Below are 55497 nucleotides of genomic sequence, written 5' to 3'. Positions count from 1 at the left end.
CGCCAGTTCGCCGGCGAAGAGCCGAACGTCATCGTGCCGATCTCCACGCCGTCCGCCCAGGCCGTCGTTTCCGCGACGAAGGACATCCCGGTCGTCTTCACGGCCGTCTCCGATCCGCTCGGCGCGCAGCTCGTTTCGGACATGGACAAGCCGGCTGGCAACGTCACGGGCCTTTCCGACATGTCGCCGGTTGCCGAGCACCTGGCGCTGATCAAGGAAATCCTGCCCGAAGCCAAGACTGTCGGCTTCCTCTACAATTCCGGTGAGGCGAACTCCGTCTCGCTGCTCGCCGTGCTGAAGGAAGAGGCTGAAAAGGCCGGCCTGACGGTCGTCGAATCCGCCGCCACGAAGTCCGCCGAAGTACAGGGCGCCGCCCGTGCGCTCGTCGGCCGCGCCGATGCGATCTACATCCCGACGGACAACACGATCATCTCCGCTCTCGAAGGCGCGGTCGCCGTTGCCGAGGAAGCCAAGCTTCCGCTCTTCACCGCCGACACGGATTCCGTATCGCGCGGCGCCATTGCGGCCCTCGGCTTCAACTACAAGGACGTCGGCCGCCAGACGGGCGAGATCGTCGTGCGCATCCTCAAGGGTGAAAAGCCGGGCGACATCGCCGTGAAGGTTGCCGCCGGCACCGACCTCGTCGTCAACAAGGGCGCGGCCGCCAAGATGGGCGTCACCCTGCCGGAAGCCGTCGTCGGCCGCGCGACCAACGTGATCGAATAAACCCGGCTTGCCGGACATGTAGGATCGGAATCAACCGCTGCCGGATCGACCGGCGGCGGTTGATCTGTAAAAAGCCCCTGCCGCACGACCCGCGGAACGGGTGGCAAAAAGAAAGCCGAAAGCCGTGAGCCTGATTGCCTTCTGGGGTGCCGTCGAACTGGGGCTGGTCTTTGCCTTCGTCGCGATCGGCGTTTATCTTTCCTTCCGCGTCCTGGATTTTCCGGACCTGACCGTGGATGGGTCCTTTCCGCTTGGCGCGGCCGTTGCGGCCGTGCTGATCATCGCGGGTGTGAACCCCTGGATTGCCGCGGCGGTGGCCATGGTGGCCGGCGCCATTGCGGGCCTCGTCACGGCGACGCTGAACGTGCGCTTCCGCATCCTCAACCTGCTTGCCTCGATCCTGACGATGATCGCGCTCTTCTCGGTCAACCTGCGCGTCATGGGCAAGCCGAACGTCGCGCTGATCAATGCCGAGACGATGATCAGCCCCTTCTTCGGCCTCGGCCTGCGCGACTTTTACGTTCGCCCGCTGTTCGTCGGCATCCTCGTCGTCATTGCCGTCATCCTCGTCTGGCGCTTCCTCGAGAGCGACGCCGGCCTTTCGATGCGCGCGACCGGCGCCAATGCCCGCATGGCGCGCGCGCAGGGCGTCGACACCAATCGCCAGATCTATTTCGGCATCGCGCTCTCCAACGCGCTGGTTGCGCTCGGCGGGGCGTTGTTTGCCCAGACCAACGGCTTTGCCGATGTCACCTCCGGCGTCGGCACCATCGTCGTCGGCCTTGCCGCCGTCATCATCGGCGAGACGCTGTTTGGCGCACGCGGCATTCTCATGGCGCTGATCGGCTGCGTGCTCGGCTCGATCCTCTACCGCATCGCCATCCAGCTTGCCCTGTCTTCCGATGTGCTCGGCCTCAAGGCTTCCGACCTCAACTTCGTGACGGCGCTGCTCGTCACCGTGGCGCTCGTGCTGCCGCGCCTTCGCCGCGGGGGAGCCGCCTGATGATCTCCGTTACCGACATCAAGGTCACCTTCGGCAAGGGAACGCCGCTGCAGAAGCAGGCGCTGAACGGCATCAGCCTCACCATCGAACAGGGGCAGTTCGTCACCGTCATCGGCTCGAACGGCGCCGGCAAGTCGACGCTGCTCGGTGTCCTGGCGGGCGACGTGATCGCCACCGAAGGACAGGTGAAGATCGGCCCGACGGACGTGACCCGCCTTGGCACCGCCGCTCGCGCCGGCCGTGTCGCCCGCGTCTTCCAGGATCCACTGACGGGGAGTTGCGGCGCCCTTTCGATCGAGGAGAACCTTGCGCTCGCCGCCCGCCGCGGCGAACGGCGCGGTTTCGCTTCGGCCCTCGGGCCGCAGCGCCGTGCGCATTTTCGCGAGCGTATCGCCGAGCTCAATCTCGGTCTTGAAAACCGCATGCGCGACCGCATGGATCTGTTGTCCGGTGGTCAGCGGCAGGCCGTCTCCCTCGTCATGGCGACGCTTGCCGGTTCCGACGTGCTGTTGCTCGACGAGCATACGGCGGCGCTCGATCCGGGCATGGCGGAGTTCATCATGAACCTCACCCAGAAGATCGTTTCCGAGCGCAAGCTGACGACGCTGATGGTGACCCACTCGATGCGCCAGGCGCTCGACTACGGCCATCGCACGGTGATGCTGCATGGCGGCGAGACCGTGCTGGATGTCTCCGGCGACAGCCGCAAGACCCTCCAGGTGGAGGACCTGATCGCCATGTTCCGCAAGATGCGCGGCCAGACGCTGGACGACGACGCCCTTCTGATCGGCTGAGCGACAGACCTGTCGCTCCGGCTTCGCCTATCGCGTCTGCGTGAAAAGTATACTGATGGCGAAGAGCGAGAACACGCCGGCGAAGGTATAGTCGATGGCGCGCAGGACCTTCGGGTTCTGCTGGAGCCAGCCGGAAAGCCTGTCGGCTGCAAGGATCGCGGCAACGGTCACCGGTATGCCGATGATGATGAAGAGCGCACCGAAGACGATCAGCTTGCCTGTGACGTCGGGATCGCCCGCGCTGATGAACTGCGGCAGGAAGGTCATGAAGAAGATGATGACCTTTGGGTTGAGCAGATTGACCCAGAAGCCGGTGGAGATATTCGCCAGCATCGTGTCCTGCGTCCCGTTCCCAGCCTTGACGGAAAAATTCGAGCCGTAACGGATCGCCTGTATGGCCAGCCAGAGCAGGTAGGCCGCGCCGCCAGCCTTCAGGATCGTGAAGGCCATGGGCGAGGCGGTGATCAGCGCCGAAATGCCGAAGGCGACGAGCAGCGTGTGCACCACGATGCCGAGGCTGGTGCCGATGACGAGATAGAGCGCTGCCGCACGTCCCTTCGAAAGGGCGCAGTTGATCGCCAGCGTCATGTCCGGGCCGGGGGTCATGGCAAGCAGCAGGTTCGCGGCGGTGAAGGCAAGAAGCGTCGGCAGCGTGGGCAGGAAATCCATCGGACGGGTCTCGAAAGCCGGAGAAGAGAGCCAACTCTTACCCGGCTTTCGCCAAACTGCCAATCAGCGGCGATGGCCGCCCGTCAAGCGCGCTCGATGAACGCCTTGAACCTGTCGGCATAGTCCTTGTGCCAGCGCGAGAGCGGCGGGCGGTTCTCTATGACGTCGCCCATCGCCCAGGCCATCCGGCGCTCGTCGAGCGTGCGCGAGACGTCGTTGTCCGGGCACAGGATGTAGAAGTCGCCGCGCTCCAGGCTTTCCAGCATGAAATCGACGGTCTGCGCCGGCGTCCAGGCCGCATCGGGCTTTTCGGTGCGCTCGCCCTTCGTGAGGGCGGTGAAGACGAAGCCGGGGATCAGGAGGTGGGCGGAGAGCCTTGCGCCTACGGTATTGCGCAGCTCGTGCTGGAGCGCCTCGGTGAAGACCTTCACGCCCGCCTTGGAGACATTGTAGGCCGGGTTGCCGGGCGGCGTGGTGATACCCTGCTTGGAGCCGGTATTGATGATGAGGCCGGGCTCGCCATGCGCCAGCATGTTGGGCCCGAAGACCTGCGTGCCGTGGATGACGCCCGTCAGATTGACGGCAAGGATATGGTCCCAGTTGGCCTCGGCGCTGAAGACGGATGTGTCCGGCTGGATGCCGGCATTGTTCATCAGCACATGTACGCGGCCGAACCGCTGGAGCACCGCGCGCTCCAGCGCCTCCAGCTCATGCCGGTGGGCGACGTCGGTTTCCACGGCCATGACGTTCGCCTCGCCGCCGATCGCCTCGAGTTCCGCACGCGCTTCGGCCAGCTGGTCGGTGTTGCGGTCGGCAATGGCCACGCACATGCCCGCTTCGGCGAAACGCCGGGCGGCGGCAAGGCCGATACCGGAGGCGCCGCCGGTAACGACGGCGACATTGGCCGGCTTGAGGATGTCCTTGATGGTGGTCATGGGATCGCTCCTTCAATGCTCACTCAGCCAAATATGGGAAGCCATCCGGCAGGATCAAACCCGACTTGTGGTATGCTGCGATGACCCTCGCCCTTGCGTCACGCGCCAATCTCGCTAAAAGTGCCGCGACACTGGGCCTTGCGGGTTTGCCGCGGACTTTTCATGTAACGGACCTCAATATCATGGCATCACATAAAGACGTGAAGAAAGTCGTGCTCGCCTATTCCGGCGGCCTCGATACCTCGATCATTCTGAAGTGGCTTCAGACCGAACTCAATGCGGAAGTCGTGACCTTCACGGCTGACCTGGGCCAGGGCGAGGAACTGGAGCCGGCGCGCAAGAAGGCCGAGATGCTCGGCATCAAGGAGATCTTCGTCGAGGACGTGCGCGAGGAATTCGTGCGCGATTTCGTCTTCCCGATGTTTCGCGCCAATGCGGTCTATGAAGGCGTCTACCTGCTCGGCACGTCGATCGCCCGCCCGCTCATCTCCAAGCACCTGATCGAGATCGCCGCCAAGACCGGCGCCGACGCCATCGCGCATGGCGCGACGGGCAAGGGCAACGACCAGGTCCGCTTCGAGCTTTCCGCCTATGCGTTGAACCCGGACATCAAGATCATCGCGCCGTGGCGCGACTGGTCGTTCAAGAGCCGCACGCATCTGCTCGAATTCGCCGAGCAGCACCAGATCCCGGTCGCAAAAGACAAGAAGGGCGAAGCGCCGTTCTCGGTCGACGCGAACCTTCTGCATTCCTCCTCCGAGGGCAAGGTGCTGGAAGACCCGGCCGTCGAGGCTCCGGAATATGTGCATATGCGCACCATTTCGCCGGAATCTGCGCCCGACAAGGCGACCGTCATCAAGGTCGGCTTCGAGCGCGGCGATGCCGTCTCGATCAACGGCGTGCGGATGTCTCCCGCAACGCTGCTGGCGACGCTCAACAACTACGGCCGTGACAACGGCATCGGCCGCCTCGACCTCGTCGAAAACCGCTTCGTCGGCATGAAGTCGCGCGGCGTCTACGAGACGCCCGGCGGCACGATCCTGCTTGCCGCGCACCGCGCCATCGAGAGCATCACGCTCGACCGCGGCGCCGCGCATCTCAAGGACGATCTGATGCCGCGCTACGCGGAGCTGATCTATTACGGCTTCTGGTTCTCGCCGGAGCGCGAGATGCTGCAGGCGCTGATCGACAGGAGCCAGGAGCATGTCGAGGGCGAGGTGACCCTGAAGCTCTACAAGGGCAATGTCATGGTCATCGGCCGTGAATCGGACAAGTCGCTCTATTCCGACAAGCTCGTCACCTTCGAGGACGACCAGGGCGCCTATGACCAGAAGGACGCTGCCGGCTTCATCAAGCTGAACGCGCTGCGCCTGCGCACGCTCGCCGCCCGCAACAAGCGCGGCTGACCGGCCTCAGCCGAAAATGCAAAGCCCGCTGCCGGAGACGGCGGCGGGTTTTTTATTCCGCCGGCTTCGTCGTGAGCCGAACGTCGCGCGCAAGGACCGCCCGATACCAGGCGTAGGAGACGATCGCCATCAGGCCCATCGCCGGGATGATGGTGCCGAAGGCGAGGAGGGGCAGGCCGACCGCGGCCGCGATCAGGCCGGCGATGAAGCCGGAACCCATCTGGATGAAGCCCATGGCGGCGGAGGTCGAACCGGCAATATGCGGGAAGGGCTCCATGGCCGCGGTCATCATGTAGGGCATGACGAAAGCGATGCCGAAGGCATAGATGCCGACGGGGCCCATCACGCTGAGAAAGGTCGGTTCCATCAGGTGCGAGGTGAGCGCGATCAGGATGCTGCCGATGCCGATGAAGCAGAGGCCGGGAAAGACGATGCGGGCCGGCGGGGTCTGTCGCATCAACTGCCGCACGACGACGGTTCCGGCGAAGAAGAAGCCCGATTGCATGAGCATGCCCACGCCGAACTCGGTCGGCGTCAGGCCGACCCTGTCGATTAGCACGAAGGGCAACATGGTCGCCTGCGCGTAGAGCGCGCCGACGGCCCCCGCCATGACGAGCGTGGCGGAGACGAAGCGGCTGCTCGTGGCAAGTTCCCCATAGGCGCGCAGGATCGGGCCGACACGGCCCTTGGCCGGATCCGGTATCGTCGTCTCGGCCATCCAGAAATAGACGGCGCCGCAGGCGGCGAGCGCAAAGCCGACCATCAAAAAGAAGATCGACTGCCAGCCGAAGAGGCCGAGCGCGAAGCCGCCGAGCGTCGGCGAGACGGCCGGGCCGATGGCAAGCATCATGCCCACCATGTTCATGATGCGGGCGGCCTCGGTGCCGGTGAACTGGTCGCGCACGATGGCGCGCGAGACTGTCATGCCGACGGAAGCGCCGATGCCCTGCACCAGGCGACCGGCAAGCAGCACGCCGACCGTGGGCGCGAGGGCCGCCATCAGGCTGCCGGCCAGATAGATCATCATGAAGACCAGCGTCGTCTTGCGCCGGCCGAGCACGTCCGACATCGTGCCGGAGACCAGCTGCGCAAGGGCGAAGCCGGCGAAATAGAGCGAGAGCGAAAGCTTGATCGCCGATTCCGTCGATCCGAAGGCATGCACCAGCTCGGGCATGGCCGGAGTGTAGAGTGCCATGGAGACAGGACCGAGCGCCACGAGAAAGGCGCTGATGATGCTCGTGCGGCGCTCGCTCATCCTTGCTTTCGTCAACGGTCCACCTCCCTGTCGAGGGCGGAATCGCCTTCCTCGAGGGCAAGAAGATTGGCGCGCAGCCGCTTCAACTGGCCGCGCATCAGGTCCAGCTCCGCCACGTCCATGCCGCTCGTCACATGCTGCATCAGTTCGATCTGCTCGGCCCGGATATTGGCGATGAGCTCGACGGAAGCCGTCGTGGTGAAGATCAGCTTGGCGCGGCGATCGGCCGGATCCGGGCGGCGCTCGATGAAGCCGAGGCTCTGGAGGCGGTCGAGATAGGTGGAGAGCGTCATCGGCTCGATGCCCATGCGCTGGGCGATCTCGAGCTGGCGGCTGCCCTCCAGCGAGGCGATGCGCACGAGGGTGCGCGCTTCGCCCGGCGTGAGGCCCAGACCGGCGGTATTGATGCGGCGCTCGAAAGCGCTGCGCAGCATGCGGGCAACGTCCGTAAGGACGAAACCGAGAGTATCGGGATCGGGGCGGGAGGGCATGATCACTTTCTAGCTTATTATAAGTTTAGCTTACTATACGCCGCCGCAATCGACAACCGTCAACTTGACGGGCGCGGTAGCCGGCGAAATCGCAAAATCGCTCCGGAGCCATCTTGACGAATCCAGCGGCTCGGGCTGGAATGCCTTGAGATTCAAGGGGATTTCCTATGACCAGTTCGATGCTGCTCGGCGCCTTCGGGGCTGCCCTGATCTATGTGCTTATCCCCGGCCCGGCGTTCCTCGCTTTGCTCGGCATCGGGGCCGGACAAGGTCGCAAGGCGGGTGCGCTTTTTCTCGGCGGGCATCTTGCCGGCGACCTCGTCTGGTCGACGCTGGCGCTTGTCGCCATCGTCGGCGCCAAGACGATCGGCACCATGGTCTTCGACGTGCTCGGGCTGTTCTGCGGTTTCTACCTTGCCTGGCTCGGCTGGTCGGCGCTCCGGGCGCAGAAGCGCACGGACGGCGGCGCGATGATGACGGTGGAGCGGCCGCTGCGCCGCGGCCTGATCTTCGGCCTGACCAACCCGAAGGGCTATCCAGTGGCGCTCGCCACCTTCACGGCGCTGCTGGCCAGCTCGTCGAACGCGCTGGATTTCCAGGCGCTGCCCACGCTGCTCGGCGCATCGCTGGTCGGCTTCCTGCTGGCGGACATGGTGCTGGTCGGGATCATCGGAGCAAGCCTGGTGCGCCGTTTCTACCGCCGCCACGAGTTGGCCATCGTGCGCCTGTCCGGCCTGCTCTTCATGGGCTTTGCCGTGCAGGCGATCTGGCATGCCGCACCCGGTCTTCTCGGCTGGCGCAAGTCCTGAAGCAATTCCGGTGAAAGCCGGAAATGCTTTAGGCCGCCGCAATGGCGGGAAAGCGGATCGTCACGGTGAGGCCGCGCCCGTCCGCACCGCTCTCCAGCGCCATCGTCGCGTCGAACAAGGCGGCGATCTCCTCCACGATCGGCAGGCCGAGCCCCATGCCCGGTGCGTCGCGGTGCTCGCCGCGCGAAAAGCGCTGGCAAACGAGGTTGCGTCGCTCGGGGGCAATGCCGGGGCCATTGTCCTCGACGGTCAGCAGGACCGCCTCGCCGTTCGCGCGCACGCTGACCGTCACTTCCGCGCCCTTTCCGGCATAAGCGAGGGCGTTTTCCACGAGATTGCGCAGGAGCTCGCCGAACAGCAGCGGTTCGGCGCGGGCCATCGCCGGGCCGTCGCCCGCATAGCCGAGGTCGATGCCGGCTTCGGCGGCGGCGGGCACGCGGTCGGCGGTCAGTTGCTGGGCAAGCGCGGCGATGTCGATCGGTGCGGGTTTCTGCGGCTCTTTCGAGCCGGCCGCGTCGACCTTCGCCATGAGGAGGAGCTGGGCGAGGATGCGCTCGGCATGGGCGACGGCCGCATCGCCCTTGCGTGCGGCCTCGTGGGCCTCCTCCAGCGTGCCGGCGCGGCTGGCAAGGGCGAGCTGGGTGCGGATGATGGCGAGCGGCGTGCGCAGCTGGTGGCTGGCATTGCCGGAAAAGTGGCGCAGTGCATCGAGCGCCGATTGCAGGCGCACCATGAAGGAATTGACCGTATCGACCAGCCCCTGCACCTCGCTCGGCACGTGCTGTTCGATCGGATGTAGGTCGTTCGGATTGCGCTCGGCGATCGCGTCGCTGAGCCGGTAGAGCGGGCGGAGCGAGACGGTGACGGCAAACCAGACGATGATGGCGGCGCCGGCGATCATCATCGCCAGACGCAGCGCCGAGCGCAGCAGGATGGTGTGAGTCAGCTGGCGGCGGGCAATGGTGGTTTCGGCGACCGTCACGGCGAAGGGCACCGAATTGATGCCGGTGGAGGCTGAGCGCTGCAGCACGGCGATGCGGATCGGTTCGCCGCGGAAGGTCGCGTCCGAAAAGCCGATCGACGGGCCGCCCATATTCGCGCTGGTGGGCAGGGTCTGGTAGCCGGTGATGAACTGGCCGGGCGGCCCGTCGACCCGGTAGAAGACCCGATCCTGCGCGGCCGAGGTCAGCATTTCCAGCGCGACATAGGGGATGTCGACTTCCAGCATGCCGTTTTCCGTTACCACGACACGTTCGGCAATGGCGAGCGCGGAGCCGGCGAGCACCCGGTCCGAGACCGTGTTTGCCGTCTTTACCGCCTCGTAATAGGTATCGACGAGCGCGATGATGCCGATCACCGCCGTCGACACGAGCAGCCACAGGAGAAGGCGCCGGCGGAGCGATGAAGCCGGAAAGAGGGTCAAGCGGCCGCCGCCTTGTCGAGATAGTAGCCGATGCCGCGGGCGGTGCGGACCGTAAGGCCGTGCGGTGCCAGCCGCTTCCTTAGCCGGCTCACATATTGCTCGATAGCGTTGGCGGATAGGTCGTCGTCAAAGGCGGCGAGGGATTGCATGATCGCCTCCTTGGCGACCACCTTGCCGGCGCGCATGAAGAGGATTTCGAGGAGGCCGAGTTCGCGGGCGGGAATGTCGAGCGGCGCTCCCTCGGCGGAGAAGGTGCGCGAATTGAGGTCGAGCGCGACGCCGCCGAAGGTGATGGCGGCTGAGCGCAGGCCCGCCTGCCGGCGCAGCAGCATCCGCACGCGCGCCTCGAACTCGGATATGTCGAAGGGCTTGATCATGTAGTCGTCGGCCCCGAGATCGAGGCCGCGCACCCGCTCCTCAGGCGCGCCGCGGGCCGTCAGGATCAGGACGGCCGCCTTGCTCTTGCGCGCCCGCATGGCGCGCAGAACGTCGAGGCCATCCATTTCGGGCAGCGTCAGGTCGAGAATGACGAGGTCGAAGCTTTCGGAGGCGATCGCGGCATCGGCCGATGTGCCGTCCCGCACCACGTCCACCGCATGGCCGGTGCCCTTGAGGATGGCGAAAAGGCCGTCCGCCAGGGCTTCGTTGTCCTCGACAAGTAGTATGCGCACGTTGTTTGTCCTCCCGCAGGAAGCTTAACGGCGGGCGGCGCACTTGTGAACGGCCTCGCGCTTTGGCAAGGTCACTCCATGCGTCTTGTCCTCATCCTTCTCGCGCTCTTTTGCGCGCCCCTCTCCGCCCAAGCCGAGCCGACTTTCTATCCGGCGCATGGCGGCAATGCCGATGCACCGGTGCTGGTGGTCTATTCCTCGCTCGACGAGCCGCTCGCCCGGCCGATGATAAAGGGGTTTCAGGAGGCTAATCCGGACATAGCGGTGCGCTATGACGAAATGCTGACGGGTGAGGTCTACGACCGCATCGTACGTGAGACGGATGCCGGCGGAAAGACCGCCGACTTCGCCTTCTCCTCGGCGATGGATCTTCAGGTCAAGCTCAGCAATGACGGCTATGCCCAGCGTAGCGACATGCCGATGAGCACACGCTGGCCGGCCTGGGCCAACTGGCGCAATACGGCCTATGCGCTGACCTTCGAGCCTGCCGTCTTCGTCTATCACAAGCCGAGCTTCAAGGGCCGCAAGCCCCCGGCCTCCCGCGCCGAGTTCATCGACTACCTCGAGGAGCAGGGCGAAAAGGCCTATGGCCGCATCGGCACCTACGACATCGAGCGCTCTGGCGTCGGCTTCCTCTTCATGGCGCGCGACCAGGAGCAGTTCGGCGATATCTGGAGCGTGATCCAGGCGATGGGCGCGGCCGGGGTGAAGCTCTATTCTACGAGTTCGGCCATTCTCGAGCGCGTTGCCGACGGACGCTTCGTGCTGGGCTACAACATCCTCGGTTCCTATGCGGCGGACTGGGCCTCGCGCCACCCCGATGTCGGCATCGTCCTGCCGAAGGATTACACGGTCGTCATGTCGCGCATCGGCCTCGTGCCGCAGGCGGCAGCCTCGGCCGAACTCGGCCGGCGCTATCTTGAATTCTTCATGTCGAAGGAGGGCCAGACGATCATGGCGCGCGAGTTGCAGATCGCCGCGGTCAGTCCCGACGTTTCGGGCTCGAACACGGCGCGCACCATGAGCGCGCTGCTCGGCGCGCAGTTGAAGCCCGTGCCCGTGAGCCCCGGCCTGATGGTCTATCTCGACCAGGTCAAGCGTGCCCGGCTGATCGCCCGCTGGAACGAGGTTTTGCGCACGCAATAGGGCTCAAACGCTCGACAATGCGGGCTTGTGCGCTACCATGTCAGGTAGATGTCAGCTTCCTGTGCTGGCTTAGGGGTCTTCATCGTCCGTGGAGGCGGACAGAAGACCGGGAGGAGAATTCTGCCGAAACCGCGCCCGCGAACCATCGTTCGCGCCGCTACGGCCGCCTATCCTCTCGCCACAAGCAACAATGCGCGAAAACCGCGCCTGACGGAGGATACACTCTTGAAACATCTCTTCCTGGCATCCCTCATTGCCGGCGCCATGGCGCTTCCGGCCTTTGCCGCAGACTATTCGATCATGGCGCCTGCCGGCCCGGGCGGCGGCTGGGACCAGACCGCCCGCTCGATCCAGACCGTCCTTCAGGACGAGAAGATTTCCGGCAGCGTGCAGGTCGTGAACGTTCCGGGCGCCGGCGGCACGATCGGCCTTGCCCAGTTCGCCAGTCAGAACAACGGCAATCCGAACGCGCTCATCGTCGGCGGCTACGTCATGGTCGGTGCGATCCTGACCAACCAGTCGCCGGTAACGCTCAAGGACGTGACGCCGATTGCCCGCCTGACCGGCGAGTATGAAGCGATCGTCGTTCCGGCCGCTTCGCCGATCCAGAACATGCAGGACCTCGTGACGGCGCTGAAGGCCGATCCGGGCGCGGTTTCCTGGGCCGGCGGTTCGGCAGGCGGCACCGATCACATCACCGCGGGCCTGATCGCCAAGGCGGCCGGCGTCGATCCGACCAAGATCAACTACGTCGCCTATGCCGGCGGTGGCGAGGCGCTTGCCGCCATCCTCGGCAACCAGGTGACGGCCGGCATTTCCGGCTATGGTGAATTCGAGGCTCAGGTGAAGGCCGGCGCGCTGCGTCTGATCGCCATTTCCAGCGCCGAGCGCATCGAAGGCATCGATGCCCCGACCATCAAGGAAGGCGGCCTCGACGTCGTCGTCGAAAACTGGCGCATGATTGCTGCCGCGCCCGGCATTTCGGATGAGCAGGTAGCGGCCATCAATGGCGACATCGAGAAGCTGGTGAATTCCAACGGCTGGAAGGACGTCCTGAAGACCAAGGGCTGGCAGAACACCTATCTGGCCGGTGAGGCCTTCGCCGAGCAGCTCGACAAGGATGTCGCCGCAACGGAAAGCATCCTCAAGGATATCGGGCTCGTCAAATGAGCGAGGTTCCGTCCTCTAACGAAAAGCGCCGCCCTGATCGGGCGGCGCTGGTCATCGCCCCGGTTCTTTTCATTCTCGCAGGCGTTATCTGGTGGGATGCCGGCCGGCTGGCTGAAATGAGCAACTATTCGCGCATTGGTCCTGCCACGGTGCCGCATGTCGTCGCCATCGGCCTGGCCTTGCTCGCCGTCTGGACGGCCTTCGAGGCCTGGCGCGGCGATTTCCCGGAGCGCGAACCCATCGAGGTGCAGCCGGTTATCTTCATCGTCGCGGGTCTTGCCGGGCAGATGCTGCTGCTCAAGACCGCCGGCTTCTCGATAGCGACCGGCGTGCTCTTCGCGCTGACGGCTTTCGGCTTCGGACGGCGCCAGCTGTGGATCTCGCTGCCGATCGGCATAGCGCTCAGCTTCGTGGTCTATATCATTTTCGGCCGCTTCCTTCAGCTTTCGCTGCCCGCCGGGCCGCTTGAGCATCTGTTCTTCTGAGGATCGACGATGGGTACCTTTGAATTCCTGCTTCAGGGCATCGCCATTGCCGCCCAGCCGATGAACCTGCTCTATGCGCTGATCGGCGTGACGCTCGGCACGGCTGTCGGCGTCCTGCCCGGCATCGGTCCGGCGCTCACCGTGGCGCTGCTGCTGCCCGTCACATACAAGCTCGATCCGGCCGGCTCGCTGATCATGTTCGCCGGCATCTATTACGGCGGCATGTATGGCGGCTCGACGACCTCGATCCTGCTCAACACGCCGGGCGAAAGCGCCTCGGTCGTGACGGCGCTCGAAGGCAACAAGATGGCCCGCGCCGGCCGCGGCGGACCGGCGCTTGCGACAGCGGCGATCGGTTCCTTCGTCGCTGGCCTCATCGCGACGCTCGGGCTTGCCTTCATCGCCCCCTTTGTCGTGAAGTTCGCGCTCTCTTTCGGCCCTCGCGAATATTTCGCGCTGATGGTGCTGGCTTTCGTCACCGTCTCGGCGGCCTTCGGCGATTCGACCCTGCGCGGCCTTACCGCGCTCTTCGTCGGCCTCGGTCTCGCCGTCATCGGCATCGACCAGCAGACCGGCCAGGCAAGGCTTTCCTTCGGTGTTCCGGACCTGCTCGACGGTATCGAGGTGACGACGCTCGCCGTCGCCATGTTCGCCATCGGCGAGACGCTCTATGTCGCCTGTCAGGGCGACCGCATCCCCGAGAAGGTGGAGGCGGTCAAGGGCTCGGTCTGGATGAGCAAGCAGGACTGGGCGCGCTCGTGGAGGCCCTGGTTGCGCGGCACCTTCATCGGCTTTCCGATCGGCGCAATGCCGGCAGGCGGCGCGGATATCGCCAGCTTCCTGTCCTATTCGACGGAAAAGCAGTTCTCCAAGCACAAGGATGAATTCGGCAAGGGCGCCATCGAAGGCGTGGCGGGACCGGAGGCGGCGAACAATGCGTCTGCCGCCGGCACGCTCGTGCCGCTGCTCTCGCTCGGCCTGCCGACGACGGCGACCGCCGCGATCATGCTTGCCGGCTTCCAGCAATACGGCCTCCAGCCGGGTCCGCTGCTGTTTGCCACCAATCCGCAGCTCGTCTGGGGCCTCATCGCCAGCCTGCTCATCGCCAACTTCATGCTGCTGGTGCTGAACCTGCCGCTGATCGGCCTGTGGGTGAAGCTGCTGACGATCCCGAAACCGTGGCTCTATGCCGGCATCCTGCTGTTTGCGACGCTCGGCACCATCGGCGCCAATCCGTCGGTCTTCGAGCTCGGCATGCTGCTCACCTTCGGCCTGCTCGGCTTTGCCATGCGCCTGTTCGGCTATCCGATCGCCCCTGTTGTCGTCGGGCTCATCCTGGGGCCGATGGCGGAGCAGCAGCTGCGCCGGGCGCTGGCGATCAGCCAGGGCGATGTGACGGCGCTCTTCATGTCGCCGATCGCCGCCGTGCTCTTCGTGCTGGCGGCGCTGGCCGTCATCGTGCCGCTCATCCTGCGGGCTCGCGGCAAGGGCGAAGTCCTTTCGCAGTTTGCCGCGAACGAAGACTGACGCTTTCTTTGACGATTGAAACCAATGCAGGCCGGGAACTCGTTTCCGGCCTGCATTGGTTGCATGGCTGGGCTGAGATTCCGTCGCTTGTACTTTGAGGCCCTGAACGCCATCTTGTGCTCGTAAGCTAAAACAGAAAGCGAGCAATCCAATGACCACCCTCCGCAATTCCTTCGCCCAGGGCTTCTTCGGCCGGGCCTTCGCCGTACTGAGCGCTGCCAACGCAGCCGCCGCGGCTGTCGAAGGGCACCGTCGCCCGAAGGATCGCGACCTGAAGACGCTCGGCATCAATCCTGCCGATTTCCCGCGCGTCTGACGCGACAGAGAGAATTCTTCCAATGAAAAGGCCCGCTGGTCGCAAGATCAGCGGGCCTTCTGTATTTCGGGATCCGTGTCTGTTTGGTTTTACTTCGTCAGACGCCTCATCCCCGGGTCGAGCCCGAGGATGCAGGAGGAGAGGGTTCCAAAGTGGAATAGCCGGCCGTCGAAACGGCCGGCCCGATATTCAGGCGTTCTCGCTGATCCGGCTCGCCACGTGGTCGGAGCCATGCGTGCCGGCACGAAGCTCGAGTTCCCTTTCGCGCCTGTTGTAGCGGATGGAGGACCAGAGCGAGATGCCGATCAGCGTTGCGCCGCCGAGGCCGGTGATGACTTCGGGAATGTGCACCAGCGTCTGGCAATACATGACCACCGAGAGGATCAGGATCGCGTAGAACGCGCCATGCTCAAGGTAGCGGTACTCGGCAAGCGTTCCCTTCTCCACCAGCATGATCGTCATCGAGCGCACATACATGGCGCCGATGCCGAGGCCGATGGCGATGATGAAGAGGTTCTGCGTCAGCGCGAAAGCGCCGATAACGCCGTCGAACGAGAAGCTGGCATCGAGCACTTCCAGATAGATGAACGCGCCGAGGCCGCCCTTGGCCGCTTCCGACATCGCCTTCTGCGAGGCGTCGAGCAGGCCGCCGACGACTTCCACTGCAAGGAAGGTCAGGAGGCCGTAGATGGCGGAGAAGACGAAGGTGTTGGCGTCCTCGCCCTCGAGCAGGTTCGAGAAGAGGATGATCAGGGCGAGAACGAAGGCGATCTCGATGCCCTTGACGGTCGCCGAACGGGCCATGTGCTTCTCGATGAAGCCGATCCAGTGCACGTCCTTCTCATGGTTGAAGAAGTAGGTGAGGCCGACCATCATCAGGAAGGTGCCGCCGAAGGCGGCGATGGGCAGGTGCGCCTCGCTCATGATGCGGGCATATTCCTGCGGCTCGCGTGCGGCCAGCACGAGCGCTTCGATCGGGCCGATGCGGGCGGCGATCACCACGATCAGCAGCGGGAAGACGATGCGCATGCCGAAGACGGCAATCACGATGCCCCAGGTCAGGAACCGGTGTTGCCAGACCGGCGTCATGTCCTTGAGCTTGTTGGCGTTCACGATGGCGTTGTCGAAGGAGAGCGAGATCTCCAGCACCGCGAGAACGGCACAGATGAAGAAGACGGTCGCCATGCCGGCGAGCGTGCCTTCCGTCTGCCAGCCGAGCCAGGCGCCGAGCGCAAGGCCGATGGCCGTGAAGATGAAGGCCCATTTGAGATAGGAGAGGGTGGTTTTGCCTTCGCCGTTGCCGATCATGACAGCGCCTCCATGCTGGGAGCCATGGAAGAACGGGAAGTGCGATTGCGCATGCCGCAACGGGCATGCGGGTCAGGCATGGTCAGGATTTTCATGTGCGTTTGAATCCGCCGGCTAATTGCTGGCGGTACCGACATCACGAGAGCGCCGTAAAACTCTCGCCAGAGGGGCCCGGCACCAGGGTTCACCGCGGCAGATGATGTCAAAAGGCCACGGATCAGCGGTGTTTTCACCGAAGTTTGCGTCCGCGTCAAGAGGCAGGGTGCCGCAAGCCCACAACGCGGCCACCCGCCATCGGTTCCCGTATTTTCTGAAGGTGCCCTGTACCACACCCCTCGCTCATCCCTATATTCGCTGCACGATGATTTGCCGAAAGGACCAGACCCCATGACTGAAACGCGCATCGATCCCGCCCTCGTCGAATGGACCGGCCTCAATGGGCTGCCGCGCTTCGATCTCGTGCAGGACGAGGCCTTCGCGGCAAGCTTCGACGCGGCGCTGGCGGCGCACGAGGCGGAGATCGACGCCATCGCCGGCAATCAGGAGCCGCCGAGTTTCGAAAACACCATCGTCGCGCTGGAAATTGCGGGTGATGCGCTTTCGCGCGTCTCGGCGCTCTTCTGGAGCCGTGCCGGAGCCAACACCAACGACACGATCCAGGCGCTGGAACGCGAGGTCGCGCCAAAAATGTCGCGTCACTATTCGAAGATCGGCACCAATGCCGCGCTCTTCAAGCGGATCGATACGCTGTGGGAGGGCCGCGAGGCGCTCGACCTCTCGCTGGAGCAGACCCGCGTGCTGGAGCGGCACTGGAAGGGGTTCGTCAAGTCGGGCGCAAAGCTCGAAAAGCCTGAGCAGGACCGGCTTTCGGAAATCAACGAGACGCTTGCCGGTCTCGGCGCGAAATTCGGGCAGAACGTGCTCGCCGACGAGAAGAACTGGGTGCTCTACCTCGAAGAAGGTGACGGCCTCGATGGACTTCCGGACTTCCTGAGGGATGCGATGGCGACCGCCGCGCGCGAGCGCGGGCATGACGACGGGCGCTTCGCGGTTACCCTGTCGCGCTCGATCATCGAGCCGTTCCTCACCTTCTCCGCCCGCCGGGACCTGCGGGAACAGGCTTTCCGCGCCTGGGTGGCGCGGGGGGAGAACGAGGGCGAGACGGACAATCGCGGCATCGTCAAGGATACGCTGGCATTGCGCGCGGAAAAGGCCGGGCTGCTCGGCTATGACAGCTTTGCCGCACTGAAGCTCGACAACACCATGGCGAAGACGCCGGGAGCGGTGAACGGCCTTTTGATGCAGGTCTGGGAAAAGGCGGTGGCGCGGGCCCGCGAGGAAGAAACCGAGCTTGCCGCCCTCGTCGCCGAAGAAGGGCGCAATCACGAGGTCATGCCCTGGGACTGGCGCTACTACGCCGAAAAACTGCGCGCGAAGAAGTTCAGCTTCTCCGAGGCGGAGCTGAAGCCCTACTTCCAGCTCGAAAAGATCATCGATGCGTGTTTCGACGTCGCCGAGCGGCTCTTCGATGTCCATGCCATCGAGAAGAAGGACGTGCCCGTCTATCATCCGGACGTTCGCGTCTTCGAGATCCGTGATCGCAACGACAAGCTCGTCGCCATGTTCCTCGGCGATTATTTCGCGCGGTCCTCCAAGCGCTCCGGCGCCTGGATGAGCTCCTACCAGAGCCAGCACCGCCTGCCGCTTGCGAACGGCGCGGTCGGCGAGATACCGATCATCTACAATGTCTGCAACTTCGCCAAGCCTGCACAAGGCAAGCCGGCGCTGCTTTCGCTGGACGACGCCCGCACGCTCTTCCACGAATTCGGCCATGCGCTGCATGGCATGCTGTCCGATGTCACCTATCCGTCGGTTTCGGGCACGGGCGTTTCGCGCGACTTCGTGGAACTGCCGTCGCAGCTCTACGAACACTGGCTGACGGTGCCGGAAGTCCTGACGCGCTATGCGGTGCACTACCAGACGGGCGAGGCGATGCCTCAGGCCCTGCTCGACAAGGTACTCGCCGCCCGCACCTTCAATTCCGGTTTCGCGACGGTGGAGTTCACCTCCTCCGCGCTGGTCGACATGGCGTTCCACACGCGCGGGCCGGTGGAGGATCCGATGGCGGTGCAGGCGGATGTGTTGCAGAAGATCGGCCTGCCGGCCTCTATCGTCATGCGCCACGCGACGCCGCATTTCCAGCATGTCTTTGCCGGTGACGGCTATTCGGCCGGCTACTATTCCTACATGTGGTCGGAAGTGCTGGACGCCGACGCCTTCGCCGCCTTTACCGAGACGGGCGATGCGTTCAATCCGGCCATGGCCGCGCGGCTGAAATCCTACATCTATGCGGTGGGTGGCTCCGTCGATCCGGAAGACGCCTACAAGGCCTTCCGCGGCAAGCTGCCGAGCCCGGAAGCGATGCTGGAAAAGAAGGGGCTGGCTGCCTGAAGAGGCGCTCGGCAAGGCCGAGCCGCCTCCAGCCGCGTCATCGTCCCGTCACCGAACTTTGGGTGAACCGTCATCGTTCCGTTACCGGACTGACATGCCGCAGACCCATGGTCGGCCCCTCGATTTGCGGGCTTGACCGGAGGTGGCATGGCGATTGTACCGGAGACGCTGACGCGGCGTTCCTTCCTTCTGACGGCGGGCGCGGGCGCGCTTGCCACGTCCTCGGCGCTGGCCGTGCCCTATTATGCACGGCGCCATGGCAGTCCGGTCTTTTCCCACGGGGTGCAGTCCGGCGACGTCGATTGCTCCTCCGGCATGGTCTGGGCGCGAACCGACCGGCCGGCAGAGGTGACGCTGGACTATTCGACCACCGAGAGTTTTGTCGATGCGGTGCGTCTGCCGCTGCAGAAGGCGAGCCTTGGCACCGACAACACCGTGAAGGCGATGCTGCAGGGCCTGTTGCCGGACCAGGACATCTTCTACCGCTTCACCGCGACGGATCCCTATTCCAGCCATCTCGTTTCCGAGCCCATCGTCGGCCGGTTTCGCACGGCGCCGATGCGCAGCCGCTCCGTCCGCTTCGTCTGGTCGGGCGATACGGCGGGGCAGGGCTGGGGCATCGACGATGTCGGCATGAAGACCTACTCGACCATGCTGCGCCACGAGCCGGACTTCTTCATCCATTCGGGCGACACGGTCTATGCGGACGGGCCGATCCCGGACGAGATCAAGCTGCGTGACGGCGGCGTCTGGAAGAACCGCATCGTCACCGACGAGAAGCGAACCGTGGCGCGCACGCTGCCTGAATTTCGCGGCCAGTGGAAATACAATCTGCTCGACGAGCATCTGCTTTCCTTCAACAGCCAGTGCCCCACCTTCTTCCAGTGGGACGACCACGAGGTGCTGAACAACTGGTCGCAATCGAGCGACCTGACGGGCGACCGGCGTTATGCGGAAAAGGATATCGGAATCTATGAAGCCCGCGCGCGGCGCGCCTTCCACGAGATGACGCCGATCCGTTATTTTCCCACCGAGCCCGGCCGCATCTTCCGCAAGGTCGCCTACGGTCCGTTGCTCGATGTGTTCTTCGTGGACCTGCGCTCCTATCGCAGCCCCAACCGGGGCGGCACGGAAAACGGCCTGTTCGGCTGGCGGCAGGCGGACTGGCTGCGCCGCGAGCTTGCTGCCTCGCGCGCCGTCTGGAAGGTGATCGCCTGCGACATGCCGCTCGGCCTCGTCATCTGGGACGATCACGCCAGCAGCCTCGGCTATGAGGGCGTCGCGGATGGTCTCAACGGTCCGCCGGCGGCGCGAGAGCGGGAAATTGCCGACCTTCTCTCCTTCATGCGCGACCATGCGATCCACAATGTAGTCTGGCTGACGGCGGATGTGCATTACACCGCCGCCCATCACTACGATCCGTCGCGCGCGAAGTTCCAGGAGTTCAACCCGTTCTGGGAATTCGTCTCCGGGCCGCTGCATTCCGGCACCTACGGGCCGAAGCCGCTCGACATGACCTTCGGACCAGAGGTGCGCTTCATAAAATCATCCAAGGGCGGTATCGACAGCAATCTGCCGCCTTCCGCCGGCCTGCAATTCTTCGGTCTCGTCGATATTCATGGCGCGAGCCAGGAGATGACCGTGCGCCTCATGGACAGGGAAGATCAGGAGCTCTGGCGGATCACCTTGCCTCCAATTCGCTCGTCCTGACGCAACAGAGTTGCAGCCCTCCCCTTTCGCATTTGCGGAAAAACATGTAAGAGCCCGGCCATTGAAGACGGCGCCTTTTTGTTTAGCGCGCCCCGAACCTCAGAGATTATACCATGTCTATCCGCAATATCGCGATCATCGCGCACGTCGATCATGGCAAGACCACGCTCGTCGATGAGCTCCTGAAGCAGTCCGGTTCGTTCCGTGAACACCAGCGCGTCGCCGAACGCGTCATGGACTCGAACGACATTGAAAAAGAACGCGGCATCACCATTCTCGCCAAGGCCACCTCGGTCGAATGGAAAGGCACGCGCATCAACATTGTCGACACGCCCGGCCACGCCGACTTCGGCGGCGAAGTGGAGCGCATCCTGTCGATGGTGGACGGCGCGATCGTTCTCGTCGACAGTTCCGAAGGCCCGATGCCGCAGACCAAGTTCGTGGTCGGCAAGGCGCTGAAGGTCGGCCTGAAGCCGATCGTCGCGATCAACAAGATCGACCGTCCCGATGGCCGTCATGAGGAAGTGCTGAACGAGGTCTTCGACCTGTTCGCCAATCTCGACGCCACCGACGAGCAGCTCGATTTCCCGATCCTCTACGGTTCGGGCCGCAACGGCTGGATGAACGTCAATCCGGAAGGCCCCAAGGACGAAGGCATGGCGCCGCTGCTCGACCTCGTGCTGAGGCACGTGCCGGAGCCGACGGTTGCCGAAGGCCCGTTCCGCATGATCGGCACGATCCTGGAAGCCAACCCCTTCCTCGGCCGCATCATCACCGGCCGCATCCATTCCGGCTCGATCAAGCCGAACCAGGCCGTCAAGGTTCTCGGCCAGGATGGCAAGCTCATCGAAAGCGGCCGTATTTCGAAGATCCTCGCCTTCCGCGGCATCGAGCGCACGGCGATCGATGAAGCCCATGCGGGTGACATCGTCGCTATCGCCGGTCTTTCCAAGGGCACCGTTGCCGACACGTTCTGCGATCCGTCGGTCGCCGAAGCCATGACGGCGCAGCCGATCGATCCGCCGACCGTCACCATGTCCTTCATCGTCAACGATAGCCCGCTTGCCGGCACCGAAGGCGACAAGGTGACGAGCCGCGTCATCCGCGACCGTCTGTTCAAGGAAGCCGAAGGCAACGTCGCGCTGAAGATCGAAGAAGCCGAAGGCAAGGATTCGTTCTACGTTTCCGGCCGTGGTGAACTTCAGCTCGCCGTTCTGATCGAGACCATGCGTCGCGAAGGTTTCGAACTGGCCGTGTCGCGTCCGCGCGTCGTCATGCACAAGGACGAGAACGGCACCACGATGGAGCCGATCGAAGAAGTCGTCATCGACGTTGACGAAGAGCATTCGGGTATCGTCGTGCAGAAGATGTCCGAGCGCAAGGCCGAGATGACGGAGCTTCGTCCGTCGGGCGGCAACCGCGTTCGCCTGAAATTCCTGGCGCCGACCCGTGGCCTGATCGGCTACCAGTCGGAACTTCTGACCGACACGCGCGGCACGGCTGTCATGAACCGGCTGTTCCACGACTACCAGCCCTTCAAGGGTGCGATCGGCGGCCGCGTCAATGGCGTGCTGCTGTCGAACGGTTCGGGCGAAGCCGTCGCCTACGCCATGTTCAACCTCGAAGACCGCGGCCCGATGATCATCGAGCCGGGCGAAAAGGTCTATGCGGGCATGATCATCGGCATCCACAGCCGTGACAACGACCTCGAGGTCAACGTGCTGAAGGGCAAGCAGCTCACCAACATCCGCGCCGCCGGCAAGGATGAAGCCGTGAAGCTGACCCCGCCGATCCGCATGACGCTCGACCGGGCGCTTTCGTGGATCCAGGACGACGAACTGATGGAAGTGACGCCGAAGTCGATCCGTCTGCGCAAGATGTTCCTCGACGCCAACGACCGCAAGCGATTCGAAAAGCAGCGCTCTGCCGGCGCCGCATAAGCGGACGGTCCCAGAACGAGACAAAGATCGACCCCGGCCCTGTGCCGGGGTTTTTCATGTGTGTGCCATCGTTTTGCGACTTGTGACGCTTGTTAAAAAAGCGTTAACTTTCTGCGTTGCCGCCGCCAACTCGCCTGTGGGCAAGGAGGGTCTTCGCCTGGAGCGGGATTCCGGCGGCACCGGTGCGGGAATAAGAGTCGTGTTATGAAAACACTGTCGATCGATGTGCGGCGCGCCGAGCCGCAGGATGCACGCGCGATATCCGAGACGCATCGGGTGTCGTGGCTGCAGGCCTATGGCGGCCTTATTCCGCACAAGCCGCTCAACCAGATGGTCGATCGCCGGGACGAGATCTGGTGGCGCAAGGCGACGCGCGGCCCTGCCACGCTCCTGGTGCTGGACGTGGCCGGTACGGTGGCGGGCTATGCCACGCTCGGCCTCAACCGCGCCCGCGCGCTGCCGCAGGAAGGCGAGATCTACGAAATCTACCTGCGCCCCGAATATCAGGGCATCGGCCTCGGCAAGCTGCTGTTCGGCGAAGCGCAGCGGCTGTTGAAGTCCCTCGGATGCAGGGGGATGATTGTCTGGTGCCTCGAGGATAGCGACCACGCTCATGATTTCTTCCGGTCCGCCGGCGGGCGCGACATTGCCGAGGGCATGGAAAGTTTCGGTGACAAGGAACTCAAGAAGATCGGTTTCGTCTGGTCCTGACGCTTTTCCACCAGCCGGCGGGCAGCGCCCGTTCATCGAGGATTGCTTTCTTCCGGGCCATTACGGTTCGATGCGGCGATAAACGACGCTGCGGCACATCTTCACCGGACATCCGGCGGGCTCGGCAAACGATTAACGGGCAGCTTTCACCATTGCGCCCGGCTTTGTCGGGCTTGGGCGAAAGTCATGTTGCGCCGCAACGGGATTCGCATTAGGAAACCCGCAAATCACTCCGTTTCCACCTGAGGGGATTACCCATGCGTATTGATGCGATTTCCGTTGGCAAGAACCCGCCTGATGATGTGAATGTCATTGTCGAGGTGCCGGTCGGCGGCCACCCGATCAAGTACGAGATGGACAAGGAAGCCGGCGCGCTGATCGTCGACCGCTTCCTCTACACGCCGATGACCTATCCGGGGAACTACGGCTTCGTGCCGCACACGCTGTCGGAAGACGGCGACCCGATCGACGTCCTGATCGCCAACACGCGTCCGCTCGTTCCGGGCTGCGTCATCAACGTGCGCCCGATCGGCGTTCTGGTCATGGAAGACGATGGCGGCAAGGACGAGAAGATCATCGCCGTGCCGGTGCCGAAGCTGACGCGCCGCTACGACAAGGTCGAGAACTACACGGACCTGCCGGAAATCACGCTGAAGCAGATCGAGCACTTCTTCACGCACTACAAGGATCTGGAGCCCGGCAAGTGGGTGAAGATCGCCGGCTGGCAGGGCGTCGACGTCGCCAAGAAGATGATCCTCGAAGCAGTCGAGCGCCACAACGCACAGAAGTAAGCGCTCAGCGCCTTGCGGCGCTTTCGAGCCTGACGATCGTATCCTCCGGGTCGCCCTCGATCCGGAGGATTTTCTTTCTCTGGGTGTCGCCGGAAACAAGGCTCACGGCCGATTTCGGCACGCCCGCCGCCTTGGCGATAAGCGCCACCAGCGCCTTGTTCGCCTTGCCCTTGTCGGGCGGATCGCTGACCCGCGCCTTCAGATGGTTTTCGCCGTCGGCGCCGGTTTCCCAGCCGTCGATCGCGTCGCGCCCTCCGTTCGGCGTCAGCCGCACGGTCAGGCGCACATGATCGCCGTGGCGCCTGAGCGCCTCCGTCACGGGGCCAGGAGCGCCGGGGCCAGCACGCTGCGGATTATCTGCTCCAGGAAGAACAGGATGACGAGCACGACGAGCGGCGAAAGGTCGACGCCGCCGAAATTCGGCAGGATGCGGCGGATCGGACGGTAGATCGGTTCGGTCAGCTGGTAGAGCGAGCGACCGATGGTCGCGATCACCTGATTGTTCGCGTTGATGACATTGAAGGCATAGAGCCAGGAGAAGATCGCCGAGGCGATCACCAGGAACCATGCAATGCTGATGATGAACAATAGGGTGTTGATGACCGCTATCATTGACGTCTCCAATTGTGTTTCGTGCTGACATGTAGCCATTGCCGGCCCTGCCAGCAAGGCCGAGGCCATGCAGCAGGCCAAGATGTTTAATACGAATGGTTTTTCATCGGCGTCATTGCGGACGCAAGGCCGCTTTTCACATTTGCCGGAATTGTGCTCAGGCTTCGTGGAAAACCCGGTCGAGAAAGGCCGTCATCCAGGCTCGCAAGGCCATGTCGTGGAGGAGGCGGCCATCGAGATGGGCGCGGCCGGCCTGCGCGCCCGGAAGATCGAAGCGATGCGCGCCGCGCACCACCCAGCGATGCATCATGGCCAGCGTCAGTTCACCGTGGAACTGGATGCCCCAGGCATTGTCGCCGTAGCGGAAGGCCTGGTTCTCGTAGTGGTGGCCGGTGGCGAGCAGCGTTGCGCCGGAGGGAAGATCGAAGCCTTCGCGGTGAAACTGGTAGACCATCTGCGGCCAGGACATCAGCGCCGTGCCGGCCTCGGTCGCCTGCAAGGGATACCAGCCGATTTCCGCCCAGCCTTCCGCATGGCCGAAAACCGCGCCGCCGAGGTTCTTTACCAGCATCTGGGCTCCGAGGCAGATGCCGAGAAAGGGGCGGTTCTCCTTCAGCGGCACCGAAAGCCATTCGATCTCGCGGCGCAGATAGGGCTCGTCGTCATTGGCGCTCATCGGCCCGCCGAAAACGACGGCGCCGGCATGATGTTCGAGCGTCGCGGGCAGCGGATCGCCGAGCACCGGGCGGCGGATGTCGAGTGCATGGCCCATCTGCTGCAGGATCTGCCCAACGCGGCCGGGGCTGGAGGTCTCCTGGTGCAGGACGATGAGGACGGGACGCCTGGTGCGTGCCTTGATGGGCAGATCGAGCATGGCTCAGCCTTCGTCCGTCGCCTCTCCGTCCACCGCCGCGCCAACCCTTCCGGCCACTTCCTGCCGCTTCATGATGCGCTCACGGCCCGAGACGCCCATCAGGTCGGCGATGCGCCAGATGGCGTGATCCTCCATCTCGCTGCGCTCGCCATCCGCATAGACGATCTCCCACAGCAGGCCGATCAGGTCGATGCGCTGCTCTTCCGACAATTGCCGTTTCAGCTCGGAGGTGAAGCGGAAGAAATCGATCGCCTCGCTCTCCGCATCGGTGCCCGCAGCGATCAGGGCGTCGAGTTCGGCTTCGTCCAGTCCGTAGAACTCCTTGAAGCGGGCGCGCAGCGCCGTCTTCTCGACGTCCAGTATCTTGCCGTCCGCCTCCATCACCTGGATGCAGAGCCCCATGACGGCGACCCGCGGGTCATCGGCGGCGAAGGCCGGCTTGTCGCCGCCGGAAAGACTCACGAGAAACTGCTGCAAGCGTTCAAACATCGATGGTTCGCCTCGTGTTTTCAATTTCAGAACAATCGGAAGCTCGTGGCGGCTTCGCGCTTTTCCGTGACACCTTCCTTCACGCCCGGATCGTCCGGCAGGCCATGGAAGGGGCGCTCTTCTGCTGCTGCGGCTGTTTCCACCTTCGCGTTTTCCGGCACCACGGTCTTAACGGCAACAGGCTCCACGACCGCAGCCACAACGACCGGCTTCTTGACGTCCTTTACCACCTCTTCGACCCGCATGGCGGGCTTCGCCTCGATGGCGCGCGGCGGCAGGGTGCGGATGGCTTCGTCGACGGCGTCGGTCGAGCCCTCCTCGATCGGGCCTTCCAGCGGGCTGACCGGCGTCTTCCATTCGAAGGCGTCGATGCGACCGTTGACCGGTGAGACGGCGCGCCATTCCGGCGACGTGATGCCGTCGGCGGTCCAGGCGGGATCGCGCGGCGCCTTCAGCGCCTGGTTCATCCAGTGACGGATGCGGCCCTGGTCACCGCTTTCGGCATCCTCGATATCGGCGAGCAGCAGGAAAGCGCTTTCGCGCGGCGATAGGCGGGCGGCGGCTTCCGCCTTGGCGCGGGCCAGCGCGAAGTCGCGCGTTTCCAGCGCGGCTTCCGCGACGGCATACAGCCCTTCGGCATTGTTCGGGCGCATGGCCTCCAGCTTTTCCGCCCGCTTCAGGCGGTCGGCGGCCGAATCGCCGCTGCGGGCGCGCACATAAAGCTTCGCTACATCGCCGTGCGCCGTCGCCTTCCAGAGCTTTTCGAGGATCGAGGCGGCCTTGCGCAGATTGTCCTCACGCAGGTAGGCCTTTGCCTCGATGAGGCCGGCCGGCACGAAATTCTCGTCGAGTTTCAGTGCCTGATGGGCATCCTCGCGCGCTCCCTTCGGGTCTGCATCGAGCTTTGCCGATGCGCGGGCGGTGAGCAGCACGGCCTTGCGGCGGGCATAGGTCTTCTTGTCTTCGGGCGAGGCGGATCGGCCGTCGCCGAGAAGCTTCAGCGCCTCGTCCCAGTCGCCGGCTTGCGAGCGATATTCGAGAGCGGCTTCCGTTGCCCAGGGCAGCTGCGGCGCCTTTTCGGCGGCGCGTTCGGCATATTGCCGGGCGGCCTCGTTGGCGCCGAGGCGGCGGGCCTCGAGATAGAGACCGCGCAGGCCAAGTTCCCGTGTTTCCGGGTCGTCGGCCATCAGCTCGAATTTCTTGCGCGCGTCGTCGTAGCGGCCCTCGATCATCGCGGCCTGCGCTTCGAGCAGGTGGATGAGCGGCTCCTGGTCGGCGCTGATGAGGCCCCTGGTGCGGGTCAGCATCTTGCGCGCATTGACGGCGTCGCCCGCGCCGGCTGCGATCAGGCCGGTCGAGAGCGCCTGGTAGCCGCGGTCGCGCTTGCGGGCGCGGAAATAGCGCTGGATCGAATGTGGCGAGGTCCACACGACGCGCACCAGCCACCAGCAGAACATGACGGCGGCGACCAGCGAGACGACGAGCGTCGCGGCGACCATGAGGCTCATGTCGGCGCGCTGGCCCTGCCAGATGATGGAGAGTTCGCCGGGGCGGTCGGCAAGCCAGGCAAAGCCGGCGGCAAGCGCAAGGACGAAGAGGGCGAAGACCAGAATGCGAATCATGAAGCCGTTCTCCTCAGCCCTGGTTGGCGGTGCCGGTTGCCGGGCCGTTCAGGGCGCCGGAAACGACCGTGCCGATCAGTTCCTCGACGGCAACGCGTTCGTCGAGCTTGCGCTTGTAGTCCGTCGCTGCGGCCTGGCCGTTCTCCGGCAGGGTCTGCCATTCGATCTGCGCGCCCTTGAAGTCGCCGTTCTGCAGCCGCGTCTCGATGCGGGCGACGACCGCCTCGGGACTGTCGCCCTCGACGCTGCCGACCGGGCGCACGCGGATGGCGGAAGCGGCGCTCGACATCAGGCGATTGAAGATGCCCTGATCGCCTTCCGGCTGATGCACGGCGTCGAGGATGGTTTCGGCCGCCGGCTGGAAGTCGCGCACGAGGTCAGAACGAGACGGCACGCCGATGGCGGCATGCTCACGCAGGCCCGCCAGGGACGCATCGTCCGGCGCAACGCTGGCGAAGGCTTCCAGCTCGGCGAGATAGGAGCCGCCGCGGTCGATGGCGGTCTTCAGCGCGCTCGCGGCGACCGCGCGGGCCATCTCGATGTCGCTGCGCGGCTCGTCGAGCTTTTGTTCGGCGGCGGCGATGCGCTCTGTCAGCTGGCTTTCCGTCGTGTTGACCGCCTCGGTGGTGCGGGCGATGGCCTCGCGCAGCGCCGTAAGCTCCGTCGTCAGGCGGGACACGTCGCCTTCCAGCTTCGTGACGGCTTCCGGATTGGTGCCGGCAGCAGCCGTGCCTTCGCCGGCCGATGTTTCGAGTGCCGCGATGCGCGTCTCGATCGGCTGGAGATCGACCGGGCTTGCGGCCGGGATTTCGGAAAGGCGGGCCTTCAGCGCCTCGATCTCGCTGGAGAGGCTCGCGACAGCGCTGGTGTCGGCAGCCCGTTCGGGGGCGAGGGTCGGCAGGTAGCCGCCATATTGCAGGCTGCCGGCGCCGAGCAGCGCAATCAGGCCGCCGAGAATGCCCGCCGCAAGCGGACCGGCATTGCCGCGCGGGGCAGGCGCCGGGGGTTCGGCGTGCAGGGGCTCGTTCACGGGCTCCTCATAGGTCGCGCGGGCGGGTTCGATCGGCTCCTGCTTTTCCTCGAAGGCCGGGCCGGTGGCCCCGGACGCAGGGCTTTCGACGTTTTCCGTTTCTGCCGTCGTGGCGGCGGCCTTTTCGTCGGCCGCGCGCGTCTCGTCGTCACTTGCGGAAGCGGGAACCGCTTCGAGATCGATCGTCATGGGCTCGTCGCCGGTCTTCTTTCGACGGGACGGGGTTTCCGGTTCCATGGCGACCTCCTCGCGTTCATGTGCATTGCACTAAAGGTAGACAGGGAAGGCAGGGAGGGAAAGACCCTTGCGGCAAATTCGTCGGCCGCGGCCTGCCTTCAGAGGAGGGCCAGCAGGCTTTCCTCGTCGGGTGCAGCGGCGATGGCGGCCTGTTCGGCAAAGCGTTCCGGCACGGCGGCTGCGACATTGGGGCTCATGCAGAGCATGCGCGTTGTGTCGAACCGGCCCGGCATTTCGCTGAACGGCGCGAGAGCAAAAAAGGCTCGGGCGCTTTCCCGCGAATAGAGCAGGACGGCATCCGGCACCGGCTGCAGCAGGGCGGCCATCGTTTCGGCGCGCGAAAGCGCGAGCGGCACCATGCGATAGCTCTCGACGGTGCGGAACGGAATGTTCGCCTCCTGAAGCCGGCTCTCGAAGCCGGGTGCGCGCGGATTGCCCGCGAGATAGAGGAGGGGCGCGGTGGTCCTGCCGTTCTCACGCGCATGCGCGGCGATCAGCCTGGCGAGGTTCTCGCCATAGCCATCTGCATGCAGGACGGTGGAAAAGCCGATGTCGCGCATGGCGTCGGCAGACGCCTGCCCGACGGCGAAGACGGTGGTCGACAGGTGGGGCGTGCGTTCGTCGCCGAGCCCGCCCAGGAGACGCGCCATCTCCGCGCTGGTGATGGCGATCGAGGCATGAGGTCCGGCAAGCGCCGCCCTCACCGCATCGACATGGTGCTCGGCCCGCGACAGCGGCAACAGCGCCGTCTCATGTCCAAGCGCCGCGAGCCTGCCGGCGGTGCGGGATGCCGAAGGCTGGGGACGAAGGACGAGGACGCGCATGGATCAGCCCCAGCTTTCGAAGAAGTCCGCTCCGGCCCTGGCGCGGATCGTCTCGCCGGCTTGCTTGCCGATCTGCTCGGCGTTGGAAATCGGGCCGCTCGCCTCGATTTCATGGAACTCGCTGCCGTCCGGCGTCAGGATCATGCCGTGGAACTGGAGGTGGTCGCCATCGATCGTCGCATAGCCGGCGATCGGCGTGCGACAGGAGCCGTCGAGCGTGGCGAGGAAGCCGCGTTCGCAGGAGACCGCAACATGGGTCGCCCGGTCGTCGATGGCGGAAAGCAGTCCGGCGGTGCGCGCGTCACCGATGCGGCTCTCGATGCAGATCGCGCCCTGCGCCGGTGCCGGCGGGAAGGAGACGGGATCGAGGAGCTCCGTCGGCACGTCGAGCTTGCCGAGACGTTTCAGGCCGGCATAGGCGAGCAGCGTCGCATCGGCCTCGCCCTGGGCGAGCTTGGCGAGGCGCGTATCGACCTGGCCGCGGAAGACAATGACGTTGAGGTCGGGGCGAAGCCGCCGGATGAGGGCCTGGCGGCGGAGCGAGGCCGAGCCGACCGTGGCGCCATGCGGCAGGTCGAGGAGGCGCTTTGCGGTTCGGCCGATGAAGGCGTCGCGGATGTCCTCGCGCGGCAGGAAGGCGGACAGGTGCAGGCCTTCCGGCAGTTTCGTCGGCATGTCCTTGGAGGAGTGCACGGCGAAGTCGAGTTCGCCGGAGGATAGCTGCGCCTCGATCTCTTCCGTGAACAGCCCCTTGCCGCCGATCAGCGCCAGCGAGCGGTCGGTGATGCGGTCGCCCTTCGTCGAGAGCACGACGACCTCGAACATCTCTTCCGGCAGGCCGTGCGCGGCCATCAGGCGCGAACGGGTCTCGTGGGCCTGGGCGAGCGCCAGCGGGCTGCCACGCGTGCCGATCCTGAAAGGTTTTGTTTGCATCCGTCTTGATCCATTGTTACCGGGATGTCTCGTAACCGGGTTTCCGGCCTATCGCAATCAATCCAAGTGCTTCATGTCGTCCCATCTGACCATCCTCGGCATCGAAACGAGCTGCGACGAAACCGCCGCTGCGGTTGTCATGCGCGATGCGCAGGGCAGGGGCGAGATTCTTGGCGAGGTCGTTCTGAGCCAGCTCGAAGAGCATAGCGCTTATGGCGGCGTCGTGCCGGAAATTGCGGCGCGCGCCCATGTCGAGGCGCTCGACAGCCTGATTTCGGAAGCGCTGCTGCGCGCCGGCCGCTCCCTTGAGGATGTCGATGCCATCGCCGCGACGAGCGGGCCGGGGCTGATCGGCGGCCTTATCGTCGGGCTGATGACGGGCAAGGCGATCGCGCGGGCGACCGGCAAGCCGCTTTACGCCGTCAATCATCTGGAAGGCCATGCGCTGACGGCGCGGCTGACGGACGGGCTTTCCTTCCCCTATCTCATGCTGCTCGTTTCCGGCGGCCATACCCAGCTCGTGCTGGTCCGCGGCGTCGACGACTACGAACGCTGGGGCACGACCATCGACGACGCGCTCGGCGAGGCCTTCGACAAGACGGCCAAGCTGCTCGGCTTGCCCTATCCCGGCGGGCCTGCAGTGGAGCGCATGGCGAAGAATGGTGATCCGAAGCGTTTCACCTTCCCGCGCCCGCTCGTCGGCGAGGCGCGGCTCGATTTTTCCTTCTCCGGCCTCAAGACGGCGGTGCGCCAGGCGGCGCAGTCGATCGAACCAGTGACGGATCAGGACATCGCCGACATCTGCGCTTCCTTCCAGCGCGCCGTCTCGCGCACCTTGCAGGATCGCATCGGCCGCGGTCTGGAGCGGTTCCGCAGGCTCCATCCGGATAGCGAGGCGCCGGCGCTCGTCGTTGCCGGGGGCGTGGCGGCGAATGCGGAATTGCGCACGACGCTGCAGGCGCTGTGCGACAAGCACAAGTTTCGTTTCATCGCGCCGCCGATGGCGCTCTGCACCGACAATGCCTCGATGATCGCCTGGGCGGGGCTGGAGCGCATGGCGGCCGGCTTTGCGCCGGACGATCTTGCGGTCGCGCCGCGCTCGCGCTGGCCGCTCGACCGGGAGGCAGCGACAAAGCTCGGATCCGGCAAGCGGGGAGCCAAGGCATGACGATCAGTTCGAAAATCGCCGTTGTCGGCGCCGGCGCTTTCGGAACGGCGCTGGCAAGCGTCGCCGCGGCTAGCGGCGGCGACGTCACGCTGGTCGGCCGCGACGCCGCTTCCGTCGAGACCATGCGGACCCTGCGCCGCAATGAAAAGGCGCTGCCGGGCATCGACCTGCCGGAAGCGCTCGCCTACAGCGCCGATGTGGAAGCCATTCGTGGGGCAGGCATCGTGCTCTTCGCCATGCCCTCGCAGGCGCAGCGCGAGGCCGCGCGATCCCTCGCGCCGCTGCTGGCGCCGGGCACGGCGGTCGTCATCTGCGCCAAGGGCATGGAGAAAGGCACCGGCCGGCTGCTGACGGACGTGCTGGAGGAAGAACTGCCCGGCCGCGAGATCGCGGTTCTGTCCGGGCCCGGCTTCGCCGCCGATATCGCCAGGGGCCTGCCGACCGCGATGGTGATTGCGGCGCGCACCGGCGAGATCGGCGCGGCGCTGGCACTGGCGCTTTCCGGACCAACCTTCCGCCTCTATCCCTCCACCGACCGTGTCGGCGTGCAGCTTGGCGGGGCGCTGAAGAATGTACTGGCGATCGCCTGCGGCATCATCGAGGGCGCCCAGCTCGGCGATTCGGCCCGCGCGGCGCTGATTTCACGCGGCCTTGCGGAATTGTCGCGCTTCGTCGAGGCGCATGGCGGGGAAGGCATCACGGTGACGGGCCTGTCCGGCCTAGGCGACCTCGTGCTGACGGGCACCAGCCACCAGTCGCGCAACCTGCGCTTCGGCATCGCGCTGGGCCAGCATGGCAATCCGGCCGGCTGGTCGGGCGATCTCGTGGAGGGCGCATTTGCCGCGTCCGTCGCTTCGGGCGTCGCCGCAGACAAAGGCATCGACATGCCGATCACCGACGCCGTCGCCCGCATCATCGACGGCACACTCGACGTCAAGACCGCCATCGGGCAGCTCATGACGCGCCCGATCACCCAGGAATGACCGAACGGCCAGAAACCAACAGGAAGGATCGCTTCATGCATTTCGCATTCATCTGCACGGACAAGCCCGGCGCACTCCAGGTTCGCCTCGACACGCGCCCCGACCATCTTGCCCATCTGAACGCGCTGAACGCCGACGGCAAGCTGGCTTTCGCCGGCCCCTTCCTCGGCGATGACGGCAAGCCGACCGGCAGCCTTGTCGTGGTCAAGGCCGAGACGATCGAAGAGGCGCGGCAGATCGCGGAGAGCGACCCCTATGCGAAAGCCGGGCTCTTTTCCGATGTCCAGGTGAATGCCTGGAACTGGGTCTTCAACAGCCCGGAGGCATAAGACCTCCATGGCATACTGGCTCTACAAGTCCGAACCCTTCAAGTTCTCCTGGGAAATGCTCAAGTCGAAGGGCGAGGCCGGCGAGGAATGGGACGGCGTGCGCAATTACCAGGCGCGCAACAACATGCGGGCCATGCAGATCGGCGACAAGGGCTTCTTCTACCACTCCAACGAAGGGCTGGAAGTCGTCGGCATCACGGAGGTCTGCGCGCTGTCGCATCCCGACACGACCGCCGGTGCTGATCCGCGCTGGGAGTGCGTCGACATCCGCGCCGTGTGCGATGTGCCGCGCCCGGTATCCCTGAAGGACGTCAAGGCCAACCCGAAGCTCGCCAACATGGCGCTCGTCACCTCCATGCGCCTTTCGGTGCAGCCCGTGACGGAGGACGAGTGGCTCGAAGTCTGCCGCATGGCTGGCCTCGACAACCCGCCGCGTTAGAGCAGTTCCGGAAAAGCCCGTGAAAACCGAGCCGGAAGCCTTCATTCGCGACAACACGGACGTGCTGTCGCCGCCGCATGTGCCGGAGGTCAGGCTGAGGCTGGCCACCGATGCGCATGCGCTTTGGCTGAAGACCGAAGAGGAACTGGAGGAAATCGGGTTGCCGCCGCCCTTCTGGGCCTTCGCCTGGGCAGGCGGGCAGGGGCTTGCCCGCCATGTGCTCGATCATCCGGCGCTGGTCGCGGGGAAGTCGGTGCTGGATTTCGCCGGCGGTTCCGGCCTTGTCGGCATCGCGGCAAGCCGGTCCGGCGCTTCCGCAGTGCTTGCCGCGGATATCGATCCCTGGAGCGAAACGGCGATCCGGCTGAACGGCGCGCTCAACGGCGTTACGGTCGACTATACGGCCGAGGATCTTGTCGGCCGCGATGCGGGCTGGGACGTGGTGCTTGCGGGCGACGTCTTCTACGATCGTGCCTTTGCCGATGGGATCATTCCGTGGTTCACGGTGCTGGCCGCGCGCGGCGCCACGGTGCTCGTCGGCGATCCCGGCCGGGCCTATTGCCCGCGCGAACGCATGGAGGCGCTTGCCACCTATACGGTGCCGGTGACCCGCGCGCTGGAAGATAGCGAAGTGAAGAAGACGACGGTCTGGCGGTTTGCGTCCGTTAAAGACCGGGGCGAATGACGCAGACGCCGGCTTCCCATGAGCAGCCGCTGAGCCCCGGCGTCACGATGATGATCTTCGGCCCGCTACGCTCGCGCTTCGCCGTCCGGCCGGGCCGTTCGATTGCGCCGTCATTGTCGATATAAAAGTAGGTGCCGTTTCCACCGTCGCGATAGGCTGCAATCGCGCCGCCGTAGAAATTGCCACCGCCTTGCGCGTATTCGCGATCGCTTCTGCTGTAGCGAAGCCGGGTGCTCAGTCCGCCGCCATGGCCTTCCCGCTCGAGGGTCGGGAGCAGCTTGTGTCGTGAATGGTGGCCGTGATGGCGGGGCTGCCAGCCGTCACGGGCGTCGGCGGCCGTCATGCCGCCTGCGACAAGCACGACCGCCAGCCCTATGACTTTGGTCGCACGGAGCGCTGATAACAGAGTCATTCTGTCCTGCCTTCCGCATTACGCTTAACAAATCCTTAACGTTAAGATGGGGCAGGTGAGGGCGAAAGTCACGGATTTGCTTATGGATTCCACGACTGTGGTTAACGCGGGCGGAGCGTGCCGCGATGGTGCAATTCGGCTGCATCCTCTAATCGATTAAATTCATTTTGCACTGCAATGAGGCTTGTGGTTCCGCTTTCCGGTGATTAAACGTCGCAATCACTGCATTGTGCACAACATACTGCAATTCCGGAGAAATTCTGTCCAGTTTTGGCTCTCCGGGGTTCCGTGAGGTTCAGATGGCGAATGTCACTCGAAGCCGGCCGCTCTCGCCGCATCTCCAAGTCTATAAGCCGATCCCGACGATGGTCATGTCCATCGTGCACCGCATTACCGGTATCGCGCTCTATTTCGGCACCGTTCTGGTTGCCTGGTGGCTGATCGCCGCCGCCTCTGGTGAGGCCTATTTCGATTGGGTCAACTGGTTTTTCGGCACGCTGGTCGGCCGTCTCGTCCTCTTCGGCTATACCTGGGCGCTGATGCAGCACATGCTCGGCGGCCTTCGCCACTTCATGTGGGACATGGGTCGCGGCTACGACAAGCACTTTTCCACGAAACTTGCGCTTGCAACTCCGGTCGTTTCCGTCGCCCTGACGGTGCTGGTCTGGGTCGTCGGCTACCTGGCCCGCTGAGGAGAGTTCCCATGGATATGCGCACGCCCCTCGGCAAGGTTCGCGGCCTCGGTTCGGCAAAGGACGGCACGGAGCATTTCTGGCGCCAGCGCCTGACGGCCGTCGCCAACGTTCCGCTTCTGCTTTTCTTCGTCGGTTTCCTCATCTGCTACAATGGCGCCTCCTTCGCTGAAGTGACGGCCGCCCTGTCGCATCCGATCGTCGCCGTCCTCATGGGCCTCGTCGTCATTTCCGGCCTCATTCACATGAAGCTCGGCATGCAGGTCGTCATCGAGGACTACGTGCACGCCGAAGGCGTGAAGATCGGCCTTCTCATGCTCAACACCTTCTTCGCGATCCTGGTCGGCGGGCTCTGTCTTTTCGCCGTCCTCAAAATCGCTTTCGCAGGATAATCCATCATGGCAGCGATCTCCTCCCCGGCGGCCAACGGCAAGGCCTATAACTATGTGGACCATTCCTTCGACGTGATCGTCGTGGGCGCCGGCGGCGCGGGTCTGCGTGCAACGCTCGGCATGGCCGAGCAGGGCCTCAAGACGGCCTGCATCACCAAGGTTTTCCCGACGCGTTCGCACACCGTTGCCGCCCAGGGCGGCATCGCGGCCTCGTTGCAGAACATGACGCCGGACTCGTGGCAGTGGCACCTCTACGACACCGTCAAGGGCTCCGACTGGCTCGGCGACGTCGACGCCATGCAGTATCTCGCCATGGAAGCGCCGAAGGCGGTCTATGAACTGGAGCACTACGGCGTGCCCTTCTCGCGCAACGAGGAAGGCAAGATCTACCAGCGCCCGTTCGGCGGCCACATGCAGAACTACGGCGAAGGCCCGCCGGTGCAGCGCACCTGCGCCGCCGCAGACCGGACCGGTCACGCCATCCTGCACACGCTCTATGGCCAGTCGCTGCGCAACAATGCGGAATTCTTCATCGAATATTTCGCGCTCGACCTGATCATGTCGGCCGATGGCCGCTGCACCGGTGTCGTCGCCTGGAACCTCGATGACGGCACGATCCATCGCTTCTCCGCTAAGATGGTGGTGCTGGCGACCGGCGGCTACGGCCGCGCCTATTTCTCCGCCACCTCGGCGCATACCTGCACGGGCGATGGCGGCGGCATGGTCGCTCGCGCCGGCCTGCCGTTGCAGGACATGGAATTCGTCCAGTTCCACCCGACCGGCATCTACGGCGCCGGCTGCCTCATCACCGAGGGCGCACGCGGGGAGGGCGGTTATCTCGTCAACTCCGAAGGCGAGCGCTTCATGGAGCGCTATGCGCCGTCGGCCAAGGACCTTGCCTCGCGCGACGTCGTCTCGCGCTGCATGACGATGGAAATCCGCGAAGGCCGCGGCGTCGGCAAGAACAAAGACCACATCTACCTGCATCTCGACCATCTCGATCCGGGCGTTCTGCACGAGCGCCTGCCCGGCATTTCCGAGAGCGCGAAGATTTTTGCCGGCGTCGACGTGACGCGCGAGCCGATCCCGGTCCTGCCGACCGTTCACTACAATATGGGCGGCGTTCCGACGAACTATTGGGGCGAAGTGCTGAATGCAGACAGCCAGAACCCGGAGCGCATCGCGCCCGGCCTGATGGCGGTCGGCGAAGCCGGCTGCGCCTCGGTGCACGGTGCAAACCGCCTCGGCTCCAACTCGCTGATCGACCTCGTGGTCTTCGGCCGCGCCGCTGCGATCCGCGCCGGCCAGGTGATCGACCGCGAAGGCGCCGTCCCCGCGCTGGACATCGCTGCCTGCGACAAGATCATGGACCGCTTCGACCGCCTGCGGAATGCCAATGGCGGTACGCCGACGGCAATCCTGCGCGACAAGATGCAGCGCACCATGCAGGAAGACGCGGCCGTGTTCCGCACGCAGGAATCGCTGGAAAGCGGCTGCAAGCGCATGACGGCGATCTGGCAGGAAATGCCGGACGTCAAGGTCACCGACCGCTCGATGATCTGGAATTCCGACCTCGTCGAGACGCTGGAACTGGAAAACCTGATGGCCAACGCCATCACGACCGTCTATGGCGCCGAGGCCCGCAAGGAAAGCCGCGGTTCGCATGCCCGCGAGGACTATGCGACCGGCCCGCTTGGTGGCCGCGACGACGTCAACTGGCGCAAGCACACGCTCGCCTGGGTGAACGAGGCGGGCGACGTGAAGCTCGACTATCGCCCGGTGCATACCGACCTCATCGCGGACGGGATCGATCCCAAGAAGATCGAACCCAAGGCGCGCGTCTACTGATCCCGAGGAGAACAGGACATGGTTGAACTCGCTCTCCCGAAGAACTCGCAGATGACCGAGGGCAAGGTCTGGCCGAAGCCGGCCGGCGCCACGAACACCCGCGAGCTGCGCATCTATCGCTGGAACCCGGACGACGGGAAGAACCCGTCGATCGACACGTTCACCATCGATGTCGACGATTGCGGCCCGATGGTTCTGGACGCGCTGCTCTACATCAAGAACAACATCGATCCGACGCTGACGCTGCGCCGCTCCTGCCGCGAAGGCATCTGCGGCTCCTGCGCCATGAACATCGACGGCACCAACACGCTCGCCTGCACCAAGGGGCTGGACGAGGTGAAGGGCACCGTGAAGGTCTATCCGCTGCCGCATCTGCCGGTGGTCAAGGACCTTGTTCCGGACCTGACGAACTTCTACGCCCAGCACCGTTCGATCGAACCGTGGCTGAAGACCGTGTCGCCGACGCCCGCCAAGGAATGGAAGCAGAGCCACGAGGATCGTCTGAAGCTCGACGGCCTCTACGAGTGCATCCTGTGCGCCTGCTGCTCGACTTCCTGTCCGAGCTACTGGTGGAACGGCGACCGTTATCTCGGCCCGGCCGTCCTGCTCCAGGCCTACCGCTGGCTGATCGACAGCCGCGATGAAGCCAAGGGCGAACGCCTCGACAATCTCGAGGATCCCTTCCGCCTCTATCGCTGCCACACGATCATGAATTGCGCCCAGGCCTGCCCGAAGGGCCTTAATCCGGCCAAAGCAATCGGCGAGATCAAGAAGATGCTGGTCGAGCGCCGTCTCTGACCTAGATAAGCACCGTTTACGAAACGTGAGGTGGCGGTTCGGCAAATCGGGCCGTTCCACCTTGATTCGTGCGGGCGATTCACGTTAATTCGGCGGGAATTGTTGCACAGCAGCAGTATCGGCAGATATCGGGAGTATCGACATGCGGATTGTACATGTAGCGGGCGGACTGATGATGGCGCTTGCTCTGGCTGGTTGCCAGCGGACTGCGTCGATGGACAGCGTGAACACGCGGCAGAACATCACGCCGCTCGAAGCCCAGCCGATCGGCACTGTTTCGTCCAGCCAGCTTCCCGATCCGACCACCAATACGAGTGGCCAGTTCCCGGACAAGCCGGCGACCGATACGGCGATGGCGACCGGTGTCGGCGGCGCGGGTGATGCTGCCGCGGCAAGCGCGCTCGACGTCAAGAAGGAAGCCATGGTCGGCAACTGGCGCGTGGCAAGCGGCCCGTCCTCTTGCGACATGTTCCTGACGCTCACCAATCTTGGCGGCGGCTCGCGTGGCGGCACGCGCGGTTGCGCGGGCGAATTGACCGCGATGGGCTCCTGGGAAGTTGCCGGCAAGCAGGTCGTCCTGAAGGATCGCGGCGGCAATCCGATCGCGCGTCTCTACAAGACGGCGGATTCCCGCTTTGACGGCTCGACCAATTCCGGCCAGCCCGTCAGCCTCTCGCGCTGATCCGGCTTTCCTGAAACAGATACGGATATTTTCCGCCCATGGCCAAGGACTGGGACAGGGTTGCGACGCATTCGGACCGTGGCGTCTTGGACAAGCTCGCGGCCCTTGTCGCAAGCGGTGAACTGAAGCCCGACCCGGCCCAGAAGGCGATGGCGGCGCGGTTCGATCGTCTGCTCGTCGAGGTCCACGCCCAGCGCCCGGCGCGTAAATCGAGCGCGCTCGGCTGGCTCTTCGCCTCCCGCAAGCCCGAGACCGCAAGCGTCCCGAAGGGGCTCTACATTCATGGCGGCGTCGGGCGCGGCAAGACCATGCTCATGGACATGTTCTTCGAGCTGGCGCCCATCAAGCGCAAGCGGCGGGCGCATTTCCATGAATTCATGGCGGATGTGCACGAGCGCATCCACAAGCACCGGCAGAAGCTGAAGGCGGGCGAAACGAAGCAGGCCGATCCGGTGCCGCCGGTCGCCGCGAGCCTGATCGAAGAGGCGCGGCTTCTCTGCTTCGACGAGTTTTCGGTGACGGACATTGCCGATGCGATGATCCTGTCGCGCCTCTTCGGCGAGCTGTTCCAGCGCGGCTGCATCCTCGTGGCGACGTCGAATGTCGAGCCGGACAATCTCTACAAGGATGGTCTCAATCGCGGCCTCTTCCTGCCTTTCGTCGATCTGCTGAAGCGGCATGTCGAGATCATGCCCCTCGATTCCATGACGGACTACCGCCTGGAGAAGGACAGCGGCCTGCCGGTGTTCCGTCACCCGCTGGGCGATGAGGCCGACATGGCGATGGATGCGGCCTGGCGGCGGGAGACAGCGGGCAGGACCGTCGGCACTGAGACGATTTCCTTCCGCGGGCGCAGCATCGCGGTGCCGCGGGCGGCGGGGCGCGTTGCGCGCTTCTCCTTTGCCGACCTGTGCGCGCGGCCGCTGGGCGCCGCCGACTATCTCCAGATCCTGTCGCACTACGACACGCTGTTCATTGACCACGTACCCCTTCTCGGGGCTGAAAAGCGCAACGAGACCAAGCGCTTCATCAATCTCGTCGATACGATCTACGATCATCGCGCGCGCCTTTTCGCGTCCGCCGCCGCCGCGCCGGAAAACCTGCTCGTCACCCGCAAGGGTACGGAAGGCTTTGAATTCGATCGCACGGTCTCGCGCCTTATCGAGATCCGCAGCACCGAATATCTTGCCGATCATCAGGCGCGATATGGTGAAACGTGACGGAAGCGTGACGGAAATTCTTACGTTTACGTAACAATTTTTATATCTAACCGATTGAAATACTTCAGTCCAAAAGTATGTATTGAATTTTTTACCTAGTCAGCGTAAGTCCTTGCGCCGAAAGGTCCCGCAATTGCGACATGAGGGACCGTTGATCGGAGCAAGAGGAAGCTTTCATGGCCCGCAAGAAGATCGCACTTATTGGTTCTGGAATGATCGGTGGCACGCTGGCGCATCTGGCCGGCCTGAAGGAACTGGGCGACATCGTCCTCTTCGACATCGCCGACGGCATTCCGCAGGGCAAGGGCCTCGATATCGCCCAGTCCGCGCCGGTTGAAGGCTTCAACGCCTCGCTGACGGGTGCGAGCGACTACGCCGCCATCGAAGGCGCGGACGTCTGCATCGTCACCGCCGGCGTCGCCCGCAAGCCGGGCATGAGCCGCGACGACCTGCTCGGCATCAACCTCAAGGTCATGGAACAGGTCGGCGCCGGCATCAAGAAGTATGCCCCGAACGCCTTCGTGATCTGCATCACCAACCCGCTCGACGCGATGGTATGGGCGCTGCAGAAGTTCTCGGGCCTGCCGAAGAACATGGTCGTCGGCATGGCCGGCGTGCTGGACTCGGCCCGCTTCCGCCTCTTCCTCTCCGAGGAATTCAAGGTTTCCGTCCAGGACGTCACCGCTTTCGTTCTCGGCGGCCATGGCGACACGATGGTGCCGCTCGCCCGCTACTCGACCGTCGGCGGCATTCCGCTCACCGACCTCGTCAAGATGGGCTGGGTCACCAAGGAGCGCCTCGAGGAAATCATTCAGCGCACCCGTGACGGCGGCGCCGAGATCGTCGGCCTGCTGAAGACCGGCTCGGCCTATTACGCGCCGGCTGCCTCGGCAATCGAAATGGCCGAATCCTACCTCAAGGACAAGAAGCGCGTCCTGCCCTGCGCGGCCTACCTTTCCGGCCAGTACGGCGTGAAGGACATGTATGTGGGCGTTCCCACGATCATCGGTGAAGGTGGCGTCGAGCGCATCATCGAGGTGGAATTCAACAAGGCCGAACAGGAAGCCTTCGAAAAGTCGGTCGGTGCCGTTGCGGGTCTTTGCGAAGCCTGCATCAACATCGCGCCTTCGCTGAAGTAGTTCGGTATCCAGACAGGATCTTTCCCATGAACATTCATGAATATCAGGCCAAGGCTCTGCTCAAGAGCTTTGGCGCACCGGTCGCCGAAGGCGTTGCCATCTTCTCCGCCGACGAGGCGGAAGCTGCTGCCAAGGCGCTTCCCGGCCCGCTCTACGTGGTCAAGAGCCAGATTCACGCCGGTGGCCGCGGCAAGGGCAAGTTCAAGGAACTCGGCCCCGACGCCAAGGGCGGCGTGCGTCTTGCCTTCTCGATCGACGAAGCCAAGGCTCATGCCAAGGACATGCTCGGCAACACGCTCGTGACCGCGCAGACCGGCGAAGCCGGCAAGCAGGTGAACCGCCTCTATATCGAAGACGGCGCCGACATCGAGCGCGAACTCTACCTCTCGCTGCTCGTCGACCGCTCCGTCGGCCAGGTAGCCTTCGTGGTCTCCACCGAAGGCGGCATGGACATCGAGGCCGTCGCGCATGACACGCCGGAAAAGATCGTCACCGTCGCGATCAACCCGGAAGCCGGCGTCACCGCCGCCGACCTGGCTGCGCTGACCTCGGCACTCAAGCTCGAAGGCGAAGCCAAGGCTGATGGCGAGAAGCTGTTCCCGATCCTCTACAAGGCCTTTGTCGAGAAGGACATGAGCCTGCTCGAGATCAACCCGCTGATCGTCATGAAGAACGGCCGCGTGCGCGTTCTCGACGCCAAGGTCTCGTTCGACGGCAACGCGCTGTTCCGCCACGACGACATCAAGGCGCTGCGTGACGAAACGGAAGAAGACGCCAAGGAAATCGAGGCCTCCAAGTGGGATCTCGCCTATGTGGCGCTCGACGGCAATATCGGCTGCATGGTCAACGGCGCCGGTCTTGCCATGGCGACGATGGATATCATCAAGCTCTACGGCAAGGAGCCGGCGAACTTCTGTGACGTCGGCGGCGGCGCCGGCAAGGAGAAGGTCGCTGCGGCCTTCAAGATCATCACGGCGGACCCGAAGGTCGAGGGCATCCTCGTCAACATCTTCGGCGGCATCATGAAGTGCGATGTCATCGCCGAGGGCGTCGTTGCTGCCGTGCAGGAAGTCGGTCTCAAGGTTCCGCTGGTCGTTCGCCTCGAAGGCACGAATGTCGAGCTTGGCAAGAAGATCCTGAACGAATCCGGTCTGGCGATCACCGCCGCCGACGATCTGGACGACGCCGCCAAGAAGATCGTCGCCGCGATCAACGGCTAACTGAAGGACCTGACCTAATGTCGATTCTCGTCAACAAGAACACCAAGGTCCTCGTTCAGGGCCTGACCGGCAAGACCGGTTCCTTCCATACCGAACAAGCGCTGGCCTACTACGGCACGCAAATGGTCGGCGGCATCCACCCGAAGAAGGGTGGCGAAACCTGGACCGGCTCGAAGGGCGAAAGCCTGCCGATCTTCTCCTCGGTTGCCGAAGGCAAGGAAAAGACCGGTGCGGACGCATCCGTGATCTACGTTCCGCCGGCAGGCGCCGCGGACGCGATCATCGAGGCGATCGACGCCGAGATCCCCTTCATCACCTGCATCACCGAAGGCATCCCGGTTGCCGACATGGTCCGCGTCAAGGCCCGCCTCGACCGTTCCAAGTCGCGGCTGCTCGGTCCGAACTGCCCCGGCATCCTGACGCCGGAAGAGTGCAAGATCGGCATCATGCCGGGCTCGATCTTCCGCAAGGGTTCGGTCGGTATCGTCTCGCGCTCCGGCACGCTGACCTATGAAGCCGTCTTCCAGACCTCCAACGAAGGCCTCGGCCAGACGACGGCTGTCGGCATCGGCGGCGATCCGGTCAAGGGCACTGAATTCATCGACATTCTCGAGATGTTCCTGGCCGACGACGCCACGACCTCCATCATCATGATCGGTGAAATCGGCGGTTCGGCCGAAGAAGATGCGGCGCAGTTCCTTATCGACGAAGCCAAGAAAGGCCGCAGGAAGCCGATGGCCGGCTTCATCGCGGGCCGCACGGCACCGAAGGGCCGCACCATGGGCCATGCCGGCGCTGTCGTTTCCGGCGGCAAGGGTGATGCTGAATCCAAGATCGCTGCGATGGAAGCTGCGGGCATCCGCGTTTCGCCGTCGCCGGCACGTCTGGGCAAGACCCTGGTCGAAGTCCTCAAGGGCTGACATACGAAACGGGACGGGCCGGCTGAAAAGGCCGGCCTGTCCTTCACTTTCCGGCCCCGTGCGGACAGCACGGCCGGGCGGCAAGCCGGGGAAAGCCCGGTCAACACGATCGTTCGGGAGGCGGGCGCGGCGCCCGCAAGACACCATGGCACGGCAAGACGCCAACGAACAATTTCTGGCCACGTCCTTCCTCGACGGAGCGAACGCGGCCTATATCGAACAGCTCTACGCCAAGTACGAGGCGGATCCCGCCTCCGTCGGCGAGGAATGGCAGGCCTTTTTCAAGGCCCTCGAGGACCAGCCCTCCGATGTCGTGAAGGCCGCCAGGGGCGCCTCATGGAAGCGCGCGAACTGGCCGATCGCCGCGCAAGGCGAACTCGTCTCGGCGCTCGACGGCAACTGGGGCGTCGTCGAAAAGGTCATCGAGAAGAAGGTGCAGGCGAAGGCCGAGGCCGTTGCCGTGCAGGCCGGCACGCCGGTCAACCAGGCTGAGGTCAACCAGGCGACGCGCGACAGCGTGCGCGCCATCATGATGATCCGCGCCTACCGCGCCCGCGGTCACCTGCATGCCAAGCTCGACCCGCTCGGCCTTGCCGACCCGGTTGACGACTACAACGAGCTTTCTCCCTCGAACTACGGTTTCGAGGAGAAGGATCTCGACCGCAAGATCTTCATCGACAACGTGCTCGGCCTCGAATACGCGACCGTGCGCGAGATGGTCGAAATCCTCGTGCGGACCTATTGCTCGACGATCGGCGTCGAGTTCATGCATATCTCCAACCCGGAAGAAAAGGGCTGGATCCAGGAACGCATCGAAGGCCCGGCCAAGGGCGTCGACTTCACGTCGGAAGGCAAGAAGGCGATCCTGCAGAAGCTGATCGAGGCGGAAGGCTTCGAGCAGTTCATCGACGTCAAGTACAAGGGCACCAAGCGCTTCGGCCTTGACGGTGGTGAAGCGCTCATCCCGGCGCTCGAACAGATCATCAAGCGCGGCGGCCAGCTCGGCCTCAAGGAAATCGTGCTCGGCATGGCGCACCGTGGCCGCCTCAACGTTCTGACAAACGTGATGGCCAAGCCCCACCGCGCCGTCTTCCACGAGTTCAAGGGCGGCTCCTACGCGCCCGACGACGTGGAAGGCTCGGGCGACGTGAAGTACCACCTCGGCGCCTCCTCGGACCGCGAGTTCGACGGCAACAAGGTGCACCTGTCGCTGACCGCCAACCCCTCGCACCTGGAAATCGTCAACCCTGTCGTCATGGGCAAGGCCCGCGCCAAGCAGGACCAGATGGCGAAGGTCTTCGAGGGCGACATCATTCCGCTGTTCGAGCGGGCGCAGGTCATGCCGTTGCTTCTGCACGGCGACGCGGCCTTTGCCGGGCAGGGCGTGACGGCCGAAATCCTCGGCCTGTCGGGCCTGCGCGGCCATCGTGTCGCCGGCACGGTCCACGTCATCATCAACAACCAGATCGGCTTCACCACGAATCCGGCCTTCTCGCGCTCCTCGCCCTATCCGTCGGATGTCGCGAAGATGATCGAGGCGCCGATCTTCCATGTGAACGGCGATGATCCGGAAGCGGTGACCTACGCTGCCAAGATCGCGACCGAATTCCGCATGAAGTTCCACAAGCCGGTGGTGCTCGACATGTTCTGCTATCGCCGCTTCGGCCATAACGAAGGCGACGAGCCCGCGTTCACCCAGCCGAAGATGTACAAGGCGATCCGCGCCCACAAGACGGTCGTGAACCTCTACGCTTCGCGCCTGATCGCCGAAGGCGTCATCAGCGAGGGCGAATTCGAGAAGATGAAGGCTGACTGGCGCGCCAACCTCGAACAGGAATTCGAGGCCGGTCAGTCCTACAAGCCGAACAAGGCCGACTGGCTGGACGGCGCCTGGTCGGGCCTGCGCTCGGCCGACAACCAGGACGAACAGCGTCGCGGCAAGACGTCCGTGCCGATGAAGCAGCTGAAGGAAATCGGTCGCAAGATCTCGACCATTCCGGAGGGTTTCAAGGCTCACAAGACCATCCAGCGCTTCATGGACAACCGTGCGCAGATGATCGAGACGGGCGAGGGTATCGACTGGGCGATGGCGGAAGCGCTTGCCTACGGTACGCTCTGCGTCGAAGGCACGAAGATCCGCCTTTCCGGCCAGGATTGCGAACGCGGCACGTTCTCGCAGCGCCACACGGTCCTCTACGATCAGGAGACCGAAGACCGCTACATCCCGCTCGCCAACCTCTCGCCGACGCAGGCGCGCTACGAGGTCATCAACTCGATGCTCTCGGAAGAGGCGGTGCTCGGCTTCGAATACGGCTACTCGCTTGCCCGTCCGAACGCGCTGACGCTCTGGGAAGCCCAGTTCGGCGACTTCGCCAACGGCGCACAGGTCGTCTTCGACCAGTTCATCTCGTCGGGTGAACGCAAGTGGCTGCGCATGTCGGGTCTCGTCTGCCTGCTGCCGCACGGCTATGAGGGCCAGGGCCCTGAGCACTCCTCCGCCCGCCTCGAACGCTGGCTGCAGATGTGCGCCGAGGACAACATGCAGGTCGCCAACGTCACGACGCCGGCGAACTACTTCCACATCCTGCGCCGTCAGGTGAAGCGCGACTTCCGCAAGCCGCTGATCATGATGACGCCGAAGTCCCTGCTGCGCCACAAGCGTGCGGTCTCCTCGCTGTCGGAACTGGCGGGCGAAAGCTCGTTCCACCGCCTGCTGTGGGACGACGCCGAGGTCATCAAGGACGGCCCGATCAAGCTGCAGAAGGACGCCAAGATCCGCCGCGTCGTGATGTGCTCGGGCAAGGTCTACTATGACCTTCTGGAAGAGCGCGAAAAGCGCGGCATCGATGACGTCTACCTGCTGCGCCTGGAACAGCTCTATCCGTTCCCGGCCAAGGCGCTGATCAACGAGCTGTCGCGCTTCCGCAATGCCGAGATGGTGTGGTGCCAGGAAGAGCCCAAGAACATGGGCGGCTGGGCCTTCATCGACCCCTACCTCGAATGGGTTCTTGCCCATATCGACGCCAAGTATCAGCGCGTGCGCTACACCGGTCGTCCGGCCGCAGCCTCGCCGGCAACGGGTCTGATGTCCAAGCATCTCGCGCAGCTTGCTGCCTTCCTCGAGGACGCGCTGGGCGGTTGATCCGCCCGGCTTCCCTAAACGACAGATCAACGAACGGAACTTAACTCATGGCTACCGAAATCCGCGTCCCGACTTTGGGCGAATCCGTTAGCGAAGCAACCATCGGCACCTGGTTCAAGAAGGTCGGCGACACGGTCAAGGCCGACGAGCCGCTCTGTGAGCTCGAAACCGACAAGGTGACGATCGAAGTGCCGGCGCCGGCCTCCGGCGTCCTGTCGGAAATCACGGCCAATGCCGGTGATACGGTCGAGCCGGGCGGCCTGCTCGGCCAGATCTCCGCCAGCGCATCCGCGGGCGCCGCAGCGCCGGCCGCTGCCGAAAAGGCCGAGAAGGCTGCCGCTGCGCCGGCTGCCGAAGCCAAGCCTGCTGCTGCTTCCTCCGCCATGCCGGCCGCGCCGGCCGCCGCCAAGCTGCTTGCTGAAAGCAACCTGTCGGCCGATCAGGTCGATGGTTCCGGCAAGCGTGGCCAGGTGCTGAAGGGCGATGTCATCGCCGCTGTCGCCAAGGGTATCACCGCGACGCCGGCCGCCGCCGCCGAGCCGGTCAAGGTTGTCGCCCGTCCGGCCTCCTCCGAGGCCGATGCGCCGCGCGAAGAGCGCGTGAAGATGACGCGCCTGCGCCAGACGATCGCCAAGCGTCTCAAGGATGCGCAGAACTCTGCCGCCATGCTCACCACCTATAACGAGGTGGACATGTCGGCCGTCATGGACCTGCGCGGCCGCTACAAGGATCTCTTCGAGAAGAAGCACGGCGTCAAGCTCGGCTTCATGGGCTTCTTCACCAAGGCCGTGACCCACGCGCTCAAGGAGCTGCCGGCGGTCAACGCCGAAATCGACGGCACCGACATCATCTACAAGAACTACTGCCATGTCGGCGTCGCCGTCGGCACGGACAAGGGTCTCGTGGTTCCGGTCGTGCGCGATGCCGACCAGATGAGCATTGCCGAGATCGAGAAGGAAATCGGCCGCCTCGGAAAGGCCGCCCGTGACGGCGCGCTGTCGATGGCCGACATGCAGGGCGGCACGTTCACCATCTCGAACGGTGGCGTCTACGGCTCGCTGATGTCCTCGCCGATCCTCAATGCCCCGCAGTCGGGCATCCTCGGCATGCACAAGATCCAGGAGCGTCCGGTCGTCGTCGGCGGCCAGATCGTCATCCGTCCGATGATGTATCTCGCGCTCTCCTACGATCACCGCATCGTCGACGGCAAGGAAGCGGTGACCTTCCTCGTGCGCGTCAAGGACAGCCTGGAAGATCCGGAACGTCTCGTTCTCGATCTCTAAGGGAGGTTCCTATGGAGGCGGCACTCGCATCCCCCCTGCTTGCGCTGGTTGGCTGGAGCGTCGTGCTGCTCTTCGTCCACGTCATGCTGCAGGGCATGACGGCGACACGCGAACTCGGATCGGCATGGAATGCCGGTCCGCGGGACGAGGGAAAACGCCCGGCCGGCGCGCTTGCCGGGCGGGCTGAACGGGCGTCCACGAATTTTCGCGAGACCTATCCGGCCTTCGTCGCGCTCGCTTTGGCCCTGGCGATTGCCGGAAAGGGCGAGGGACTGGGGCTGGCGGGCGCCTGGACTTGGTTCGGCTTCCGCATTGCCTATATTCCGCTCTATCTTGCGGGCATTCCCTATATCCGGTCGCTCGCCTGGCTTGGCGCGGGGGTCGGCCTCATGATGATGTTCGTCGCGCTCGTGTTCTGATCGTGGTGCCGCGCGGGGCGCGGCCGGAGGAAACATGCATCCCTATCTGTTCGAGCTTGCTTCCCTGATGGCGATCTTCTCCTTCGCTATCGTTTCGCCCGGTGCGGACCTGGCCATGGTCATGCGCCAGTCGCTCGTGCATGGACGGCGTGCGGCGATCGTCACGTCTTTCGGCATCGGCGCATCGCTGATGTTTCACCTCACCTATACGATCCTCGGCCTCGGCCTCATCATTTCCCAGTCGATCTACCTCTTCAACATCGTGAAGTGGTGCGGCGTCGCCTATCTCGTCTATATCGGCGTCAAGGCGCTGCGCGCCAGCAAGGCCGACCTTTCCGTCGCGGCGGTGAAGGACGGCGAAGAGGGCAAGGGCGAGCAATCCCTGCTGCGCGCTTTCGGCCTCGGTTTTCTGGCCAATGCACTGAACCCGAAGGCCGTTTTCTTCTTCCTGTCGATCTTTTCCACGGTCGTCAGCGCACACACGCCCATGGCCGTCAAGTTTGGTTATGGCCTCGTCATGGCCATATGCCTCATCGCCTGGTTCGTCAGCGTCTCGCTCTTCATGACGACGCCGCGCATGCGTGCCGCCTTCGGCCGGGCGAGCCAGTGGATCGACCGGGCGAGCGGCCTCGTCTTCATCGCGCTCGGCATCAAGCTCGCCACGGAAAAGGCGCACTGAGCCATGCGCATCGCCCTCGTCCTTGCCGGATTGCTTGCCGCAACCGCCGCTTCAGCGGCGGAGTGCAGGCAGGACCGCGCGATCTATGCGGATCGTGATGGCGGCTACGAGCTGGCCTTCGAGCCCGTCGGCTCCGCTGCGGCCGCGACAAGCCATCATTTCAAGCTGAAGGTTCTGGCAAGCGGCGTGGTGCTCGACGGAATCGTCATGCCCGGCGACGATCCCGTGCGCTCGAATGGCATGGTCATGTACAATTGCCCGGAAGGGGACGTAACCGGCGAGGAGATCGCCGCATGCACGGTCTGGGAAGGCGTGATCTACGCGCTTGACGGCAGTGACGCCGCACTCCTGCCCGAGGAGGGCGCCAAGGCGGCCGAGAACCTGCTGCTTGCCGGCTTCGGCCCGTCGCTGCGCTACTCCACCCTGTGGGACACCGGCAAGGCGAGCGTGGTGCCCTGGGACCAGTTCAAGCGAAAAGGATGCGCGGCGTGACGGAGGCTCCCGTTCTTCTCGTCACCGGCGGCAGCCGTGGCATCGGCGCCAGCGTCTGCCGTCTGGCCGGCGCGGCCGGCTGGCAGGTTGCGGTGAACTATGTTTCCAACCTTGCGGCCGCCGAGGCGGTGGTCGGGGACATACGCGCGGGCGGCGGTTCGGCCATCGCCGTTCAGGGCGATGTCGGCAGCGAGCTCGGCCTCGCCTCGATCTTCTCGGCCATCGACGGCACCTTCGGCCGGCTGGACGGGCTGGTGAACAATGCCGGTATCGTCGCGCTGCCGCAGCGGGTGGACGAAATGTCCTCCGAGCGGCTGGAGCGGATGTTCGCGGTCAATGTCATGGGCTCGATCCGCTGTGCGCAGGAAGCGGTGCGCCGCATGTCGACGCGCCACGGCGGCAGCGGCGGTTCGATCGTCAACATGTCGTCCGTGGCGGCTCAGCTGGGCTCGGCGGGGCAATATGTCGACTACGCCGCCAGCAAGGGCGCTATCGAAAGCTTCACCATCGGTCTTGCCCGCGAGGTAGCGACGGAGGGCGTGCGCGTCAATCTCGTGCGCCCCGGCATCATCGATACCGAAATCCACGCCTCCGGGGGCCTCCCGGACCGTGCGCGCGACATGGCATCGCTCATCCCGATGCAGCGGCCGGGCACGGCCGAGGAAGTCGCCCGATCCATTCTCTATCTTCTCTCCGATGCGGCATCCTATGTGACGGGTGCCGCCCTCAACGTCAGCGGCGGCCGCTAGGCCCGCGCAGGAAGGACTTTGTCATGGCATATGATCTCATCGTTATCGGTTCCGGCCCCGGCGGCTATGTCTGCGCCATCAAGGCGGCACAGCTCGGCCTGAAGGTCGCGGTCGTCGAAAAGCGCACGACCTATGGCGGCACCTGCCTCAATGTCGGCTGCATCCCCTCCAAGGCGCTGCTGCACGCATCCGAAATGTACAACCACGCCGCCCATGGCATGGATGTCCTCGGCATCGAGGGTGTGAAGCCGACGCTGAACCTTTCCAAGATGATGGCGCACAAGGATGCGACAGTGAAGTCGAACGTCGACGGTGTCGCCTTCCTCTTCAAGAAGAACAAGATCGACGGCATCCAGGGCACCGGCAAGGTGCTCGGCCAGGGCAAGGTCTCCGTCACCAACGACAAGGGTGAAGAGCAGGTTCTGGAGACGAAGAACATCGTCATCGCCACGGGTTCCGACGTCGCCGGCATTCCGGGCGTTCCGGTCGATATCGACGAGAAGGTCATCGTTTCCTCGACGGGCGGTATCGCGCTCGAAAAGGTGCCTGCCCATCTCGTCGTCGTCGGCGGCGGCGTGATCGGCCTCGAGCTCGGCTCGGTCTGGGCCCGCCTCGGCGCCAAGGTCACCGTCGTTGAATATCTCGACGCGATCCTCGGCGGCATGGACGGCGATGTCTCCAAGCAGTTCCAGCGCATGCTCGCCAAGCAGGGCATGGAGTTCAAGCTCGGCGCCAAGGTGACGGGCGTCGAGAAGGCGGGTGCCGGCGCCAAGGTGACCTTCGAGCCGGTCAAGGGCGGCGATGCCACCACGATCGAAGCCGATGTCGTGCTGATCGCGACCGGCCGCAAGCCCTACACCGAAGGCCTCGGCCTTGCCGAAGCCGGCGTCGCGCTCGACAACCGCGGCCGTGTCGAGATCGACAACCACTTCCAGACCAACGTTGCCGGCATCTATGCCATCGGCGACGTCGTGCGCGGCCCGATGCTCGCCCACAAGGCGGAAGACGAGGGCGTCGCGCTTGCCGAAATCCTCGCGGGCCAGGCCGGTCACGTGAACTATGACGTCATTCCGGGCGTCGTCTACACCCAGCCGGAAGTCGCCTCCGTCGGCAAGACGGAAGAAGAACTGAAGGCTGCGGGCGTCGCCTACAAGGCCGGCAAGTTCCCCTTCACCGCCAACGGCCGCGCCCGCGCCATGGTCGCGACGGACGGCTTCGTGAAGGTGCTCGCCGACAAGGAGACGGACCGCGTGCTCGGCGTGCATATCGTCGGCTTCGGCGCCGGCGAGATGATCCACGAGGCGGCCGTCCTGATGGAATTCGGCGGTTCTTCCGAAGACCTCGGCCGCACCTGCCACGCCCACCCGACCATGTCGGAAGCCGTCAAGGAAGCGGCCCTCGCAACCTTCTTCAAGCCGATCCATATGTGATCCTGTCAGGCGGCTGCGACAACCGGCCGCCTGTCTTCCACGGCCGAACAGAGGCAGCATGGGGGAGCCTACAAGGAGGCTCCCATGTCGCCCGTGTCGAGACCCGTCTCGCTCCCCCATCCGCTTCTGCCCGCCGCCGACTGGGCGGACCGCTTCACGCTCGGCCTGCCCGTCAACAATCTCACGGCACGCGAGGCGGCGCGGCTTGCGCTCGAATATCCGCCGGGCTGGGTGCGCAGGCTCATGGTGCTGCGCAACGCGCTCGTCGCGCCCTTCGGCCTGAAGAGCGCGGCGGAAAAGGTGGCGACCTCCGACACCGAGATCGGCGGCTTTCCGGTGGTGAGCGTCAGCGATGACCGGGTGGTGCTCGGCTTCGACGACCGGCATCTCGATTTTCGCATCGTCATCGACGTGCGGCAGGACCGGCCGAGTGGCCAGACCCTGAGCGTGATGACGCTCGTCCACCGCAACAATCTGATCGGCCGGCTCTATCTCGCCGCCGTCATGCCCTTCCACAAGCTGATCGTGCGCACGATGCTGTCGGGAATCGGGGCGCGGATCGTCAATTCACCGCCGTGACCGAAAAGCCCTGCTTGCGCAGGAGTTCGACCACGCCTTCCGGACCGGGCAGGTGCAGTGCGCCGACGGCCATGAAGACATTGCCGCCGGCAAGGACCGGCGCGGCACGGTCCGCCATGATGTGGTTGCGGTCGACGATGATGCGCTGTTCGAAATCGGCATAGGCTGCGGCATCGTCGTTCGTTTCGGGGCTTGCCGCGCGCGTCATCGGCATGATCATGCCGACATCGCCGGCAAGGTAGAGCTGGCTCATCGTCTCTATGACGTCCTCCAGCGTATCGCCGAGTTCCACCGTTTGCACGAGGCCCTGGACCTGCGGCTCGACGGGGAGTGAATCAAGGGCGGAAATCTGCTCGATCAGCGTTTCGAGGCCCTTCAGCGTCTTGCCGTCCGAAAGGGCGTCCCTGGCAAGGCGCTGGTCGAGGAAGGCGGCGCCGGCCGATTTGCGGGCGATCTCGCAGGCCGGCAACGCGATGAAGCTGGCGATCATCCAGGGCTTCATGCGGCCGAGGGCAGCGAGAGAAAGACCGCGTTTCTTCAGCCCTTCCGCCAGCGTCTTCGCGTCTTCCTTGTCGAGGAAGTCGGTGATGGACTTGCCGTCCGTGAACATGGTGAGGTCCGGACGGGCCATGATCGCCATGCTGGCCTTCTTCTCGTCGGCGATCTCATCCGATTCGATGATGATCGTCGCGGCGTCGGCATAGGCGGAGCGGGCGGCTTGTGGCATGGCGAGGACACGCGGGTCCGTCACATGCATGGTGCCGAGCAGCCAGGACGCGGGCTGGCCGGCCTTTTCGATCTTCCAGAAGATGCCCCGGCCATTCGGCACGGCGTCCGCCTCGGCGCGCAGCCTCGCGAAGCCGGCCGGGTCGTCCTTCTCAAATTTCGCAAGCAGGTTTTCGCCGCCGCAGGCCGGTGGCTCCTGCGCCTGGGCCGGTGAAAGCGTCGCGAGCACGAGGAGGAAGGAAAGCGCGACCAGCACATGGATGGCGGCGATAATCCAGAGGCCAGCATCGGCCAGCCGTTCGGCCAGCACCGGGCGGCTTTTTCGAAGAAGGACTGTCATGGTCGAACTCCCTGCATTTTGGGCGGACCCTAATGCCGATCTGCCTCACAATTTCTTAATGAGGCTCACTCTCAACAAGGCTCAGGCGCGCGGATGAGCGCGATCGTAGATTTCGAGCAGCCGGGCCGAATCGACGCCAGTATAGACCTGCGTGGTGGAAAGGCTGGCATGGCCGAGCAGTTCCTGGATGGTGCGAAGATCCCCGCCGCCGGCCAGAAGATGCGTGGCGAAGGAGTGGCGCAGTGCGTGGGGCGTCGCGCTGTCCGGCAGGCCGAGCGCGCCGCGCATCTTCTGCATCTCCCGCTGGATGATGGCCGGCTGCAATGGCCCGCCGCGCGCGCCGCGAAAGAGCGGCTTGTCGTCGGTCAGCGGGATGGGGCAGAGCTTGATATAGTCCTCGACGCCCGATAGCGCCGCCGCGATCAGCGGCACGATGCGCGTCTTGTCGCCCTTGCCGTTGATGCGCAACGAGGTGGGGCTTCCGGCGAAATCGGCGGGTGTCAGCGACAGGGCTTCGGAGATGCGCAGGCCGCAGCCGTAGAGCAGGACGAGAACGGCGGCGTTGCGCGCGCGGATCCAGGGTTCCTCGGCTAGTTGCTCATGGGCGTCGACGACGGCGATGGCCTGCCGGTCAGAGAGCGGCTTGGGTAGCGATTTCGGCTGTTTCGGCGAGCGTACGGCAGCGGCGCCCGCTGCATTGGCAAGCCCCTTGCGCTCAAGATGGCGCAGAAACGAACGAAGGCCGGCAAGGCCGCGGCCGAGCGTGCGCGCGCCCGCACCGTCGCGGCGCCGGGCAGCCAGGAACCCGCGCAGGTCCGCCGGGCGCAGGTCCCCGATATCCTTGAGCCGGGCCGGAGCGGCGAGATGCCCGGTGAGGAAGGCGAGGAACTGGCGCGTGTCGCGCTCATAGGCTTCGAGCGTGTTGTCCGAAAGGCGTCGCTCTTCGGCGAGCGCGGCGAGCCAGCCCTGCCGCTCGGCCATCAGCGTCTGGTCGGCGATGATGAGAAGTTCGTTCATGTCCTGCCCCTTGGCGGTTTGCCGCAGGATGGACGATTGGCGTTAGGGATTTGCTAAAATGAGGCGGTTGAAGGATGCAGTCAGCTACGCTAACCAACCAAGTGGCCCGGGATTCCGGCTTCCGTCAGCGGCGGCGCATCACAACGAGACCGGTTGCAGTTGAATAAGATCGATCCATGCGCATCGCGCATGGACACCAGAAAGGGCTCTGGCCTCAATTCGAGATAGGCCGCAAAAGACTAGGTGGAATTGAAAGATGAACCAACTAAGAAACTTCACGCTGGCAGCAAAAAACCTTGAAGGTTGCTGCATGAGAATCCCCACCGAAGGGTGGTTCTCGCTTCCTCACGATGGTGGCGTCAACGGCATGGAGATCGATGACTTCACGGCCTGGCTCCATACGCTTGATACGCAATTCGAGTGGGAGGAGGGTGGCATGAAGTACATCGATGGCGAGACCGGTCTGGTTCGACATGCGAAATGCGGAGACTATCTCTGTCAGTTTCGCGATGAAAACGGCAAGGAGCTGCTCTTGAATCTCGATGAATACGTATTCAAGTGTCTATTCTCCGCGCGCATCGACTGAGATGAAGCGGGCGGCCCGCACAGAGCCGCCTTCTGCTTTGCTTTAAGCTTCACTCACTCGACAGCTACGGCTCCGCACGCCAGCAAATCTCAAAAATCGACTTCGGTTTCAGGAATGAACGCTTCCGACATGAACTTGTCGTGTCGCGCTGGTTTTCCGCGATCACCAAAAGGAATGGGGCGAGGGCGCGCGTCGATCGATTGCAGTTTTCGAGGAGCAGGCCGCGCCTCGGGAGCCGAAGGAATTTTCGAAACGCGGCCTCGGCGGACGGCAATGTCCGGCGACTATTCATACCGCACGCTAAGGAAATGGAATGCAATATCTGCCATGGGATGCTCGTCTACGACGGTTCATCGAAAAGCTGAAGATCACCGCACTTGTGACCGCGTGCCGCATCGCCGGTCCGCGCTTTGCCGCGAAATTCATCGTCGGCCGGGCGGATTTCGACGACTATGTGCCGGGCCGTCCGACGGTCGTCGCGCTCACCCGGCCGCTGTTCAACAAGGATATCGCCGAGCTTGAAAAAAGAACGGCGCTGAACTGGGTATGCATCAACAACGAGTTCCTTGGCCATGTCCAGAAGGCCTGGTGCCCGCCCGAGATGCGCGCCCAGACCAAATACCAGAAATATCGCGCTGCTGATTATGCGCGCGCCTGGAGCCGGCTCGATGCCTTTGGCGATCACCTCGTCCAGGAACTCCGCGCCCGCACGCCGGTCGATGCCTTCATGACATCGCATATCGACTATTGGCAGGCGGAAGGCGCCCGGC

Annotated in this window: 57 protein-coding genes (1 of these 57 only partly in view); 39 read left to right on the top strand and 18 right to left on the bottom strand. The window is 64.4% G+C overall.

Annotated features, from left to right (window positions below; all coding sequences use genetic code 11):
* The 3 genes from WA950_RS20960 to WA950_RS20950 all read left to right on the top strand — a co-directional run.
* Positions 1-726 carry the 3' portion of an ABC transporter substrate-binding protein gene (locus tag WA950_RS20960; RefSeq protein ID WP_424553678.1) on the top strand. The gene continues 228 nt to the left of window position 1, outside the view, so the window shows 726 of its 954 coding nt (coding positions 229-954); its start codon lies off the left edge, out of view; the stop codon is at positions 724-726.
* Positions 727-850: 124 nt separating this feature from the next.
* Positions 851-1729 carry an ABC transporter permease gene (locus WA950_RS20955; RefSeq protein WP_424553677.1) on the top strand — a complete coding sequence of 293 codons (879 nt, stop codon included), beginning with the start codon at positions 851-853 and terminating at the stop codon, positions 1727-1729.
* On the top strand, positions 1729-2523 hold the full coding sequence (locus tag WA950_RS20950; RefSeq protein ID WP_424553676.1) for an ABC transporter ATP-binding protein: 795 nt from the start codon (positions 1729-1731) through the stop codon (positions 2521-2523). Before WA950_RS20955 ends, WA950_RS20950 begins: the two co-directional genes overlap by 1 nt.
* Positions 2524-2550: 27 nt before the next feature.
* Here the strand turns inward: WA950_RS20950 and WA950_RS20945 are convergent, their stop codons facing one another.
* Together WA950_RS20945 and WA950_RS20940 are read right to left on the bottom strand one after the other, a co-directional pair.
* A complete protein-coding gene (locus WA950_RS20945; RefSeq protein ID WP_424553675.1) occupies positions 2551-3192 on the bottom strand; it encodes a LysE family translocator in 642 nt (213 codons plus the stop codon).
* An 83-nt stretch (positions 3193-3275) separates the two neighbouring features.
* Entirely contained in the window at positions 3276-4127 is an 852-nt protein-coding gene (locus WA950_RS20940; protein ID WP_424553674.1) for an SDR family NAD(P)-dependent oxidoreductase, read from the bottom strand.
* Positions 4128-4309: 182 nt separating this feature from the next.
* Between WA950_RS20940 and WA950_RS20935 the strand changes: the two genes are divergently transcribed.
* Positions 4310-5533 (top strand): argininosuccinate synthase, encoded by a 1224-nt coding sequence (locus WA950_RS20935; protein ID WP_424553673.1) that lies wholly within the window; start codon positions 4310-4312, stop codon positions 5531-5533.
* A 52-nt stretch (positions 5534-5585) separates the two neighbouring features.
* Here WA950_RS20935 and WA950_RS20930 read toward each other — a convergent pair whose 3' ends face one another.
* The gene (locus WA950_RS20930) at positions 5586-6788 is read right to left on the bottom strand and encodes a multidrug effflux MFS transporter (RefSeq protein ID WP_424553748.1); all 1203 of its coding nucleotides are present in this window, start codon (positions 6786-6788) and stop codon (positions 5586-5588) included.
* Between the two features lie 11 nt (positions 6789-6799).
* On the bottom strand, positions 6800-7279 hold the full coding sequence (locus WA950_RS20925) for a MarR family winged helix-turn-helix transcriptional regulator (protein WP_424553672.1): 480 nt from the start codon (positions 7277-7279) through the stop codon (positions 6800-6802).
* Positions 7280-7446: 167 nt separating this feature from the next.
* On the opposite strand from WA950_RS20925, the gene WA950_RS20920 reads away from it, so the two are divergent.
* The gene (locus WA950_RS20920; protein ID WP_424553671.1) at positions 7447-8088 is read left to right on the top strand and encodes a LysE family translocator; all 642 of its coding nucleotides are present in this window, start codon (positions 7447-7449) and stop codon (positions 8086-8088) included.
* A 28-nt stretch (positions 8089-8116) separates the two neighbouring features.
* Here WA950_RS20920 and WA950_RS20915 read toward each other — a convergent pair whose 3' ends face one another.
* Both WA950_RS20915 and WA950_RS20910 read right to left on the bottom strand, forming a co-directional pair.
* Positions 8117-9511: a sensor histidine kinase gene (locus WA950_RS20915; RefSeq protein ID WP_424553670.1), complete on the bottom strand. Its 1395-nt coding sequence runs from the start codon at positions 9509-9511 to the stop codon at positions 8117-8119.
* Complete coding sequence (locus WA950_RS20910; RefSeq protein ID WP_424553669.1) at positions 9508-10182, bottom strand: response regulator; 675 nt, start codon at positions 10180-10182, stop codon at positions 9508-9510. Before WA950_RS20910 ends, WA950_RS20915 begins: the two co-directional genes overlap by 4 nt.
* A gap of 78 nt (positions 10183-10260) precedes the next feature.
* Between WA950_RS20910 and WA950_RS20905 the strand changes: the two genes are divergently transcribed.
* The 5 genes from WA950_RS20905 (at position 10261) to WA950_RS20885 (ending at position 14826) form a co-directional block, all read left to right on the top strand.
* Positions 10261-11328: an ABC transporter substrate-binding protein gene (locus WA950_RS20905; RefSeq protein WP_424553668.1), complete on the top strand. Its 1068-nt coding sequence runs from the start codon at positions 10261-10263 to the stop codon at positions 11326-11328.
* A gap of 225 nt (positions 11329-11553) precedes the next feature.
* Positions 11554-12498, top strand: a complete 945-nt coding sequence (locus tag WA950_RS20900) for a Bug family tripartite tricarboxylate transporter substrate binding protein (protein WP_424553667.1) — start codon at positions 11554-11556, stop codon at positions 12496-12498.
* Positions 12495-12983 (top strand): tripartite tricarboxylate transporter TctB family protein, encoded by a 489-nt coding sequence (locus WA950_RS20895; RefSeq protein ID WP_424553666.1) that lies wholly within the window; start codon positions 12495-12497, stop codon positions 12981-12983. The genes WA950_RS20900 and WA950_RS20895 overlap by 4 nt, the downstream gene beginning before the upstream one ends.
* Before the next feature lie 9 nt (positions 12984-12992).
* Positions 12993-14510, top strand: a complete 1518-nt coding sequence (locus tag WA950_RS20890; RefSeq protein ID WP_424553665.1) for a tripartite tricarboxylate transporter permease — start codon at positions 12993-12995, stop codon at positions 14508-14510.
* Positions 14511-14661: 151 nt separating this feature from the next.
* A complete protein-coding gene (locus WA950_RS20885; RefSeq protein ID WP_411036440.1) occupies positions 14662-14826 on the top strand; it encodes a hypothetical protein in 165 nt (54 codons plus the stop codon).
* A 189-nt stretch (positions 14827-15015) separates the two neighbouring features.
* On the opposite strand, the gene WA950_RS20880 is transcribed toward WA950_RS20885, so the two are convergent.
* Positions 15016-16134: a DUF475 domain-containing protein gene (locus tag WA950_RS20880; protein WP_424553664.1), complete on the bottom strand. Its 1119-nt coding sequence runs from the start codon at positions 16132-16134 to the stop codon at positions 15016-15018.
* A gap of 387 nt (positions 16135-16521) precedes the next feature.
* On the opposite strand from WA950_RS20880, the gene WA950_RS20875 reads away from it, so the two are divergent.
* From WA950_RS20875 to ppa, 5 genes are all read left to right on the top strand, one after another.
* Positions 16522-18585, top strand: coding sequence for a M3 family metallopeptidase (locus tag WA950_RS20875; protein WP_424553663.1), 2064 nt, complete (start codon positions 16522-16524; stop codon positions 18583-18585).
* A gap of 147 nt (positions 18586-18732) precedes the next feature.
* Positions 18733-20295, top strand: coding sequence for an alkaline phosphatase D family protein (locus WA950_RS20870; protein ID WP_424553662.1), 1563 nt, complete (start codon positions 18733-18735; stop codon positions 20293-20295).
* Positions 20296-20408: 113 nt separating this feature from the next.
* On the top strand, positions 20409-22235 hold the full coding sequence (gene typA / locus WA950_RS20865) for a translational GTPase TypA (RefSeq protein ID WP_424553661.1): 1827 nt from the start codon (positions 20409-20411) through the stop codon (positions 22233-22235).
* A gap of 204 nt (positions 22236-22439) precedes the next feature.
* Positions 22440-22946 carry an N-acetyltransferase family protein gene (locus WA950_RS20860; RefSeq protein ID WP_424553660.1) on the top strand — a complete coding sequence of 169 codons (507 nt, stop codon included), beginning with the start codon at positions 22440-22442 and terminating at the stop codon, positions 22944-22946.
* Between the two features lie 257 nt (positions 22947-23203).
* Positions 23204-23737, top strand: a complete 534-nt coding sequence (ppa, locus tag WA950_RS20855; protein ID WP_424553659.1) for an inorganic diphosphatase — start codon at positions 23204-23206, stop codon at positions 23735-23737.
* Positions 23738-23741: 4 nt separating this feature from the next.
* On the opposite strand, the gene WA950_RS20850 is transcribed toward ppa, so the two are convergent.
* The 8 genes from WA950_RS20850 to hemC all read right to left on the bottom strand — a co-directional run bounded on the left by WA950_RS20850 (position 23742) and on the right by hemC (position 30358).
* Positions 23742-24056, bottom strand: a complete 315-nt coding sequence (locus WA950_RS20850) for a DUF167 domain-containing protein (RefSeq protein ID WP_424553658.1) — start codon at positions 24054-24056, stop codon at positions 23742-23744.
* Positions 24053-24349 (bottom strand): YggT family protein, encoded by a 297-nt coding sequence (locus WA950_RS20845; protein ID WP_424553657.1) that lies wholly within the window; start codon positions 24347-24349, stop codon positions 24053-24055. The genes WA950_RS20850 and WA950_RS20845 overlap by 4 nt, the downstream gene beginning before the upstream one ends.
* A gap of 157 nt (positions 24350-24506) precedes the next feature.
* Positions 24507-25223 (bottom strand): glutamine amidotransferase, encoded by a 717-nt coding sequence (locus WA950_RS20840; RefSeq protein WP_424553656.1) that lies wholly within the window; start codon positions 25221-25223, stop codon positions 24507-24509.
* A gap of 3 nt (positions 25224-25226) precedes the next feature.
* The gene (locus WA950_RS20835) at positions 25227-25712 is read right to left on the bottom strand and encodes a TerB family tellurite resistance protein (protein WP_424553655.1); all 486 of its coding nucleotides are present in this window, start codon (positions 25710-25712) and stop codon (positions 25227-25229) included.
* A gap of 26 nt (positions 25713-25738) precedes the next feature.
* Positions 25739-27334, bottom strand: a complete 1596-nt coding sequence (locus WA950_RS20830; protein WP_424553654.1) for a heme biosynthesis protein HemY — start codon at positions 27332-27334, stop codon at positions 25739-25741.
* Between the two features lie 13 nt (positions 27335-27347).
* Entirely contained in the window at positions 27348-28601 is a 1254-nt protein-coding gene (locus tag WA950_RS20825) for a COG4223 family protein (RefSeq protein WP_424553653.1), read from the bottom strand.
* Positions 28602-28699: 98 nt separating this feature from the next.
* On the bottom strand, positions 28700-29425 hold the full coding sequence (locus WA950_RS20820) for a uroporphyrinogen-III synthase (protein ID WP_424553652.1): 726 nt from the start codon (positions 29423-29425) through the stop codon (positions 28700-28702).
* A 3-nt stretch (positions 29426-29428) separates the two neighbouring features.
* Positions 29429-30358, bottom strand: coding sequence for a hydroxymethylbilane synthase (gene hemC / locus WA950_RS20815; RefSeq protein WP_424553651.1), 930 nt, complete (start codon positions 30356-30358; stop codon positions 29429-29431).
* 73 nt (positions 30359-30431) lie between these two features.
* Between hemC and tsaD the strand changes: the two genes are divergently transcribed.
* The 5 genes from tsaD to WA950_RS20790 are packed head-to-tail and all read left to right on the top strand — an operon-like array spanning position 30432 to position 33962.
* Positions 30432-31526, top strand: a complete 1095-nt coding sequence (tsaD, locus tag WA950_RS20810; RefSeq protein ID WP_424553650.1) for a tRNA (adenosine(37)-N6)-threonylcarbamoyltransferase complex transferase subunit TsaD — start codon at positions 30432-30434, stop codon at positions 31524-31526.
* A complete protein-coding gene (locus tag WA950_RS20805; protein ID WP_424553649.1) occupies positions 31523-32509 on the top strand; it encodes an NAD(P)H-dependent glycerol-3-phosphate dehydrogenase in 987 nt (328 codons plus the stop codon). The genes tsaD and WA950_RS20805 overlap by 4 nt, the downstream gene beginning before the upstream one ends.
* 35 nt (positions 32510-32544) lie before the next feature.
* Positions 32545-32838, top strand: coding sequence for a YciI-like protein (locus WA950_RS20800; protein ID WP_424553648.1), 294 nt, complete (start codon positions 32545-32547; stop codon positions 32836-32838).
* Between the two features lie 7 nt (positions 32839-32845).
* Entirely contained in the window at positions 32846-33277 is a 432-nt protein-coding gene (locus WA950_RS20795) for an EVE domain-containing protein (RefSeq protein WP_424553647.1), read from the top strand.
* 19 nt (positions 33278-33296) lie between these two features.
* Positions 33297-33962 (top strand): class I SAM-dependent methyltransferase, encoded by a 666-nt coding sequence (locus WA950_RS20790; RefSeq protein ID WP_424553646.1) that lies wholly within the window; start codon positions 33297-33299, stop codon positions 33960-33962.
* Here WA950_RS20790 and WA950_RS20785 read toward each other — a convergent pair.
* Positions 33943-34374: a hypothetical protein gene (locus tag WA950_RS20785; protein WP_424553645.1), complete on the bottom strand. Its 432-nt coding sequence runs from the start codon at positions 34372-34374 to the stop codon at positions 33943-33945. The two genes, WA950_RS20790 and WA950_RS20785, sit on opposite strands and share 20 nt — an antisense overlap.
* Before the next feature lie 299 nt (positions 34375-34673).
* Here WA950_RS20785 and sdhC point away from each other — a divergent pair, with 299 nt between their 5' ends.
* The 17 genes from sdhC (at position 34674) to WA950_RS20700 (ending at position 52058) form a co-directional block, all read left to right on the top strand.
* A complete protein-coding gene (sdhC, locus tag WA950_RS20780) occupies positions 34674-35066 on the top strand; it encodes a succinate dehydrogenase, cytochrome b556 subunit (RefSeq protein WP_424553644.1) in 393 nt (130 codons plus the stop codon).
* 11 nt (positions 35067-35077) lie between these two features.
* Complete coding sequence (gene sdhD, locus WA950_RS20775; protein WP_424553643.1) at positions 35078-35458, top strand: succinate dehydrogenase, hydrophobic membrane anchor protein; 381 nt, start codon at positions 35078-35080, stop codon at positions 35456-35458.
* 6 nt (positions 35459-35464) lie between these two features.
* Positions 35465-37306 (top strand): succinate dehydrogenase flavoprotein subunit, encoded by a 1842-nt coding sequence (gene sdhA, locus WA950_RS20770; protein WP_424553642.1) that lies wholly within the window; start codon positions 35465-35467, stop codon positions 37304-37306.
* Positions 37307-37324: 18 nt separating this feature from the next.
* The gene (locus WA950_RS20765; protein ID WP_424553641.1) at positions 37325-38104 is read left to right on the top strand and encodes a succinate dehydrogenase iron-sulfur subunit; all 780 of its coding nucleotides are present in this window, start codon (positions 37325-37327) and stop codon (positions 38102-38104) included.
* A gap of 142 nt (positions 38105-38246) precedes the next feature.
* Entirely contained in the window at positions 38247-38786 is a 540-nt protein-coding gene (locus WA950_RS20760) for a protease inhibitor Inh/omp19 family protein (RefSeq protein WP_424553640.1), read from the top strand.
* A 38-nt stretch (positions 38787-38824) separates the two neighbouring features.
* Positions 38825-40006, top strand: coding sequence for a cell division protein ZapE (gene zapE / locus WA950_RS20755; protein WP_424553639.1), 1182 nt, complete (start codon positions 38825-38827; stop codon positions 40004-40006).
* Positions 40007-40182: 176 nt separating this feature from the next.
* On the top strand, positions 40183-41145 hold the full coding sequence (mdh, locus tag WA950_RS20750; protein ID WP_424553638.1) for a malate dehydrogenase: 963 nt from the start codon (positions 40183-40185) through the stop codon (positions 41143-41145).
* 26 nt (positions 41146-41171) lie between these two features.
* A complete protein-coding gene (gene sucC, locus WA950_RS20745; RefSeq protein WP_424553637.1) occupies positions 41172-42365 on the top strand; it encodes an ADP-forming succinate--CoA ligase subunit beta in 1194 nt (397 codons plus the stop codon).
* A gap of 17 nt (positions 42366-42382) precedes the next feature.
* A complete protein-coding gene (sucD, locus tag WA950_RS20740; protein WP_424553636.1) occupies positions 42383-43285 on the top strand; it encodes a succinate--CoA ligase subunit alpha in 903 nt (300 codons plus the stop codon).
* 145 nt (positions 43286-43430) lie between these two features.
* Positions 43431-46427 carry a 2-oxoglutarate dehydrogenase E1 component gene (locus tag WA950_RS20735; RefSeq protein WP_424553635.1) on the top strand — a complete coding sequence of 999 codons (2997 nt, stop codon included), beginning with the start codon at positions 43431-43433 and terminating at the stop codon, positions 46425-46427.
* 47 nt (positions 46428-46474) lie between these two features.
* Positions 46475-47710 (top strand): 2-oxoglutarate dehydrogenase complex dihydrolipoyllysine-residue succinyltransferase, encoded by a 1236-nt coding sequence (gene odhB / locus WA950_RS20730; protein WP_424553634.1) that lies wholly within the window; start codon positions 46475-46477, stop codon positions 47708-47710.
* Positions 47711-47721: 11 nt separating this feature from the next.
* Complete coding sequence (locus tag WA950_RS20725) at positions 47722-48129, top strand: MAPEG family protein (RefSeq protein WP_424553633.1); 408 nt, start codon at positions 47722-47724, stop codon at positions 48127-48129.
* 34 nt (positions 48130-48163) lie between these two features.
* Positions 48164-48808 (top strand): LysE family translocator, encoded by a 645-nt coding sequence (locus WA950_RS20720; protein WP_424553632.1) that lies wholly within the window; start codon positions 48164-48166, stop codon positions 48806-48808.
* Between the two features lie 3 nt (positions 48809-48811).
* Positions 48812-49300 carry a hypothetical protein gene (locus WA950_RS20715; RefSeq protein ID WP_424553631.1) on the top strand — a complete coding sequence of 163 codons (489 nt, stop codon included), beginning with the start codon at positions 48812-48814 and terminating at the stop codon, positions 49298-49300.
* Positions 49288-50049 (top strand): SDR family oxidoreductase, encoded by a 762-nt coding sequence (locus WA950_RS20710; protein ID WP_424553630.1) that lies wholly within the window; start codon positions 49288-49290, stop codon positions 50047-50049. The genes WA950_RS20715 and WA950_RS20710 overlap by 13 nt, the downstream gene beginning before the upstream one ends.
* 23 nt (positions 50050-50072) lie before the next feature.
* The gene (gene lpdA, locus WA950_RS20705) at positions 50073-51479 is read left to right on the top strand and encodes a dihydrolipoyl dehydrogenase (RefSeq protein WP_424553629.1); all 1407 of its coding nucleotides are present in this window, start codon (positions 50073-50075) and stop codon (positions 51477-51479) included.
* Positions 51480-51563: 84 nt separating this feature from the next.
* Entirely contained in the window at positions 51564-52058 is a 495-nt protein-coding gene (locus WA950_RS20700) for a DUF2867 domain-containing protein (RefSeq protein ID WP_424553628.1), read from the top strand.
* Here the strand turns inward: WA950_RS20700 and WA950_RS20695 are convergent.
* Both WA950_RS20695 and WA950_RS20690 read right to left on the bottom strand, forming a co-directional pair.
* Positions 52042-53124 (bottom strand): TraB/GumN family protein, encoded by a 1083-nt coding sequence (locus tag WA950_RS20695; RefSeq protein ID WP_424553627.1) that lies wholly within the window; start codon positions 53122-53124, stop codon positions 52042-52044. The two genes, WA950_RS20700 and WA950_RS20695, sit on opposite strands and share 17 nt — an antisense overlap.
* A gap of 81 nt (positions 53125-53205) precedes the next feature.
* Positions 53206-54141, bottom strand: coding sequence for a tyrosine recombinase XerC (locus WA950_RS20690; RefSeq protein WP_424553626.1), 936 nt, complete (start codon positions 54139-54141; stop codon positions 53206-53208).
* Between the two features lie 256 nt (positions 54142-54397).
* Between WA950_RS20690 and WA950_RS20685 the strand changes: the two genes are divergently transcribed.
* Together WA950_RS20685 and WA950_RS20680 are read left to right on the top strand one after the other, a co-directional pair.
* Positions 54398-54727: a hypothetical protein gene (locus WA950_RS20685; RefSeq protein ID WP_424553625.1), complete on the top strand. Its 330-nt coding sequence runs from the start codon at positions 54398-54400 to the stop codon at positions 54725-54727.
* Positions 54728-55040: 313 nt separating this feature from the next.
* Positions 55041-55497: hypothetical protein (locus tag WA950_RS20680; RefSeq protein WP_424553624.1), on the top strand; the 457-nt coding region annotated here is incomplete at its 3' end.

This window comes from Shinella sp., assembly GCF_049651085.1.
GTDB lineage: Bacteria > Pseudomonadota > Alphaproteobacteria > Rhizobiales > Rhizobiaceae > Shinella.
The sequence above is the reverse complement of the archived record's forward strand: the minus strand, read 5'-3'. Positions and strand labels throughout refer to the sequence as shown.

What these genes read in the sequence shown, in the direction of transcription:
- WA950_RS20950 (WP_424553676.1), top strand. Translation starts at nt 1,729, where the DNA reads ATGATCTCCGTTACCGACATCAAGGTCACCTTCGGCAAGGGAACGCCG.
- WA950_RS20945 (WP_424553675.1), bottom strand. Translation starts at nt 3,192, where the DNA reads ATGGATTTCCTGCCCACGCTGCCGACGCTTCTTGCCTTCACCGCCGCG.
- WA950_RS20940 (WP_424553674.1), bottom strand. Translation starts at nt 4,127, where the DNA reads ATGACCACCATCAAGGACATCCTCAAGCCGGCCAATGTCGCCGTCGTT.
- WA950_RS20935 (WP_424553673.1), top strand. Translation starts at nt 4,310, where the DNA reads ATGGCATCACATAAAGACGTGAAGAAAGTCGTGCTCGCCTATTCCGGC.
- WA950_RS20930 (WP_424553748.1), bottom strand. Translation starts at nt 6,788, where the DNA reads ATGAGCGAGCGCCGCACGAGCATCATCAGCGCCTTTCTCGTGGCGCTC.
- WA950_RS20925 (WP_424553672.1), bottom strand. Translation starts at nt 7,279, where the DNA reads ATGCCCTCCCGCCCCGATCCCGATACTCTCGGTTTCGTCCTTACGGAC.
- WA950_RS20920 (WP_424553671.1), top strand. Translation starts at nt 7,447, where the DNA reads ATGACCAGTTCGATGCTGCTCGGCGCCTTCGGGGCTGCCCTGATCTAT.
- WA950_RS20905 (WP_424553668.1), top strand. Translation starts at nt 10,261, where the DNA reads ATGCGTCTTGTCCTCATCCTTCTCGCGCTCTTTTGCGCGCCCCTCTCC.
- WA950_RS20895 (WP_424553666.1), top strand. Translation starts at nt 12,495, where the DNA reads ATGAGCGAGGTTCCGTCCTCTAACGAAAAGCGCCGCCCTGATCGGGCG.
- WA950_RS20890 (WP_424553665.1), top strand. Translation starts at nt 12,993, where the DNA reads ATGGGTACCTTTGAATTCCTGCTTCAGGGCATCGCCATTGCCGCCCAG.
- WA950_RS20885 (WP_411036440.1), top strand. Translation starts at nt 14,662, where the DNA reads ATGACCACCCTCCGCAATTCCTTCGCCCAGGGCTTCTTCGGCCGGGCC.
- WA950_RS20880 (WP_424553664.1), bottom strand. Translation starts at nt 16,134, where the DNA reads ATGATCGGCAACGGCGAAGGCAAAACCACCCTCTCCTATCTCAAATGG.
- WA950_RS20875 (WP_424553663.1), top strand. Translation starts at nt 16,522, where the DNA reads ATGACTGAAACGCGCATCGATCCCGCCCTCGTCGAATGGACCGGCCTC.
- WA950_RS20870 (WP_424553662.1), top strand. Translation starts at nt 18,733, where the DNA reads ATGGCGATTGTACCGGAGACGCTGACGCGGCGTTCCTTCCTTCTGACG.
- typA (WP_424553661.1), top strand. Translation starts at nt 20,409, where the DNA reads ATGTCTATCCGCAATATCGCGATCATCGCGCACGTCGATCATGGCAAG.
- WA950_RS20860 (WP_424553660.1), top strand. Translation starts at nt 22,440, where the DNA reads ATGAAAACACTGTCGATCGATGTGCGGCGCGCCGAGCCGCAGGATGCA.
- ppa (WP_424553659.1), top strand. Translation starts at nt 23,204, where the DNA reads ATGCGTATTGATGCGATTTCCGTTGGCAAGAACCCGCCTGATGATGTG.
- WA950_RS20845 (WP_424553657.1), bottom strand. Translation starts at nt 24,349, where the DNA reads ATGATAGCGGTCATCAACACCCTATTGTTCATCATCAGCATTGCATGG.
- WA950_RS20840 (WP_424553656.1), bottom strand. Translation starts at nt 25,223, where the DNA reads ATGCTCGATCTGCCCATCAAGGCACGCACCAGGCGTCCCGTCCTCATC.
- WA950_RS20835 (WP_424553655.1), bottom strand. Translation starts at nt 25,712, where the DNA reads ATGTTTGAACGCTTGCAGCAGTTTCTCGTGAGTCTTTCCGGCGGCGAC.
- WA950_RS20830 (WP_424553654.1), bottom strand. Translation starts at nt 27,334, where the DNA reads ATGATTCGCATTCTGGTCTTCGCCCTCTTCGTCCTTGCGCTTGCCGCC.
- WA950_RS20825 (WP_424553653.1), bottom strand. Translation starts at nt 28,601, where the DNA reads ATGGAACCGGAAACCCCGTCCCGTCGAAAGAAGACCGGCGACGAGCCC.
- WA950_RS20820 (WP_424553652.1), bottom strand. Translation starts at nt 29,425, where the DNA reads ATGCGCGTCCTCGTCCTTCGTCCCCAGCCTTCGGCATCCCGCACCGCC.
- hemC (WP_424553651.1), bottom strand. Translation starts at nt 30,358, where the DNA reads ATGCAAACAAAACCTTTCAGGATCGGCACGCGTGGCAGCCCGCTGGCG.
- tsaD (WP_424553650.1), top strand. Translation starts at nt 30,432, where the DNA reads ATGTCGTCCCATCTGACCATCCTCGGCATCGAAACGAGCTGCGACGAA.
- WA950_RS20805 (WP_424553649.1), top strand. Translation starts at nt 31,523, where the DNA reads ATGACGATCAGTTCGAAAATCGCCGTTGTCGGCGCCGGCGCTTTCGGA.
- WA950_RS20800 (WP_424553648.1), top strand. Translation starts at nt 32,545, where the DNA reads ATGCATTTCGCATTCATCTGCACGGACAAGCCCGGCGCACTCCAGGTT.
- WA950_RS20795 (WP_424553647.1), top strand. Translation starts at nt 32,846, where the DNA reads ATGGCATACTGGCTCTACAAGTCCGAACCCTTCAAGTTCTCCTGGGAA.
- WA950_RS20785 (WP_424553645.1), bottom strand. Translation starts at nt 34,374, where the DNA reads ATGACTCTGTTATCAGCGCTCCGTGCGACCAAAGTCATAGGGCTGGCG.
- sdhC (WP_424553644.1), top strand. Translation starts at nt 34,674, where the DNA reads ATGGCGAATGTCACTCGAAGCCGGCCGCTCTCGCCGCATCTCCAAGTC.
- sdhD (WP_424553643.1), top strand. Translation starts at nt 35,078, where the DNA reads ATGGATATGCGCACGCCCCTCGGCAAGGTTCGCGGCCTCGGTTCGGCA.
- sdhA (WP_424553642.1), top strand. Translation starts at nt 35,465, where the DNA reads ATGGCAGCGATCTCCTCCCCGGCGGCCAACGGCAAGGCCTATAACTAT.
- WA950_RS20765 (WP_424553641.1), top strand. Translation starts at nt 37,325, where the DNA reads ATGGTTGAACTCGCTCTCCCGAAGAACTCGCAGATGACCGAGGGCAAG.
- WA950_RS20760 (WP_424553640.1), top strand. Translation starts at nt 38,247, where the DNA reads ATGCGGATTGTACATGTAGCGGGCGGACTGATGATGGCGCTTGCTCTG.
- zapE (WP_424553639.1), top strand. Translation starts at nt 38,825, where the DNA reads ATGGCCAAGGACTGGGACAGGGTTGCGACGCATTCGGACCGTGGCGTC.
- mdh (WP_424553638.1), top strand. Translation starts at nt 40,183, where the DNA reads ATGGCCCGCAAGAAGATCGCACTTATTGGTTCTGGAATGATCGGTGGC.
- sucC (WP_424553637.1), top strand. Translation starts at nt 41,172, where the DNA reads ATGAACATTCATGAATATCAGGCCAAGGCTCTGCTCAAGAGCTTTGGC.
- sucD (WP_424553636.1), top strand. Translation starts at nt 42,383, where the DNA reads ATGTCGATTCTCGTCAACAAGAACACCAAGGTCCTCGTTCAGGGCCTG.
- WA950_RS20735 (WP_424553635.1), top strand. Translation starts at nt 43,431, where the DNA reads ATGGCACGGCAAGACGCCAACGAACAATTTCTGGCCACGTCCTTCCTC.
- odhB (WP_424553634.1), top strand. Translation starts at nt 46,475, where the DNA reads ATGGCTACCGAAATCCGCGTCCCGACTTTGGGCGAATCCGTTAGCGAA.
- WA950_RS20725 (WP_424553633.1), top strand. Translation starts at nt 47,722, where the DNA reads ATGGAGGCGGCACTCGCATCCCCCCTGCTTGCGCTGGTTGGCTGGAGC.
- WA950_RS20720 (WP_424553632.1), top strand. Translation starts at nt 48,164, where the DNA reads ATGCATCCCTATCTGTTCGAGCTTGCTTCCCTGATGGCGATCTTCTCC.
- WA950_RS20715 (WP_424553631.1), top strand. Translation starts at nt 48,812, where the DNA reads ATGCGCATCGCCCTCGTCCTTGCCGGATTGCTTGCCGCAACCGCCGCT.
- WA950_RS20710 (WP_424553630.1), top strand. Translation starts at nt 49,288, where the DNA reads ATGCGCGGCGTGACGGAGGCTCCCGTTCTTCTCGTCACCGGCGGCAGC.
- lpdA (WP_424553629.1), top strand. Translation starts at nt 50,073, where the DNA reads ATGGCATATGATCTCATCGTTATCGGTTCCGGCCCCGGCGGCTATGTC.
- WA950_RS20700 (WP_424553628.1), top strand. Translation starts at nt 51,564, where the DNA reads ATGTCGCCCGTGTCGAGACCCGTCTCGCTCCCCCATCCGCTTCTGCCC.
- WA950_RS20695 (WP_424553627.1), bottom strand. Translation starts at nt 53,124, where the DNA reads ATGACAGTCCTTCTTCGAAAAAGCCGCCCGGTGCTGGCCGAACGGCTG.
- WA950_RS20690 (WP_424553626.1), bottom strand. Translation starts at nt 54,141, where the DNA reads ATGAACGAACTTCTCATCATCGCCGACCAGACGCTGATGGCCGAGCGG.
- WA950_RS20685 (WP_424553625.1), top strand. Translation starts at nt 54,398, where the DNA reads ATGAACCAACTAAGAAACTTCACGCTGGCAGCAAAAAACCTTGAAGGT.